Raw genomic sequence first — 56,035 nt, forward strand, 5'->3', positions numbered from 1 at the left:
CACCTTCCACCAGATCGAGCATCGACAGGCGAAAGATGATGATGAAGTTCGGGCCTACTGCCTCACGCACCCGACGCACGATTTCCACCGGCAGGCGCATGCGGTTTTCATAGCTGCCGCCCCAACGGTCGGTACGGTGGTTGGTGTGGGCCGCCAGGAACTGGTTAATGAAATAACCTTCCGAGCCCATGATCTCGACGCCGTCGTATTCGGCCTTCTGGGCCAGGACCGAACAGGTGACGAAATCGCTGATCTGTTTCTCGATACCCTCCTCGTCCAGCGCCTTGGGCTTGAAGGGGTTGATCGGTGCCTGGATCGCGCTCGGTGCCACCTGCTTGGGGCTGTAGGCGTAGCGCCCGGCATGGAGAATCTGCATGCAGATCTTGCCACCGGCCTCGTGTACGGCCCGGGTCACGATCTGGTGCTTGAGCGCTTCTTCCTCGGTGGTCAGCTTGGCCGCCCCGGAGTACACGCCGCCCTCGTCATTCGGCCCGATCCCACCGGTGACCATCAGGCCCACGCCGCCCCGGGCGCGCTCGGCAAAATACGCCGCCATGCGTTCGAAACCGCCGGGTTTCTCTTCCAGGCCGGTGTGCATCGAGCCCATCAGGGTACGGTTGCGCAACGTGGTGAAACCCAGGTCCAGCGGGGCCAGCAGGTGCGGGTAATGAGAGGCGGTCATCGGTAACTCCACAACGGGCGATCACGGGGAAAAGCGCAAGCTCTGCGGCTTGCGTCTGTCATGACCCACAGCGTAAGAGTCCGGATGCGGGCGCTCAATGACCGTAACTGACAAGTTAATGATCCAAATGTGCAGCGCACCGATCAGCTGCGCGTGACTCTCGCCGGAATGCACCAGTCCTATCAACGCTGGTCCAGGTGCTCAACCCTAAAATAACCTTAATAACACGGTCGCCCTCGCATGCATCCCCAACGAAAAATGCTGCACAACGAGTTGCACGCCCGCCCGTCGCTGTACTTCGACGAGCCGGCCCACGTCTTCCACCTGGCGTTTCTTGGCGACAATGCCCAGTGCAACGCGCTGCTCGAGCGACTGTGCCCGGAAACCGTCGCAGCAGAGGCCGCACAAGGCATCACCCGCCTTGAAGGCCATCCACTCAAGTGGGAGCGCCACGCCGAGTTCTTCACCCTGACCCTGGTCGTTCCCGCCAGCACCAACGAACCGCACTGGACAACGCTGCCCGAATGCCTTGCCCAGGGTATCGAAGGCCATTCCCAGCACCTCATCAATGCCGTTCAGGTGGTGGTGCGCGCCGAAGCCGGTCTCGACCTGCCCAGCTACGGTTTCAAGGACCCCTGCGGTTCTTGCGTGGGCGGTGGCGATGCGGTGGTCTGGAGCGATTTTCGCCTGACCGAGGACGGCACCAACCGCCTGCTGTTCATCAACCGACGGCTCAACGCTTATCGTCAGGGCCGCATGATCCGGCGCCTGCTGGAAATCGAGACCTATCGCATGATGGCGTCCTTGTCGCTCAATACCGCCAAGGCACTGGACCCGCAACTGAACGAATTCGATCGCACCCTGGTGAGCCTGTCCGAACGCAACGCCAATGCCAGCGGCGTGCATGCCAAGGCCCTGCTGGAGGACATCGCCCTGCTGTCTCGCCAGGTTGTCAGCAGCACGGTCAAGAATCGCCACCGTTTCAGCGCCACCCGCGCCTATGCCCAACTGGTGTTCGAGCGCCTGGGGGAGTTGCGTGAAAGTCACCTGGGGGATTGCCAGCGGCTGGGCGTGTTCATCGAACGGCGTTTCAAGCCCACGGTGCGTTATTGCGCAGCCACCGAACAGCGCCTCGAGCAACTGGCCATGAGCGTCGCCAACCTGGGTGACTTGTTGCAAGCACGCGTACAGGTCGAAATGGAGGATCAGAACGCCGAGATCCTGCGCAGCCTCAATGCACGCGCCGATGCACAGATAAAGATCCAGCGCGCGGTGGAAGGCCTGTCGATCATTGCCATCACCTACTACCTGATCAATCTGTTCAAACTGGTCTATAGCGGGCTGCACACCTTGGGCGCAAGCCTATCGGCCCGCGAGGCACTGCTGGGCATGACGCCACCGGTGCTGTTGATCATGCTGCTGATTCTGATCCGCATCAGGAAGGCCAAAAGTCATTAATGCGCCTTGCTCGCGCGGAGGGTGTCCAAGGATTCCATGGACGCCTTGGCGCAGGCCTGGCGCAAGTACAAATCAGCGCCCGCCCTTCGCTAATCCCTTGTTTTACCGTACCCTGCCCCGTAGCTCCTGATGAAAAATCACGAACCTGCACACGGCCGCTGACTGTTCTCCCATGCGCAAATTTCTGTACCTGCTGTTTTCCCTGGCCTTGATTGCCGCCCTGATCACCTACGCCCTGTGGACGACGGATCGTCCGACGGGTCATTACCTGTCGGACCTGCGCATCAGCCTGGCGGTCGATCAGGGCACACCCGCCGACCGCGGTAACCTGCTGGGCATCCAACCCGAACTGTTCCCCACCGACTACCAGAGCCCCGAGCGCCTGCATCGCAAACTGGCAGCCTATCTGCAGACGGCTCGCGACCAGGGCTTTCTCAATGCCAAGACCGTGGTGGTCCTGCCCGAGCACATCGGCACCTGGTTGATGGTCGGCGGCGAAAAAGACGAGTTGTACCAGGCCACCAGCCTGAAGGAAGCCATGAACTGGCTGGCGATCAGTAATCCGCTGGCGTTTATCCAGGCATTGATCAGCGCTCAAGGCGATAGCCGACTGGACGATGCCCACCTGCGCATGAAAGCCGAGCGCATGGCCCATGACTATCAAGCGCTGTTCGGTGGGCTGGCCAAGGAGTTCGGTATCACCCTGGTGGCCGGCTCCATCGTGCTTCCCGAGCCCAGTGTCAGTGACGGTGAACTGAAGATCGGTCGCGGTGCGCTGTACAACAGCAGCCTGGTGTTCGGCAGCGATGGCCGGCCGATCGGCCAGCCACAACGCCAACGACATCCGGTGTTTGAACAGCGCGACGTGCTTGGGGCCGACCGCCCGACCGCTGTCCAAGTCATCGACACCCCCGCCGGGCGCCTGGGCGTGCTGATCGGCAGCGACAGTTGGTACCCGCTCCACTACCGGCAACTCAACGACCAGGGCGCGCAACTGATTGCGGTGCCCGCCTTCATCCTCGGTCGCGACACATGGGACAAACCCTGGAGCGGTTATAAAGGCCTGTCCACGCCGAGCGAGGTGAGCCTCAAGCCAGGTGAAGTGAGCGAGGGCCAAGCCTGGCATCGCCTGACACTGACCGGCCAATTGCCCATCAGCCAGGCCCAGGGCGGCGTCAGCGTGTTCCTGCGGGGCCAGTTCTGGGACAACGGCAGCGCCGGCCAGAGTTTCATCAGCCACAACGGCCAACACTTCCCCGATGGCAACGCCCGCGGCGCCCGCCTGCTGAACCTGTGGTTGTGAACATGAAACCGCAGCCGATGCGCCTGGGCGACCTGTCTGTGGGCTTTGTCCATAGCTTGGCTGACGCCGTCGCCAGCCATGGGCAAGACCCTCAACCTCTGCTTGAACAGTACGGTCTCGATGCCGCGCGCCTGGCCGAGCCCGGGGCACGATTGTCGATCCCGCGCTACATGCGTCTGGGCCACGCCGCGATTCAACAAACTCAGGACCCAGCCTTGGGCCTGCGCATGGGCCAACTCGGCCGCTTGAGCCAGGCCGGGCTGGCGGGCGTTACCGCGGCCCAGGCGCCCACCGTGCGCGAGGCCGCCCGCTGCATGATCCGCTTCGAGCCGCTGTACGGCTCCAACTATCGCGGCCAATCGAGTTTCCATGAAGATGCCCGAGGCGCTTGGCTACGGTTCTATTCCATCAGCCCGTATAACGCCTTCAACCGCTTTGTCGTGGACTCGATCATTGCCGGCTGGCTTGCGCAACTGTCCAGCGTCAGCGGCATCGCGCTGCGGCCAGAACGCATCGAAATCGAATTCGAGGAGCCGGCATACGTGGAGGCCTACCGCACGCTCGGTGACTGCCCGATCCAATTTGGCGCCGAACAGAATCAACTGCGACTGGGCCTGGACAGCCTCGCCCAGCGCAACCCACAGCATTGCCCCAGCACCTGGCACCATCTGCTTCAGTTGTGTGAACGGGAACTGGAACAACTGACCCGCACCCGCAGCCTGCGCGAGCGCATCATCCAACTGCTGGGACCGTTGCTCAACGGCGGCCGGGAACCCGACCTGGAAGAAGTGGCGGCTCGCCTGAAGCTGCCAACCTGGACCCTGCGTCGCAAGCTGGCCGAGGAAGGCACGCAGTTTCGCGCCATCCTCAACGACACCCGCCGCGACCTGGCCATGACCTACATACGCGATACCGAACTGGCGTTTGGCGAAATCGCTTATCTATTGGGATTCGCCTCAGCCGAGGCATTTCAACGAGCCTTCAAGCGCTGGAACAACCAGACACCCGGAGAGTTTCGTCGTAGTCACCGAGGGGTTTGAGCTTCAAGAACCTGGCTAGGTGCTTACCATTTGTAGCTTGTCGCGATCCTTACAACTCCGTCGCATCTTCGGCGGGTTCCAACGGGTCCAGTTCATACGCCTGGTATTCCAGCAGCTCTTCCTGATAATCATCCATTACGTGTCCTTCCCCTGTCATTGAAACCGATGCCTTATGGCGCTGGCATCAGCATAAAGCTGCTTTATGAATAAAACATGAAGCAAAGGCTTCATGAATTAAACGTAGCACAGGGTCGGGAAATTACTGTGTAAAGAGTGACAGGGCGTTACTCCCTGCCACTGAACCTCAGGATGACGGAAGCGGCTGGATCGGCTCGGTCGGTGCCGGTAACGAGCTGGACGGTGGTGGCGGTGGTGTAACGGTTTGCGTCGTCGGCGCAGACTCGAACGACTCGGGCGCAATCGACTCGGGTGCAATCGGCGCTGGCTCGCTCGGCGGTGCGACGGGCTCCGAGACCGTGGGAGTGGTTTCGACGGGGGCCGGCGCGGCCTCTTCCACCGGGGTGGCTGGCGCCGGGGCAATCGGCTCCGGCTCCGGCGCAGGCGCTGGAGCAGGCATCAGGGCAGCCGGTTCGACCTTGGTTTCCGGAATGCCCAGTTCAGTTTTCGGTTTCTCGGCGTTATCAGCCGCTTTCTTCGCCTCGGGAGGCAGGAACAGCTCCACCAGGGCAAAGAAGCGCTCATAGAACTTGGACGCCGACACGGTTTCGCTGGCGACCTTGACCATCGAATCATCCGAGGAGCCGATCGGCATCGATACCGAACCCAACACGCCCACGCCCAGGCTGGCGGAGTTGTTGATCTTCTTGAGGGCATAACGGTCCTGCAAGGCGTTGGCGAACATCGTCGCACGGTGGCCAGTACCGCCGTCTTCGGCACAGACCAGGTTGAAGCTGATTTCCATGTGGGTGTCGCCGGTCTGCTGGAAGCTCTTGTGACCGCTGACCAGCTTCGGATCGCTGCTGGTGATGATGTAGCCCTGGCTGAGCAACGCCCGACGCCCGGCCTCGCAGGTCGCCGCGTCGTTCACTGGATAAGTGCGCGAGAACGTGCCGGAGTCGTCGAAATTCTCGTGCTCGTAAATGGCTGCTTTCTTCGACGAGCAACCGGCTGCGGCGGCCAGCAACAGTGCAAGCCCGACGGTGCGCATGGGAAATGATTTGAACATTGAACATCCTGAGAAAAACGGTCCGGGGCGTATTGTGCAACAGAACGCGACTCGGCAGCGTGGCTAATCTTGTTTCAAGGGGGTTACAAGTTTACTGGGGGTTGTTTGCAGGAAAAAGACGCCAACCGGATAGATCGACGAACACCCGCTTTCCAGGCAACAAGCAGATACAAAAATCTGACGGTTCGGGCTAATGCTGTTCACTTCAGCGGTCAATGAAGTTTTTTATTCCGTTTCCAGAGACGTGGTTTATTTGGACATACACCCAAAATCCAAAACCCAAGCCAAAAAAAACGGCGCTTCCCATTTCTGGAGAAGCGCCGTTTTCTCTAAAGCGAACAGCATTACAATCAGGCTTGACCAAACCTCAAGCAATTAGAAACGCTTGATATCCGCCTGGCTCTCCAACTGCTTGCGATACGCCGCAAAGTCCTGCTGACCAACACGGGACGCGAGGTAGCGGCGATATTCCGCCTTCTCTTCGTCAGTCGGTGCCGCTGCTTCGTTCACGCCATTCAAACGCACGACCATCAGGCTGCCATCAGGCAAGGTCACACTGGTGAACGTCGGCTTGTCCTTGGACTCAGGCTTAGGCATGCGGAACAGTGCTTGCAGCACCGCCGGGTCGATGCCTTCCTGGTTGCGGGTGGCCGCCTCGATGGCTTTCCAGCCTTGGCCGTCAACCGGTTTATCCAGTGCCGTCTTGCCGTCGCGCAGGCTGGTGATCAGCTCGTCGGCGCGGGTCTTGGCCGCTGCGCTGGCATGTTCCTTGGTCAATTGAGCACGAATCGGCCCTGCCACGCTTTCCAGCGGCAGTTGCTCAGGCTTGCGGTGCTCCTTGGCACGCAGCACTACGACGGTTTCCGGGTCCAGTTCGATGGCGGTGCTGTTGGCACCTTCATCCAGCACTTCCGGGCTGAACGCCGCAGTGACCACGGCGCGATTGGCCGCAATCCCTTCACCGCCTTCACGACCGAACGGGGCCGATGTATGAATGGTCAGCTTCAGGTCCTGGGCCGGCTGCGCCAGGTCGGACGCTTCGAACGAGGCATCTTCCAGTTGCTTGGTCGCCTCCACGAAACGCTGCTCCACCTGCTGAGTCTTCAGCTCGCGGGTCAGTTTGTCCTTGAGGCTGGCGAAGGTCGGCACTTCAGGCGCTTCGATCCCCAGCAGCTTGATCAGGTGCAAACCGAAATCGGTACGGACCGGTGCCGAGACCTGGTCCTTGTTCAAGGCGTACAAGGCCTTTTCGAACTCCGGATCGTAGACACCTGGGCCGGCATAGCCGAGATCGCCGCCGTTGTTCGCCGAACCCGGGTCCTGGGAAAACTCCTTCGCCAACGCTTCAAACGACTCACCTTTGGCCAAGCGAGCCTGGATCTCTTCGATCTTCGCCTTGGCCTGGGCTTCGGTCACCTTGTCGTTCACTTCGATCAGGATGTGCGCAGCGCGACGCTGTTCGGACAGGTTGGCGATTTCTTTCTGATAGGCCGCTTGCAGGTCTTCGTCCTTGACGTTGACCTGATCGAAGAAAGAGGCTTTCTTCAGCTCGAGATAATCGATGACCACCTGGTCAGGCGTCATGAATTCCTTGGCGTGTTGGTCGTAGTAAGCCTTGACCTCATCGTCGGTCAGCTTTACCGACGCAGGATCGGCCTTGATGTTCAAGGTGGCGAAATCACGCGTCTGTTTTTCCAGGCGTGCAAATGCCAGCACTTGGGCATCTGTGACGAAACCGCTGCCCGCCAGGCCGGCGCGCAACTGACCGATCAGCATTTCCTGAGCCAGCATCTGGCGGAACTGCATACGGCTATAACCCAGCTGGCGGATCACCTGATCGAAACGCTCGGCGCTGAATTTACCATCCACCTGGAACTCAGGCGTCTGCAGGATGACTTGATCAAGCGCAGCTTCCGAGAAAGCGAATTTCGCATCGTGTGCACCTTGCAGCAGCAACTTGCGGTCGATCAGGCCCTTGAGCGCCGAATCGCGCAGCATTTTTTCGTCCAGCAGGGAGGCGTCGAAATCCTTGCCCAGCTGTTGCATGAGCTGACGGCGTTGCATGTCGACCGCCTGGCTCAGCTCGTTCTGGCTGATTTTTTCGCCGTTGACCTTGGCCGCGTCATTGCTGTTGGTGGTGGCTTGAAAAATGGCATCGAAACCGGTCAACGCCATCAATGCGACGATGACCCCGATGATGGTCTTGGCAATCCAGCCTTGTGAATTGTCCCTGATATTCTGCAGCATGCGTCCCCCAGAAACGGTTGAACTTCAAATTTAGGCAACCGTGGAGCGTGGGTAGAATCCGGATAGAAGAAAGGCGCATCCGAGGATGCGCCTTCTCGTAACTGGCGGAGCGGACCGGGCTCTAACCTGCAAGCCCTGGTGTGCCAGACCGGTTGCAACCGGCCGTATTACCGCTCCGCTGCCAAGCCAGGCATGACCCCGACCCGGATAAACTCAACGAAACCTTAGTTAACGGCTTCTTTCAGTGCTTTACCAGCTTTGAAGCCTGGCTTTTTGGCAGCAGCGATTTCCAGCGTCTTACCGGTCTGCGGGTTGCGACCGATACGAGCAGGACGATCGGTCACGGAGAAGGTACCGAAACCAACCAGAACAACGGAGTCGCCAGCCTTCAGAGCGCCAGTGACGGATTCGATTACAGCGTCCAGCGCACGGCCAGCAGCAGCTTTCGGGATATCAGCGGATGCAGCGATAGCATCAATCAGTTCCGACTTGTTCACTCTAAGTCCCCTTATATCTATTTGAGATGATTCTAAGTTTTTTTGGTGAAAGCAAAAACGAGTGCTGAATGGCCTGCAGACACTTAAGAGCCGCTTTATAACAAGGGCTCTAAAAAACTGTCAAGGAAGCCCCCCAGGCAAATGCGTATTAATGCGTGCTAATTCTTTCCTTAGAGTCAGACTCTCGCTTTTCTTCCTTCGCGACAATCTCCGGAGCCACATCCGGCAAGGGCTCCGGCGCGTATTGCAGCGCAATTTGCAGGACCTCGTCAATCCATTTAACGGGTTTGATCTGAAGATCTTGCTTGATGTTGTCAGGAATTTCCTTCAGGTCGCGGACATTCTCTTCGGGAATGATCACGATCTTGATCCCGCCACGGTGTGCCGCCAGCAGTTTTTCCTTCAGGCCGCCAATCGCCAGGACCTGGCCACGCAACGTGATTTCACCCGTCATGGCGACGTCGGCGCGCACCGGAATACCGGTCAATGCCGAAACCAGGGCCGTGCACATGCCTACACCAGCGCTTGGGCCGTCCTTGGGCGTAGCCCCTTCAGGCATGTGGATATGCGTATCGCGCTTCTCATGGAAGTCCAGGGGAATACCCAGGCTCCGGGCGCGACTGCGAACCACCGTCAGCGCAGCGGTGATCGATTCGACCATCACGTCGCCCAGGGAACCGGTCTTGATCAGTTGCCCCTTGCCCGGCACCACGGCGGCTTCGATGGTCAGCAACTCACCACCGACCTGGGTCCAGGCCAAGCCAGTCACCTGGCCGATCTGGTCCTGTTGCTCGGCAAGGCCATAGCGGAACTTGCGTACGCCCAGGAAGTGCTCCAGCAGGTCCGCAGTGACCTTGACCGCGAAGCGTTTTTCCAGCGCATGTTCCTTGACCGCCTTGCGGCAAACCTTGGCAATCTGCCGTTCCAGGCCACGCACACCGGCTTCGCGGGTGTAGTAGCGGATGATGTCGCGAATCGCTTCCTCGTCGAATTCCAGCTCGCCTTTTTTCAGGCCGTTGGCCTGGATCTGCTTGGGCGAAAGGTATTTCACGGCGATGTTGATCTTCTCGTCCTCGGTGTAACCCGGCAGACGAATCACCTCCATCCGGTCCAGCAACGCTGGCGGAATGTTCATGGAGTTGGAGGTGCAAAGGAACATCACGTCCGACAGGTCGTAATCGACCTCCAGGTAGTGATCGTTGAAGTTGTGATTCTGCTCAGGATCGAGGACTTCGAGCAACGCAGAGGCTGGATCGCCGCGCATGTCGCTACCCATCTTGTCGATTTCGTCCAAAAGGAACAGCGGATTGCGCACGCCGACCTTTGTCATCTTTTGAATCAATCTTCCTGGCATCGAACCGATGTAGGTACGGCGATGGCCCCGAATTTCCGCCTCATCGCGCACGCCGCCAAGGGCCATGCGTACAAATTTGCGGTTGGTGGCGTGGGCAATCGACTCCGCAAGGGAGGTTTTACCGACCCCTGGAGGACCAACCAGGCACAGGACCGGGCCACGGATCTTCTTCACGCGCTTCTGCACGGCGAGGTATTCCAGGATGCGTTCCTTGACCTCTTCCAGGCCGTAATGATCGGCGTCGAGGATGTCTTCGGCACGCGCCAGGTCCAGACGCACCTTGCTCTGGGCTTTCCACGGCACCTGGACCAACCAGTCGATGTAGGAGCGCACGACGGTGGCCTCGGCAGACATCGGCGACATTTGCTTGAGCTTGTTCAACTCGGCCTGGGCCTTAGCCAGTGCATCCTTGGGCAAGCCGGCAGCATCGATGCGCTTTTTCAGCTCCTCGATTTCGTTGTGACCTTCATCGCCATCGCCCAGCTCTTTCTGGATGGCCTTCATCTGCTCATTCAGGTAGTACTCGCGCTGGCTGCGCTCCATCTGCTTCTTGACGCGACCGCGAATGCGTTTCTCGACCTGCAACAGATCGATTTCGCCGTCGAGCAGTGCCAGCACGTGTTCGACACGGGCCGACAAATCAATGATTTCGAGAATTTCCTGCTTCTGCTCGATTTTGAGGGCCATGTGGGCCGCCATCGTATCGACCAATCGCCCAGGCTCATCGATGCTGTTAAGCGACGACAGGACCTCTGCAGGCACCTTCTTGCCCAGTTGCACGTATTGTTCGAACTGCGACAGCAGGCTGCGGACAAACACTTCTGACTCACGCTCGGGCGCATCGACCTCTTCGATCAGCGACACCTCGGCCCGGCAATGGCCGTCCACTTCGCTGAAACGCTCGATAGCACCACGCTGCTCGCCTTCGACCAGGACCTTGACGGTGCCGTCGGGCAGCTTGAGCAATTGCAGAACCGTTGCAATCGTACCTACGCGATACAGTGCGTCTTCGCCGGGATCATCGTCGGCAGGATTTCTCTGAGCCAGCAGAAGAATCTGCTTGTCACCCGTCATCGCAGCCTCAAGGGCTTCGATGGACTTCTCGCGCCCCACGAACAGCGGGATAACCATGTGCGGATACACCACGACATCGCGCAATGGCAGGAGAGGCAATTCGATGGTTGTCTTCATGATTTCGCCTCTACGGCGGCCCTCGGGCCGGAAACAGATGGAAGTAAGCTTGAAACCAAGATGGGGGCAGCCTCGAAAAAAAACAAGCGCTAAGACACGTCTAAAACGCGCAAAAAGCAAAGGGGCCCGAAGGCCCCTTCTTTGTTCCGGCAGCGGGACGCTTAAGCGTCCGGTGCGGCCTTGGCAGCCGGCTCATTGTTTTCATAGATATACAATGGCTTGGACTTGCCTTCTATGACGCTTTCATCGATCACGACTTTACTCACCTCTGACTGCGAGGGGATCTCGTACATCGTGTCGAGCAATACGCCTTCGAGGATCGAGCGCAATCCACGCGCACCGGTCTTGCGTTCCAGGGCACGTTTTGCGACCGATTTCAGCGCGTCGGAACGGAACTCCAGGTCTACACCTTCCATTTCGAACAGCTTGGCATACTGCTTGGTCAGGGCGTTTTTCGGCTCGGTCAGGATCTGCATCAACGCAGCTTCATCCAACTCGTCCAGCGTCGCCAGGACCGGCAGACGACCGACGAATTCCGGGATCAGACCGAACTTGACCAAATCGTCAGGCTCGACTTCACGCAGGGACTCACCGACCTTCTTGCCCTCTTCCTTGCTGCGCACTTCGGCGTTGAAACCAATGCCGCCACGGGTGGAACGGTTTTGAATAACCTTTTCCAGGCCGGAGAACGCACCACCGCAGATGAACAGGATGTTACGGGTGTCGACTTGCAGGAATTCCTGCTGCGGATGCTTGCGGCCACCTTGGGGTGGAACGGAAGCGACCGTACCTTCGATCAACTTGAGCAAGGCCTGCTGCACGCCCTCACCGGAAACATCCCGGGTGATGGACGGGTTGTCGGACTTGCGTGAAATCTTGTCGATTTCGTCGATATAGACAATGCCCATCTGGGCCTTTTCCACATCGTAGTCGCACTTCTGCAACAGCTTCTGAATGATGTTCTCGACGTCTTCACCTACATAACCCGCCTCGGTGAGGGTGGTTGCGTCGGCGATGGTGAACGGAACGTTCAGCAAGCGGGCCAGGGTTTCGGCAAGCAGGGTCTTACCCGAGCCTGTCGGGCCGATCAGCAGGATGTTGCTCTTGCCGAGTTCGACCTCGTCATTCTTCTTGTCACGCTGGTTCAGGCGCTTGTAGTGGTTGTACACCGCTACGGCCAGTACTTTTTTCGCACGTTCCTGACCAATCACATACTGATCAAGGATGCCGCTGATTTCTTTAGGCGAAGGCAATTTATGCGCGCTGCTCTCGGCCTGGGCTTCCTGCACCTCCTCGCGGATGATGTCATTGCACAGGTCGACGCACTCGTCGCAAATGAAGACCGAGGGGCCGGCAATCAATTTGCGCACTTCATGCTGGCTTTTGCCACAGAAGGAGCAATAAAGCAGTTTGCCGTTGTCCTCGCCGTTGCGGGTGTCAGTCATTCGATCGATCCAAATCCGATAGGCTTGCAACACAAGATGAAGGCAATTGCGGGCTTTTTCAAGCCCGCAGGCGGCCGGTCATCCCAACCACCTGCATATTGAGCGGCTTAGGCAGGCATTTGACGCTTGTTGATCACGGAGTCGATCAGGCCATATTCGGCCGCACGCTCGGCGCTCATGAAGTTGTCACGCTCGGTGTCACGCTCAATGGTTTCGAGGCTTTGGCCGGTATGATGGGCCAGCAACGAGTTCAGGCGCGAACGAATGTGGAGGATTTCCTTGGCATGGATGTCGATATCCGACGCCTGGCCCTGGAAGCCGCCCAATGGCTGGTGAATCATCATCCGCGAGTTAGGCAGGCAGTGACGCTTGCCCGCTGCGCCGCCGGCGAGCAGGAAAGCACCCATGCTGCAGGCCTGGCCGATGCAGATGGTGGAAACGTCAGGCTTGATGAACTGCATGGTGTCGTAGATCGACATGCCCGCAGTCACCGAACCGCCAGGTGAGTTGATGTACAGATGGATATCCTTGTCCGGGTTTTCCGCTTCAAGGAACAACAGCTGCGCCGCGACCAGGTTGGCCATGTAGTCTTCAACGGGGCCGATCAGGAAGATGACGCGTTCCTTGAGCAGACGCGAGTAGATGTCATAGGCACGTTCGCCGCGGGCGGACTGCTCGATAACCATCGGGACCAGGCCGCCTGCGGCCTGGATGTCAGAGCTCTGCTGATAAAAAGAATTGCGGGACATGTCTCGCAGTCACTCCCAAATAGTTATGTCTTGAATACGCATAAGCCAGCGCGAAGGCTGGCTTATGGGTGTTTATTTCTTACCGCAGAACCATCAATCGGCTTGTGGAGCTTCCACCGGCTTGACCGCTTCTTCGTAAGAGACCGCTTTATCGGTCACGCTAGCTTTCTGCAGAACAGTATCCACAACTTGTTCTTCCAGCACAACCGAACGGACTTCGTTCAGTTGCTGGTCGTTCTTGTAGTACCAGGACACGACTTGCTCAGGCTCTTGATAGGCCGAGGCCATTTCCTGGATCAGCTCGCGAACGCGGGCTTCGTCAGGCTTGAGCTCGAACTGCTTGACCACTTCGGCGACGATCAGGCCCAGTACGACGCGGCGCTTGGCTTGTTCTTCGAACAATTCGGCAGGCAGTTGGTCCGGCTTGATGTTGCCACCGAACTGCTGAACAGCCTGCACACGCAGACGGTTCACTTCGTTATCCAGCAGAGCCTTTGGCACTTCGATCGGGTTGGAGGCCAGCAGACCGTCCATGACCTGGTTCTTGACCTTGGACTTGATGGCCTGGCGCAGCTCACGCTCCATGTTCTTGCGAACTTCGGCGCGGAAACCTTCCAGACCGGTTTCCTTGATGCCGAACTGGGCGAAGAACTCTTCGTTCAGCTCAGGCAGTTTCGGCTCGGAAACAGTGTTGACGGTCACGGTGAACTCGGCGGCTTTGCCAGCCAGGTCCAGGTTCTGGTAGTCCTCAGGGAAGGTCACGTTCAGAACGCGCTCTTCACCGGCCTTGGCGCCAACCAGGCCATCTTCGAAGCCAGGAATCATGCGACCGGAGCCCAGCACCAACTGAGTAGCCTTGGCGGAACCGCCGGCGAACACTTCACCGTCGACCTTGCCGACGAAATCGATGTTCAGTTGATCTTCGTTCTGGGCAGCACGCTCAGTCACTTCGAAACGGGTGTTCTGCTTGCGCAGGATGTCCAGCATCTTGTCCAGGTCGGCATCCGACACGTCAGCGCTCAGGCGCTCGACGGCGATGGATTCGAAACCGGCAACCGTGAACTCAGGGAACACTTCGAACGTGGCGACGAATTCCAGGTCCTTGCCTTTTTCCAACACTTTAGGCTCGACGGACGGAGCGCCGGCCGGGTTCAGCTTCTGCTCGACGACCGCTTCGTAGAACGAAGACTGGATCACGTCGCCCACGGCTTCCTGACGCGCATCAGCTTCGTAACGCTGACGGATCACGCTCATTGGCACTTTGCCTGGGCGGAAACCTGGGATTTTGGCCTTTTGGGCAGTCTGCTGCAGACGCTTGTTGACCTGAGTCTCGATGCGCTCAGCCGGCACGGTGATGCTCATGCGGCGCTCAAGAGCAGAAGTATTTTCAACAGAAACTTGCATGGATATTCCTCGTTGCACAGACGTTGGCCGGGCGTTTCCGACCCCAGAATCAAGGGCATGCATTCTAGTAGGTCAAACTCAAGAAGTCACCCTACTGAAAACGCGCTGGAAACAGGCGCCGGATTTAGGACGGGACAAACGCTCATGCCCCACCCGGATTGCAAATACAGTCGATTCAGCCCAGGGCTCTGCGCCGACGCTTCTATATATAGAAGCAGCTTGCCCGATCGCGCGACGCCCGCCCCCACAAGGGGACCGACGGACATGTCACGCATCATCGCGAAACACATTCGCGAAAACCGATCGCTACGCGCAGCGCCAAAAAACCGTACCGACGCCAAACACAGAACCACTGAAAACAAAAACGGCGCAGCCCCTTTCAGGTACTGCGCCGTTTTCTGCTATTTAAATAGCGACTTGTATGGTGCGGACGGAGAGACTCGAACTCTCACACCTTGCGGCGCTGGAACCTAAATCCAGTGTGTCTACCAATTCCACCACATCCGCGTATCAAGCTTTTAAAGCAAAGGCGCCAGATTGTTAGATCTGGCGCCTTTCTAGAATATGGGGTGGACGATGGGGATCGAACCCACGACAACGGGAGTCACAATCCCGTGCTCTACCAACTGAGCTACGCCCACCATATTGCCTTGTTGCCTTACTTGTGCCAAAGCTGCCTAATTGGCGCACCCGGCAGGACTCGAACCTGCGACCATCCGCTTAGAAGGCGGATGCTCTATCCAGCTGAGCTACGGGCGCCTTTTTAATCTGTATTCTTGGACGATTACAAACTAAGTGCTTTCAGTTTCGCCGAGTTTAAACAACCAACTCCGCTCCACCTTCTTAACCAGTGCTAGGCTGTGCCCGACAAGTGCGACGAATGTTATAGACGGCCTGATAGGTCGTCAACTCTTTTTTAAAAAAAATTCATTTAATTAAAGGGGTTAGGGGAATTTGCAGACCAAGCGCCTTTGCCCTCACGCCCCGGCATGCGAGAATGCGTTCTCTTTTTTTCCCCTCTCGATGGTTAACCACGCGCAATGACTGCACAACTTATCGACGGCAAATCGATCGCCGCCAGCCTGCGCCAGCAGATCGCCCAACGAGTCACCGAGCGCCGCCAGCAAGGCCTGCGCACGCCCGGCCTTGCGGTGATCCTGGTCGGCAGCGATCCTGCCTCTCAGGTTTATGTCTCGCACAAGCGTAAAGACTGTGAAGAGGTCGGCTTCCTTTCCCAGGCCTACGACCTGCCTTCCGAAACCACCCAGCAAGCGTTGGCCGATCTGATCGATCGCTTGAACGATGACCCGAACATCGACGGCGTTCTGCTCCAGCTGCCGCTGCCTGAACACCTCGACGCCTCCAAGCTGTTGGAGCGTATCCGCCCGGACAAAGACGTCGATGGCTTCCATCCTTATAACGTCGGTCGCCTGGCCCAGCGCATCCCGTTGCTTCGTCCCTGCACCCCGAAAGGCATCATGACGTTGCTGGAAAGCACTGGCGTGGACCTGTATGGCCTCGACGCCGTAGTAGTGGGTGCGTCCAACATCGTTGGTCGTCCAATGGCCATGGAGCTGCTGCTGGCCGGCTGCACCGTGACCGTGACCCATCGTTTCACCAAGGATCTGGCTGGCCATGTCGGCCGCGCGGACCTGGTGGTGGTGGCCGCCGGCAAACCCGGCCTGGTCAAAGGCGAGTGGATCAAGGAAGGCGCCATCGTCATCGACGTGGGCATCAATCGCCAGGAAGATGGCAAGCTGGTGGGCGACGTGGTCTACGAGACCGCCCTGCCCCGCGCCGGCTGGATCACGCCGGTACCTGGCGGCGTAGGCCCGATGACCCGCGCCTGCCTGCTGGAAAACACGTTGTACGCGGCTGAAACGCTGCACAGCTGATACGCGTCAACAAAAAACCTGTGGGAGCGAGCTTGCTCGCGATAGCGATGGACCAGCCAACATCCAGTTGACTGACACACCGCTATCGCGAGCAAGCTCGCTCCCGCAGATGTTTCCGGCGACGGACTTTAGCCGCCAAATTACACATTTTTCAGATTCGTTTCGCCAAAATCCCCCGCCATGAAACTTTATTTATTCATAAGCCTTGGCGGTACAGGCATATAGCGCTGCTGTCGCCCATACTCCTAAAATGCGACGTTTTTTTTTAAAAGTCGTTGCTCAACGGCACCTTCAACTCTATCGAGCCTACTCGCGTGAAAATCCGTCTTTCGATCATCAGCCTGTTCATCGCTTTCACAGGCAGTTTTATCACGCAGAATGTCGCTGCACAGGAAACCATCGCAGCCCCACGGGATACGGCCAAACTGCAAGTCGCCTCGGGCAGCGCGATGTTGCTGGACCTGCAGACGGATAAAGTCGTTTATTCGAGCAACCCGGACGTGGTGGTGCCCATCGCGTCGGTGACCAAGTTGATGACCGGCCTGATCGTGCTGGATGCCAAACAGAACCTGGATGAGTACATCTCCATCACCATCGCCAACACCCCAGAGATGAAGGGCGTGTTTTCCCGGGTCAAGCTCAACAGCGAGCTGTCGCGCCGGGACGTGCTGCTGATCGCCCTGATGTCTTCGGAAAACCGCGCCGCCGCCAGCCTCGCCCACCACTATCCGGGGGGCTATGCGGCGTTCATTGCCGCCATGAACGCCAAGGCGAAGGCGCTGGGCATGACCAGCACCCATTACGTCGAACCGACGGGCCTGTCGATCCACAACGTCTCGACTGCCAGGGACCTGACCAAGCTGCTGATCGCCGCGCGCAAGTACCCTCTGCTGAGCGAACTGAGCACGACCAAGGAAAAGACCGTTACGTTCCGCAAGCCTGTGTACAGCCTGGGATTCCGCAACACCGACCACCTGGTCCACAAGGCTAACTGGGATATCCAGTTGACCAAGACTGGCTTCACCAACCAGGCCGGTCACTGCCTGGTGCTGGTGACGAAAATGGGCAATCGCCCGATGGCGCTGGTGATCCTCGACGCCTTTGGCAAGTACACGCACTTCGCCGATGCCAGCCGGATTCGTAGCTGGGTGGAAACCGGAAAAAGCGCCGCGGTACCAGCGGTGGCCCTGCAATACAAGGCCGCCAAGAATCTCAAGAGCCGCCAGAGTGGCGTGGTGGAAGCCTCCCAATAACCACAGGTTATTTATGGCTTCAAGTCCCCCAGCGGATCATAGGGCTTGGGCTTGCGCTCATCCTTCTTGTCCAGGGGCGCCTTGGCCGGCCCTACCGGATCGACCTGGGGATCCTCAAGATCCGGTGAATCCGGATCGAACCCCAAATCATCGCCGCTGGAATGCTCTGACGAATGTGGCCCCGTAGGTGTTTTCGACTGCGCCATGCGTGCCTCCTCCAATCACGGTCGGAAAATGCCCAACCCTGACGATAAGAGCTTCAGACCTGCCTGGTTGTGCCCGGCAAGTGACGAACGGGGTGAGCGATCAATGCGCCGCTTCCAAGGTCTTGGTGGCCCGCGCCGCGGCTTGTTCCTGCCCTGCCCCGCCCAATTCGACCGCCGCCTTGAGCCACCGCTGCGAGTCGACATTGGCCGGCAGCTGCGTAGGTCGCTGGACCAGCACCGCCCAGCCACCCGCGCTCTGGAAGGCCGACTCGAAGGCACTGAAGCTCATCAATTGCCGCCGGTTCATGCCTGAGCGCAGCAATACCGTCTGCTTCTGACGGTTGTAGCCGGCGAGAATCCCATACCGAGGCTCGGCCCAGAACGCCGAACCGTCGATATAGCGCACCAGCACCGGATAGCCCGCCGCGACCTGTTCCAACAACGCGGGCAGCTTGGCGTCGAGGGGATATACCAGCAACCCGTATTCACGCGCCAGGGTCTGCATATTCAGTTGCAAACCGGCTTCGCCACCCGGCAGGTGCAACGGTTTCTCCAGCAGCCCCGGCGTGATCACCGTGCCTTGCAACGTCAGCAGGGCAGCCAGGGACTGCGGGGCGCCCTGGTACATTTCGCCGCGAAAGAACGGCACGCTGTTAAGTTCCACCCGCTCGGGCAGGCGCTGTACCTGCGGCGACACACTGCCCGCACACCCCACCAGGGCAACGAGGCAGGACAGCGTCAGGACCAGTGATCGAAAAGATGAAATAACCGGCGACATGATGACTCTCTTGTTCAGACGCCCGGCATCCGGGGCCAGGCTTGGGTCGACGATCATAAGGCGCGCACAGCCCTGGGTATAGCCATAACGGCAGTTTTACGAGCGCGATAGAACGAACCGATCCGTGCCCGAGCGCCACGGATCGATTACCTGCAACACTTGGACGACTAGACTGTCCATGTATTAGGTGCGTGATCCCGGACCGGGATAAAAAGGAGGCACAGATGAGCCTGACCACGACAATTCTGATGCTGATATTCGGCTGGCTGAGCGTAGCCACGGCCATGCTGTGGGGTGTGCTCCGGATCACCCGGCGCCATCATCACGCACCACCTGCGCAATCGGAAAAAACCAGAAAACCCGCGCGACACCACGCCACCGCACACTGAGCATTCGCTTTTCAAACCCTAACAAAAAAGCCACCCGGGCCTGGACCCGGGTGGCTTCTGTCTGCCTGGCATCAGGCGTTGTCGGCCAACGCCCTTTCCCTGGCCCGACGGGACAACATGTTCAACACTTCGATCGCCGCCGAGAACGCCATGGCCGCATAGATATAGCCCTTGGGCACATGGGCACCGAAGCCTTCGGCGATCAGCGTCATGCCGATCATGATCAGGAAACCCAGGGCCAGCATCACCACCGTCGGGTTGTCATTGATGAACTTGGCGAGCGGCTCGGCCGCCAGCAGCATCACCAACACCGACACAACGACCGCGATGATCATGATCGGCAAATGTTCGGTCATGCCCACAGCCGTGATGATGCTGTCGATGGAAAACACCAGGTCCAACATCAGGATCTGACCGATTGCTGCAGCAAAGCCCAGGGTCACGGCGGACGTGGCCGACTTGGGGTCATTCGGTGCAGGGTCCATGCTGTGGTGAATTTCAGTGGTCGCTTTCCACAGCAGGAACAGGCCGCCGGCAATCAGGATCATGTCTTTCCAGGAGAACGCCTGGCCCAGGATTTCGATAACCGGTTCGGTCAACTGCACAATGAAGGCAATGGTGCTCAACAAGCCCAGGCGCAGGATCAGCGCCATGCCGATACCGATCCGCCGCGCCTTGGCACGGTGCTGGGCGGGCAGCTTGTTGGTCAGAATCGAAATGAAGATCAGGTTATCGATGCCAAGCACGATTTCCATGACCACCAGAGTTGCCAGGGCGATCCACGCGGTGGGGCTGGCGGCGAGCTGTAGAAGATAATCCATGGGTCAGTCCTGACTGATGTGACGTGTTAGATGGTTTTGGTCGGGGTTTGTGTTTCGTCAGCTTCGTCCGCCGGTTTTTTCTTCGGGCTGATCAACCCGCCGGTGGCTTCGCTGATCGCCTGTTCGGCGGCCTTGTGGGTGTCATCAATGGCCTGCTTGGCGGTTTCCGCAGCCTGGCCCATCAGTTGCTGGGCACTTTTCTCAGCCTGTTCACAACCCGCCAGTGTCGTTACGGACATCACAAGCAGGGCTGCCAGCCCCAGGGATTTGTATGTCATGGAATGAATGCCTCTTGGGAGAATAAAAGGAGCACGAAAGTGGCCCACCAATGGCAAGGCATTCTAGAGACGCGAATACTTCAGGAAAATTCGTATTTTCAGCGGTTATACTTCGGTTTTTACGAAGCAACGTGATCCCATGCTCAACTATCGACAACTGCATTATTTCTGGGTGGTGGCTAAAACCGGCAGCATCGTGCGCGCCTGCGAGCAGTTGAACCTGACCCCACAGACCATCAGCGGGCAGATTTCCCTGTTCGAACAGACCTATAACATCAAGCTGTTTCGCCGCGTCGGACGGCAGCTGGAACTGACCGAGGCCGGCCGCCAGACCTTGCCCTACGCCGAACACATGTTCCAGTTGGGTGGCGAGCTGGAATTGATGCTGCGAGCCCAGCCCAACGAGCAGCAAACCCTGTTTCGGGTCGGGGTGGCGGATGTGGTGCCCAAATCCATCGTCTACCGGCTGCTCGCGCCGACCATGGAGTTGAGTGAGCCGCTGCGCATCACCTGTCGCGAGGACAAGCTCGAACGGTTGCTGGCGGACTTGGCAATCCAGCGTCTGGACCTGGTGATTTCCGACAGCCCGATGCCGACCCACCTGGACATCAAGGGCTACAGCCAGAAACTGGGAGAATGCGGGATCAGCTTTTTCGCCACCGCCGCGCTGGCCGAACGCTACGGGCAGGATTTCCCCCACGGCCTGCATGACGCTCCACTGCTGATTCCCGGGCCGGAAACCGTGGTGCGCAGTCGCTTGCAACGCTGGTTCGCCGAGCAACAGATCCAGCCGCGTATCGTCGGCGAGTTCGACGACAGCGCATTGATGCAGGCCTTCGGCCAATCAGGCAGCGGGATTTTCATCGGCCCGAGCGTGATCGCCGAAGAGGTCAAGCGCCAGTACGGCGTAGAAGTGATCGGCCAGACCAATGCGGTGAGCGAATCCTTCTACGCCATTTCCGTGGAGCGCAAGGTCAGCCACCCCGGCATCGTCGCGATTGCCGAAGGCGCTCGTCGCGAGTTGTTCAGCGCTTAGCAGGCAACACGAGGTTTGAAGGTCATCAGCAGCAACGCCAGCAGGATCGATATGAAGATGAACCCGGCCGCCGCAAACCCGACACTGCCCAGGCCCAAGGTATCGATGACCCGGCCACCGACCATCGCCCCCAGGCCAATCCCCAGGTTGGCCCCGGCGATGTTCAACGATGCGGCAAAGGCCGGGGCCTGCGGAGCCGCCTTCATCAGCCGCACATGACTGACCAGGAACAAGGCCGCCTGGGTTACGCCCCAGATGCCCATTGCCGCCGCCAGCGCGAGGGGCGAATGAATGCTCGGCACCAACGCCACCATGCCGCCGATCAGGAACAGGCAGAAGACCATCGATGCGATCAACGGATGCCGGTCCACCGCCCGACCGCCCAGGGAATTGCCCAGCAGCCCGACGGCGCCGAAGCCCATCAGGCACCAGCCCACCAGGGTGCCATCGAACCCAGCGAGGCGTTCGAGGATATCCGCCAGGTAGGTATAGGCGGTGAACATGCCGCTGAACACCAGGATCGACAACAGCACATGCCCTTGCATCAACGGGCTGCGCAGGATCTTGAATTGCGAACGAAAGCTCACCTGATGCTGGTGCAGGTTGGTTTTCGGCAAGTAGATAAACAGCAGCAAGGCCTTGGCGAAGGCGATGACCGCCAGGATCGCGAACGCACTGCGCCAGCCAAACGCATCGGAAATCAACGTGCCCACGGGAATGCCGAACACCGTGGCACAGACGATGCCAAAGCCGATTCGGGCGATGGCCCGCCCGGCCAACTGTGGCCCGACAATGTCCACCGCCGTTTCACTGGCCAGCGCCCAGAACACCGGCAGGCCCAGGGCCGGGATCAACCGGGCAACGGCCATCACCCAGATGTTGGGGGCAACGGCGGCGAGCATGTTGGCCAGACCGAACATCACCAGCACGCCGATAAACAACTTGCGCCGCTCAAAGCGGGCGAACCAGGCCGTCAGGAATGGCCCGAACGCCGCCACCGTAAACGCGAACAACGTCACCAGTAGGCCGGCCTGGGGGATGCTGACCTGCAAGTCGCGGGCGATAGAGGGCAACAGGCCAACGATGACGAATTCCGTGGTCAGCACCGTAAAACCGGCGGCCGACAACAGGAAAATGGGTAACAGCATGCAGAACTCCAGCGAAACGACGACACCAGCGTTAGCCCAAGGGCCCGCTGGCAGTAAGAAAGTGAGAACGGCAAAGCCTAACAGAATGCGCGCGTCTTACAAACGCATGCCAGGCCCCGGATAAGGGTGACGGACTGTCACAGGTCCGTCAGATTTGTTACCGGCTGTGATAAAGTCCGCGGCCTGCAAACGCCGTACTTTCCCACGGTCCGCTCATGTGGCCTGCCCGCTTGTTGCCCTGACTCGTCGACCGTCGCACACAATAAAATCAGAGATGCCGCTATGACAGCTTCGTCCGTTACCCCTATGCAACGCCTCAAACGCACCAGCCTGGTGACGCAAATCATCATCGGTCTGATCGCCGGTATTGTCCTGGCATGGCTGGCGCCCGACGTGGCCAAGTCCACCGCATTCATCGGCAAGGTCTTCGTGTCCGCGCTCAAGGCCGTAGCACCGATTTTGGTATTCGTGCTGGTCATGGCATCCATCGCCAACCACAAGCACGGCCAGGAAACCCATATCCGCCCCATCCTGTTCCTCTACCTGCTGGGCACGTTCGCCGCGGCGGTGGTCGCGGTGGTTGCCAGTACACTGTTTCCGTCCAGCCTGGTGCTATCGACCCAAGACGTCGCGGTCACGGCGCCCGGGGGCATCAGCGAGGTGCTGCAAAGCCTGCTGCTGAGCGTGGTGGATAACCCGGTCCGGGCGCTGATGGACGGTAACTTCATCGGCATCCTGGCCTGGGCCATCGGCATGGGCATCGCCATTCGTCATGCTGGTCAGACCACCCGCACCGTGCTCGAAGACCTGTCCAATGGCGTGACTGTCATCGTGCGCGTGGTCATTCGCTTCGCCCCACTGGGGATCTTCGGCCTGGTAGCCTCGACCTTGGCCACTTCCGGCTTCGGCGCGCTGCTCGGTTACCTGCACCTGCTCACCGTACTGATCGGCTGCATGCTGTTCGTGGCGTTGGTGGTCAACCCACTCATCGTGTTCTGGAAACTGCGTCGCAACCCCTACCCGCTGGTATTCACCTGCCTGCGCGAGAGCGGTATCACGGCATTTTTCACGCGCAGTTCGGCGGCGAATATTCCGGTGAACCTGGAGCTGAGCAAACGCCTGGGCCTGCACGAAGACACCTATTCGGTGTCGATCCCCCTGGGCGCGACCATCAACATGGCGGGTGCCGCCATTACCATCACCGTACTGACCCTGGCGGCCGTGCATACCCTGGGTATCGCAGTGGATATCCCAACAGCCGTGCTGCTGAGCGTTGTCGCGGCCATTTGCGCGTGCGGCGCATCCGGGGTGGCCGGTGGTTCGCTGTTGCTGATTCCCCTGGCGTGCAGCCTGTTTGGCATTCCCAGCGAAATCGCCATGCAAGTGGTCGCGGTGGGCTTCATCATCGGTGTCCTGCAGGACTCGGCGGAGACGGCGTTGAATTCGTCTACGGATGTGCTGTTCACAGCGGCGGCGTGCCTGGGTGAGGAAGAGAAGCTCGCGCGTACGGCGTAACAACTGCGGTGGCTATTCGGTCGTCATCGTCGGATCGCCGCCCAGAGCAAGCGCTCCCACAGAGGGCAGCGGCGCTCACACAATAGCCGCTACACAACAGATCCCCTGTGGGAGCGAGCTTGCTCGCGATAGCGGCGGTATATCCGCCGAGGATGTGACAGCCACAAAAAAGCCCGGGAACGGCCCACACCGTCCCGGGCTTTTTCATGCCGGCGGGTTAGAACGCGCCCATGTAGTCGCGCTTGCCCACTTCCACGCCATTGTGGCGCAGCAAGGCATAAGTAGTGGTGACGTGGAAGAAGAACTGCGGCAGGCCGTAGGTCAGCAGATAATTCTGGCCGCTGAAGCGCTTCTCTTTCGGCGTCCCTGGACGGGTAACGATTTCGATGCCTTCCTTGCCATCGATCTGCGCAGGGCTGATGCCGTCGATAAAGGCCAAGACCTTGGCGATCAGGGCTTGCAGCTCGGCGAACGTGGTCTCGGTGTCCTCATACTTCGGCACGTCGATCTCGGCAAGGCGTGCAGACACACCTTTGGCGAAGTCCACCGCGATCTGTACCTGGCGCACCAGCGGGAACATGTCCGGGTACAGGCGAGCTTGCAGGAAGGCGTTCGGGTCGATGTTTTTCGCGGTGGCGTGGGCTTCGGCCTTGTTCAGAACGTCGCTCAACGCGTTGAGCATCTGCTTGAAAACCGGGACGGAAGCGGCGTACAGGGAAATAGTCATGGCAATCTCATGCAGGTGGCAGGAAAGAATGAATCAAACGGCTGCGATTATAGCCACGGCTTGTTGCACGACTTGTCTTTTATTGCGCAAGGATTAGGCTAGGCGGCTTCCACAGCATAGGGAACGCGCGATGAGCATCGAAGAACAACAGCAGGCTGAAGAACCACGGCTCAATAGCACGGAAATCCGCATCCTCGGCGCGCTGGTCGAAAAACAGGCCACCAACCCTGAGACCTACCCGCTGACGCTCAACGCCCTGGTACTGGCCTGCAACCAGAAAACCAGCCGCGAACCGGTGATGAACCTCAACCCGGGCCAGGTCGGCCAGAGCCTGCGGGCGTTGGAAGGTCGCGGCTTTACCAAACTGGTGATGGGCAGCCGCGCCGACCGCTGGGAACATCGGGTCGACAAAGCCCTGGAGCTGGTGCCAGCCCAGGTGGTCCTGATGGGCCTGCTGTTCCTGCGTGGCCCGCAAACAGTCAATGAGCTACTGACCCGCAGCGGTCGGATGCACGACTTCGAAGACGCCGAACAAGTGGTGCACCAGCTTGAGCGCCTGATCGCCCGGGGACTGGCGCTGCTGGTGCCACGCCAGGCCGGCCAGCGCGAAGACCGCTATGTGCACGCCATGGGCGATCCGGCGGACATCGAAGCGATTCTCGCCGCCCGCCAGCACCCATTGGAGCGTGGAGCCGGTGGCGCTGTCTCGCTGGAGCGCATCGAAGAACTCGAAGCCCGGATCGCAGCCCTGGAAGAACGCCTGTCGCGGCTGGAATAGCAGTGCCTACGCCGACCGGGCGAAGGTCACGGCTTTTTCAAATTGCTCCAGGTTGGGCCGCACGCCGGTGTACAGCACGAACTGTTCCAGGGCCTGGATCGCAATGACTTCCAGCCCGGTGATGACCCGCTTGCCTTCGGCGCGGGCGCGCACGATCAGTGGCGTTTCCGACGGGATCGCCACGACATCGAACACAGTCTCGGCCGCGACGATGGTCTCGGGCTCAAACGCCAACTGATCGGCCTCCGGGCCGCCAGTCATGCCGATCGGCGTGACGTTGATCAGCATCTGCGGCCGCCGGGTACCCAGGTCAGCTTGCCATTCATATCCCAGGGACTCGGCCAGGGCTCGCCCCGCGGCTTCATTGCGGGCAACGATCAGCCCGTTCTGGTAACCCCCATCGCGCAAGGCACTGGCCACAGCCTTGGCCATGCCGCCGCTGCCGCGCAAGGCAAAGGTCGAGTCCTTGGGCACCGCGTGGCTTTGTAACAACTGGGCGATGGCAATGTAGTCGGTGTTGTAGGCCTTCAGATGGCCGTTGGTATTGACGATCGTATTGATCGACTGGATCGCGGCGGCGGAAGGATCCAGCTCATCCACCAGGGCAATGCAGGCTTCCTTGAACGGCATCGACACACCGCATCCACGAATCCCCAGGGCACGGATACCGCCCACGGCTCCAGGCAAATCCTGGCTGCTAAACGCCTTGTAATAGAAATTCAGGCCCAATTGTTCATACAGGTGATTATGAAAACGCAGGCCGAAGTTTCCGGGACGCCCCGAGAGCGACATGCACAGTTGGGTGTCTTTGTTGGGATTGATCTGCATGCGTGTCTCCTTGCATTCACTTTCGGACAGATGGAAGGGCCGTCGCGAAAGGTCTATTCGATGATGATACCGCCAGGCCCGGCCCTATCTCAGGCCACAGGATGACCCGGCGCGGTCAATAAAAGCGCTACAGACCTTACACAATATTTACCCAACGGCGTTGCAAATCCTGAGAAAATCGCTGTCATAGCAAGTATCCCCGCGACCCTCATCGGGTCTGTTGCAGACCACAGGCGCCGGGGCCGAAACGAGGAACAGCCATGAATCGTAGACTTCCCATCATCGCCCTGCTCATGGGGGCACTCGCGGTCACCGGCCAGGCATCCGCCCACGGTCGTGGTGGTTGGGAGGGGCCCGCCGTTTTTGGTGCCATCGTCGGTTCGGCCATCGTTGGCTCAGCCATCATCAACCGTGATCGGCCGGTGTATGTGCAGCAACCGGTCTATGTCCAGCCGCAGCCGGTCTACTACCAGGCCCCGCCACCGGTCTACTACCAGCCGCAGCCGGTGTATGTAGAGCGACCGATCTACTATCGCCCGGCACCGGTGTATTACGGGCCACCACGGGGCTATTACTACGGCCCACCCCGGGGTCATTACGGCCGCTGGTAACCGGCTCCCGGGCGGCACAAAAAAGCCTGTGATCATTGATCCCAGGCTTTTTCGTGTCCACTGGATAACCCCTGTGGCGAGGGAGCTTGCTCCCTCGCCACAGGGAATTGTCAGACGTGCTCGCTGCTTTTCAGACGGATCGGCGCATGCTCCGCCGCCCCGTGAACAGGCTCAGCCACCACGGGAATCTCGTTGCCATCGCAGTCGTGCAGCTTGCCATCGCTGAAGTAATCACCTTCACGTAGCGCTGCCAGGTCCTGATAGCGCAACACTCGCTCGGTGCCGGCGGCGAAAACCGACTGCTGGTCGGAGTTACCGGCGGTGAAGTGGTTGAACGCCAGGTTCAGCGCGATCGCCATGATCGCCGAAGAACTGATGCCCGAATGGAAAATGGTCGCGAACCAGCTCGGGAAATGGTCATAGAAATTCGGTGCGGCGATGGGAATCATGCCAAAACCAATGGAGGTGGCGACGATGATCAGGTTGACGTTATTCCGGTAATCGACTTTGGACAGCGTGCGGATGCCACTGGCAGCCACGGTGCCGAACAGCACGATACCGGCACCGCCCAGCACCGAGGTCGGCACCGCCGCGATCACCCGGCCCATGAACGGCAGCAGCCCGAGTACCACCAGGAACACGCCACCGGTCGCCACCACGAAACGGCTCTTGATTCCTGTCACGGCCACCAGCCCGACGTTCTGGGCAAAGGCGCTTTGGGTGAAGGAACCGAAGATCGGCGCGATCATGCTCGACAGCATGTCAGCCCGCAAGCCGTTACCCAGGCGCCTGGAGTCGACCTTGGTGTCGATGATCTCGCCCACCGCCAGGATGTCGGCAGAGGTTTCCACCAGGGTCACCATGATCACGATGCACATCGACAGGATCGCGGCGATGTGGAAAGTCGGCATGCCGAAATGGAACGGTGTCGGGAAGCCGAACATCGGGCCTTGGCTGACCGATGAAAAGTCCGCCATGCCAAGGAACACGGCGATGACGGTACCAATGACCATCGCCAACAGAATCGACAACCGGGAGATGGTTGCGCTGCCCATTTTGCTCAGCAATAGCACCAGCACCAGGGTCACCGCCGCCAGGCCGATATTGGCCATGCTGCCAAAATCAGCGGCATGGCTGTTGCCACCCATGGCCCAGCGCGCCGCTACCGGCATCAGGGTCAGGCCGATGGTGGTGATCACGATGCCGGTGACCAACGGCGGAAAGAACCGGGTAATGCGCGAAAACACCGGGGTAATCAGCAAACCAATCAGCGACGCGGCGATCACCGCGCCCAGGATGGCTTGAAAGCCGCCTTCCCCGCCGCTGCCGACAATCGCCACCATGGTCGCCACGCCCGAGAACGATACGCCCTGCACCAAGGGCAATTGACAGCCAAAAAACGGCAGGCCGAGGGTTTGCAGCAACGTTGCCATGCCCCCCGCGAACAATGACGCGGCAATCAACAGACCGATGTCCGCGGGCGAGAGCCCGGCCGCCTGGCCGATGATCAACGGCACGGCGACGATGCCGCCGTACATGGTCAACACATGTTGCAGGCCGTAAGCCATATTCGCGCCGACGCCAAGGTTTTCGTCCTCGGGCCGTGGGAGTGAAACATGGGGCGTTTTCATGGTTCGGGGATTCCCTGTTTTTTGTTATGGGCACACTGTATTCAAAATTCAGGACAAATGTCCATATAGTTGTATACAACTTGTTGCCCTACCCAGGAACAGGTACCCCCGGCCAACAGCCTTCTTATGGCTGGAGCACCTTCACAATCGCCGGTCGCAACAGCTCGCGCGGCGGTACGCGCAGGCCAAACTCTTGTTCGAGCAAGTCAATCAACTCATCGGCATCGGCGATCACCCGGCGTTCGCTCTGCTGCCCTATCCGGTGCACCGCGTAGCTGTTGCCGTTCAAGGTCTTGCGCAACCCGTCACCGGTGCGTGCAACCATCAACCGGCCCATGAACGGGGATTCCGGGTGGCTGCTGACGTACCAATTACCGAGGGTGTAGTCGATGTCTTCCTGGCGTTGCAGATCGAACAGATACATTGGCCGCCATTCGTCGTCGACGTTGGCGCGCAGCAGGTAACCGTCCGCATGGGTTTCGATGCGGTACAGCTCATGGGGGGTGGTTTGGGCCTCACGGCTGTCCAGCAGCAACGGCGCAGTGGGCACCATGCCACCAAAGCCGACGTCGGTGATGTAGCGCACGCCGTCTAACGTCACCAGGCTCAACCGGTGGGTCCGGGCAGCCCAAGAGCCTTCAGGCGCGTTCATCACCACGCGCCCGGTGATGCCGCGGGCGTCGAAACCCAACTCCAGCAACAGCGCAAAAAATAGTTGGTTGAGTTCATAGCAATAGCCGCCGCGCCCTTGTTCGAACACTTTTCGTTCGACCGATTCAAGGTCGATGGGCACGGGTTGACGCAGCAACGTCGACAGGGTTTCAAAAGGGAACTCGGCGGTATGGCGCCGTTGCAGTTGACGCAACGTGTCGAGGGTCGGCGCTGGCGGGGTGTCGAAACCCAGGCGCAGCAGATAGCGGGCCGTGTCGCTCAGTTGGAGGTGACTCATGAGGGGTGTCCTTTTCCAGGGTCGGCGCTACGCTCACGACAAGCGCACCGGTGTTGGGCGCCAGGTATAAGGCATTCCCCTCACAGAGACAACAATCGACCGGGATGCCTCGCCTGGTCACCGCCGCTTGCGTGACGCCAGCCGGATCCAGGTGGGCGCGTGGTCGCTGGGGTGGGGTTGGTTCCGGACCCAGGCGTCCACGCCGGCCTCGCTCAGGTACGCGCTGGCCGCCGGGTTGAGTAGCAGGTGATCGATGCGCAGCCCGGAGTTTTTCTGCCAGTGCTGACGGAAATAGTCCCAGAAAGTGTAGACCCGCTCATCTGGATACAGGTGGCGCAACGAATCGGTCCAGCCCTGGTCCAGCAGTCGCTGGTAGCACGCGCGGCTTTCTGGCTGCAACAGCGCATCCTTGAGCCAGGAGCGCGGGTTGTAAATGTCCATGTCGGTGGGAACTACGTTGTAGTCACCGGCCAGCACCACAGGGTGATCGCTGGCCTGCAACCCTTGGGCGTAGTCGATCAGCCGTTCGAACCACGCCAGTTTGTAGTCGAACTTGGGACCCGGCTGCGGATTGCCGTTGGGCAGGTACAGGCAGCCCACCAGCACGCCATGCACCGCCGCCTCCAGATAGCGACTGTGGCTGTCGTCATCCCCACCAGGCAGGCCTCGGCGGCTCTCCAGCGGCTGCGCGTCACGGGCCAGGATCGCGACGCCGTTCCAGGACGCCTGCCCATGCCAGATCGCCCCGTACCCCACCGACTCCAGTTCCGCCGCCGGGAAATCATTGTCCACGGCCTTGAGCTCCTGCAAACAGGCAATGTCGGGTTTTTCCCGCTCCAGCCATTCCAGCAGGTTGGGCAGCCGGGCCCGGATGCCATTGATATTGAAGGTCGCGATCCGAAGGTTTTTCATAGCGCCAGAACTCGAAATGCCCAGTCACAGTTGTGACCGACAACCGGACTGGGTGGTTGCAACAGGTTTTCAGGAACCCGTTTTCGGCAGGGGCAGGCCACTCTCCAATAAGCGTGCAAAGGCTTGCTTGTCGATCGGCCGGCTGAGGAAATAACCCTGCACCTCGTGGCACTGGTCCGAGCCCAGTGAGCCGAGCTGGGCCAGGGTTTCCACGCCCTCGGCAGTCACCGTCAGCCCCATGGCCTTGCCCAGGTTGATGATCGCCTGCACCACGGCGCGGTCATTGCTGCTGTTGCTCATCGAAGCAATGAAGCGCTTGTCGATCTTGATGCCATCGAATGGATAGGTGCGCAGATAACCGAGGGACGAATAACCGGTACCGAAATCGTCCATGTTCAAGCGCACGCCCAGTTCCTTCAGGGCATTCATGACCTGCAGAGCGCCATCAACGTCGTTGAGCATCACGTTTTCAGTGATCTCCAGTTCCAGGCGACTCGCCGGGAAACGGGTTTCGATCAACACCTGTCGCACATCCTCCACCACATCGCTGCGCTCGAACTGCGCCGGTGACAGGTTGACCGAGACCATCAATTCTCCCGGCCAGGTCAGTGCGGTTTCGCAGGCCTCGCGCAATACCCATCGCGAAAGCGGGACAATCAGGTCGGTTTGCTCGGCCAATGGAATAAAGGCGTCGGGGCTCAACAGGCCTTGGGTCGGATGCTGCCAGCGAACCAACGCCTCGACCGCCACGATCTCCCGACCATCGACGGTGTAGCGCGGCTGGAAATGCAGGACGAATTCGTTTTTCTTCACCGCCTGGCGCAGGTCGCTCTCCAGTTGGCGACGATGCTGGATCTGATCGTTCATCTGCGAAGCGAAATAGCACCAGGTTTTCTTGCCCTCGGACTTGGCCTGGTACAAGGCAATGTCGGCGCAGCGGATCAGTTCTCCGGGTACATACCCCTGGCGCCGGCTGACAGCGATGCCAATGCTCGCGCCGATGTGCAACGAATGGGTTTCGTAGAGGATCGGCTGCTGCAGGCTGTCGATCAGCCGCTCACAGAATCGATCGATCTCAGTGGTGTGCTCCATCCCATTGAGCACTACCACGAACTCGTCCCCTCCCAGGCGGGCCACCAGGTCTTGCTCGCGGGTGCAGTCGCGCAGTCGCTGGGCCACTTCCAGCAACACCGCGTCGCCGGCCGGGTGGCCGAGGGAGTCGTTGATCGGCTTGAAGTTGTCCAGGTCGACCATCAGCAAGGTCAGCGGCGCGGAATGCTCCTTGGCCACCAGCGCATCATCGAGGTGTCGCGCCAGCTTGTTACGGTTCGGCAGGCCGGTCAGTGCATCATGCATCGACAGGTGCTGGACCTGGGCATGGGCCGCCACTTCATCGGTGATGTCACTGGCGGTGCCGCGATAGCCCACCACCTGAGCCTTGTTAAAGATCGGGCGTGCCGATACACGGCAGAAACGCAATTGCCCGGAATGATCACGGTAGGAACAGCGCAAGTTGCTGGCGTTCTGTTCCTCCGTCAACTTGCCCAGCCAGAGGGCAATCGGCGTGGTGTCGCAATACAGCAGTTGTTCGATGTCCTGCCCCAGCCATTGCTGGTCGGAAAACCCGGTGACCGTATTGAAACGCCCCGACAGGTAAGTGATGCGTTGCTGCCCATCGATTTCCCAAATCCAGTCGGAAGCCGCCTCGGCCACGGCCCGGAAGCGCTCTTCGCTGGCCTCCAGGGCATGCGCCGACTGTTCCAGCCGGTCGTAACTGGCGTCCACATGCCGTGCCGTGCGCAACGCATAGCGAGAAAAGTAAGCGGTCAGCAATGCCAGAATCAGCAACGCGCCACCCAGCGGCGGCAACAGGGACCAGAGCAATTGCTGGCCCGGCCGCTCCAGGCGAGACACCAGGCTGAAACCGGTACTGTCCAGCGACACGGCCGGCTGGCCGGGCTCAAGCTCGGTGTCTTTCTTGAGATTCAAGTCGGTGAGGCCATAACTCTTGCCCAACTTGCGCAGCTTGACCGGCGTCAGTTGGTCGACGAACAGCAAGACCGAGGTGCCTTTGGACTCGACCTGGGGCCGTTCGTCGTTGGGCAGGATCACCGAAGCCGTCATGATGGCCGGCCAGCCCTCGAACAAGGTGTAGCGGGTCATGGACATCGTCAGGTCGGGCTGCGCCTGGAGCTGGTCGACCAGGTCCGTCAGCGATGCATTCATATACATCGCGGCATCACCTTGGACATTGCGCCCGCGCACCACGGCATATTTGGTGCGTTGCCGATCAATGACAAACACACCCTCGTATTCATCATTGGTGAACAGGGTCTTGCCCATGTTCTGTTCGGCGTAGGCCCATTGCACATCGACTTCACCGTTGAGGCGCTCGTAGCCCGTGGTCCAGTAGGCATAACTGGCAATGTAGTTTTTCGAAGCGGTAATGCGATTTTCGAGGGCACGCTCGATATAGAAATGCGTCTTGCGCACATCCTCCGCGTCCAGCTTTTGCGCAATATTGAACAACGCGGCAACCGCCACCAGAACGCCCAGGACAAATAGTGCCCCGACCGCCACCACCAGGCGACGGGTAATCGGTGTGTGGCGCGCAGTGTTTGAAGGGGTATCGGCAGCGGAATCCATTGATCTGCTCCTGTCCTGTCAACGCTGGCTCCGATCGAGAACGGTGAGGATCCGCGGCCAGTCATGCTCCCAACCTTAGCACCCGCTGCCTGATCATTTGGCGAGCCCACGGTTTTTTGCGAAAGAACCTACACACCTCGTCTATGGCACCAGCGCAGTGTCTGAACAATGGACCGTGGCACGTTGCCGATGATTCCAACCGATCTCAACGATCCGAGCGCGCCAGTGTATCGAGCCCACCTTCCGTCGATAGCACCGCCACACGGTTGCGGCCGCTGTACTTGGCCTGGTAAAGCGCCGCATCGGCCCGCTGGATGAAGACTTCGATGCTGTCCAGGCTGCTGGGCACAAAGGCATAGCAGCCCAGGCTCACCGTGAGGTAACCGGTCGGAGAGCCGGAATGGATGATGTGCTTGTCGATGACGCTGCGGCGGATCTGTTCGGCCAACGCCATGGCCCCCGAAAGATTGGTGTCGGGCAACAAAACCGCAAACTCTTCGCCGCCATACCGCACCGCCAGATCGGCCTTGCGATGGCAACAGCCCTTGAGCACCTTGGCCACTTCCGCCAGGCAATGGTCCCCGGCCACGTGCCCATAGGCGTCGTTGTAGCGCTTGAAGAAATCGATATCGAGCATGATCAGGCTCAAGGGACTGCGCTGACGGGCGCCCCGCCCGAATTCGACGTCCAAGGCCCGTTCGAACAGACGCCGGTTCGCCAGCCCGGTGAGGCTGTCATGGGTGGCAATCAGCTCCAACGCTTCCTGAGCCTTGCGCAAGTCAGCCTCGATCCGTTCGCTGTTACGTACCTGGCGCACGAATACCCAGCCGAACAAGCAAATGCCCAGCACCACCAGGCCGACAATCAGACTGGATTGGAAAGCCCTGTCATGCCACCCCAACAGGATCGCTTCTTCGGACACCGCGGCACTGACCACCAGCGGATAAGCCTGTAAATGTTGGTGCCCATACAGCCTGACGACGCCATCGATGGCTGATCGGATGATTGCATCGCTGGCCATCACGCTTGCCGCGTCATGCTTGAAGATATTCTCTTCACCCAGCGGATGACCGATTCGCGCCTGATCGAAAGGGCGACGCGCCAACAGTGTCCCGTCAGACAAGGCCAGGGCCATCTCGCCTTGATCATCCAGACTGAAGCTCCTGAAAAATCGGTCGAAGTACGACATTTTGATGCCGGCCATCAACACGCCTTGGAAGTTGCCATCCTGATCGTTCAAACGTCGGGAAACGGGAATGATCCACTCGCCGTTTTGCCGGCTGCGGATTGCCGGGCCGATATGAGCGATCAAGGAGGCATTCTGTTCGTGGAAAGTAAAATACTCCCGATCCGCCACCCCTGCGCCCCTGTGCAGGTTGTCAAAAGAGGTCACCACCCAGTGGCCGTGCTTGTCGAACAGGAACAGGCCATGCAACTGCTCAAGCGATTGCACACGTCGGGCAAAGGTTTGCTGCAAGCGCGGCTGTACGGCGGGACCATAGCCATCGACCTGGATCCAATCCGCCAGGCTGGCCAACACCAGATCAGCTTGGAGAAAGGTGTCCTGGGCCTGCTGGGCCATGGCCCGGGTAAGGGTCGCCGAAGCGACGCGGGCCGACTCCAGATCGTGGCTGCGGGACTGTTCCAGCTGCAGGTAAAGCAAACCGCACAAGCACAGGCACACCGCCGCGATAAACGTCACCGCTGCCTTGAGCAACGGCAGGCGCTTCAAGGCACCGCCAGGGGCATGGAAAGGATCGAGAATAGGGATAGGCAAGCGAATTCCTGAAGGGGGCAAAACATGAGCGAATTCGCTCAAAGCCCCCAATATTCGTGAGCTTAGCCTACCGCTTGTGAGGCGGCAATTTGCCTGTGCAGCAGAGCCGATGGGTGGCTGCAGTGGATCCAAAAAACCGCCTGCCAGCCGATAAAAATGCCCTCTTCAGAACGAAGAAATTCCCCGTGGCGAGGGGATTTATCCCCGCTGGGCTGCGCAGCAGTCCTAAAGCAGTGAACTCAATCTTCCTGGCACACCGAGTTGCCTGGTTTTTTGGGGGCCGCTGCGCGCCCGACGGGGATAAATCCCCTCGCCACAGGCCAGGTTTGTGGCTCTCACCGTACCGGGGGCACCCGGATCTCCCCGGCCCGGCATTGTGTCCTGACGCCCCTGCCACACGCGGCGAACGCCAGGTCCTTGTCCATGCACACTCGCACTTCCGACAATTGAGGTCCGCTGCAAATCACCGCAATGCCCTCTGGCGCAATGCCTGGATTGCTTTGGCGGAACAGCCGGATGATTTCATCAGCCTCGAAATAATACGAGGAGTTGAGCGGTTGCAGCTGCGGTGGGATTTTCACCGCGCCCAAGGCTTTGTCGGCAACCTCCAGGTAGCCCATGGCGCCCAGGCCACTGCAAGTGCCGTGCTTGGACCATTCATGCGCCATCAACTTGCGGGTGGGAAACAAGGTCAGGCCCTTCTGCTGCTCCGCTGCCGTCAACGGCACCTGGGGCGCACAGGATTGCGGCCAGCCGCCCCGGGTGTATTGCGGCCAGAGGCCATGGAGCACAAAGCCGTAGCCCTTGCCGGAACACTGCGCATCCTTCTGGTGAGTCAGGCAGAACGTCGGCGACCAGGACAGCGCCAGCAAATAGTAATCGAATACCCCGGCCACGGATTGCGCCCGTGCATTGCCGGATTCGCGGGCATTGGCCGCTCCCATGGAACCCAGTGTCAGTACCATCAGCACGACAATGGCAAGACGTTGTTTCATTGACCCACTCCTTGGGGCGATTGTGCGAAAGCAAGATGATCGGGCGATGATTGTTCCAACCTTGTGTTTCAAATCTCTGAAGGGCTGTTTTTTACAAGCAAACCTTGCCGGGGGGCTATCTAAATTGCGTAACGCCCCATAACGTAGATCGCCTTTGACTTTTACGTGCCCCGTCGCCCATGAGCAAATCGACCCGAACCGATGACGAACAGCCCCTGACCCGACCCGACGCCGTCAGCCTGCGCGTGGCCTTCTGGTTCTGGCTCAAACTAGGCTTCATCAGCTTCGGCGGCCCTGCGGGGCAGATCTCGATCATGCACCAGGAGTTGGTGGAGCGCCGACGCTGGATTTCCGAACGACGATTCCTGCATGCCCTCAATTACTGCATGTTGCTGCCGGGGCCAGAAGCCCAGCAACTGGCCACCTACCTGGGCTGGCTGATGCACCGCGGTTGGGGCGGGATCATCGCCGGGGCATTGTTCGTACTGCCTTCACTGTTCATCCTCATCACCTTGTCCTGGTTGTATGTCGCCTTTGGCGAAGTGCCGGTGGTGGCGGGCATTTTCTACGGCATCAAGCCAGCGGTAACGGCAATCGTGGCGCATGCCGCCCACCGGATCGGCTCCCGCGCACTCAAGAACAATTGGCTGTGGGCGATCGCTGCGGCGTCGTTCACCGCAATATTCGCCTTCAACGTGCCCTTCCCGCTGATCGTGCTGGGTGCCGCCGTCATCGGTTACCTGGGGGGTCGCTGGGTACCGGAAAAATTCAGCCTGGGCGGCCACGATGACAAGCACCAATCCTTCGGCCCGGCATTGATCGACGATGACACCCCGCCCCCGGAGCACGTCCGGTTCAGCGCTTTCAGGCTCGCCCGGCTGTCGATCATCGGTGCCCTGCTGTGGGCGTTGCCAATGGGCCTGCTGACCGCGGTGTTCGGCTGGGAAGGCACGCTGACGCAAATGGCCTGGTTTTTCACCAAGGCTGCATTGTTGACGTTCGGCGGTGCCTATGCGGTTTTACCCTACGTGTACCAGGGTGCCGTCGGCCACTTCGGCTGGCTGACACCGACACAAATGATCGACGGCCTGGCCCTGGGCGAAACCACGCCCGGGCCGCTGATCATGGTCGTGGCCTTCGTCGGTTTCGTCGGAGGCTACGTGATGCAGGTGTTCGGTCCCGAACAGGCGTTTCTCGCCGGGGCCGTCGCGGCCACGCTGGTGACCTGGTTCACGTTCCTGCCCTCATTCCTGTTCATCCTGGCCGGCGGCCCGTTGGTGGAGTCGACGCACAACGCGCTGAAATTCACCGCGCCGCTGACTGCGATCACCGCGGCGGTGGTCGGGGTGATCCTCAACCTGGCGTGCTTCTTCGGTTACCACGTACTCTGGCCCAATGGTTTTGCAGGTACCCTGGACTGGCCGTCGGCAATCATCGCAATCGCAGCGGCCGTTGCGCTGTTTCGCTACAAGCTGGGGGTGATCCAGGTGTTGATCGCGTGCGGGCTGGCTGGGCTGGCGGTGCACTTGCTGCGCTAGACGAGACGTTTGCCCAGGTAGGTCGCCGAAGCCGGGCACAAGGTTTTGAATTGGGCCGTCGCACCGATCGAAGCAGGCGCCAGCGATCGGTCCCGCGCCTGATAGCCCTGGCTGGTAAAAAACGCGGCGGCACTGTCAGTCAGCAGATGGAGCTGCTCTACACCCTCACGTTTTGCAAACGCCTCGATAGCGGCCAACACCGCCGCGCCAACGCCCTTCCCCCGCTGCCCCTCGAGGACAACCAGCGAGCGCAGCAACCGGTCAGCCCCCTCCCCCTCGATGCCACCAAACGCCACAACAACATCTTGGTCGCTGAAGCTGAAGAACTGTCGACCGGGATACGCCAGATCGTCGATGGGTAGACCGGCCAGGGTGAGCGCATCGCGCAAAGGTCCCAGGTCGTTGTTGCTCAGTATTCTCATGTGCATGACTTGCTCCTCGTAAATTGTTCCGGTGATCGTCATCGCACCGAAACTCAACAACACACCACCCCATGACCCAGCGCAAATGACCCCCCAGCCCATCAGCTAAGCTCAACCTATCATCACGACAGGGAATCGACATGAGCAAGGCAGACGAGCTAGCGGCCAAACTGAGGAAAACCCAGCAAACCCGCGCGGATACCGACAATTGCGCCGACCTGGCGATCGAACACTGGCCCGCCCAGGTCTACGAACTGTATCGCCAGATCGAAATCTGGCTGGCGCCCGTGTGCGAGGCCGGCCTGGACATTCGGCGCAACCCCACCCATGTATTTGAAAGTCATTCCAGCGGTTCGACGTACAGCTACGCCATCGATCAACTGGTGATCGAAGGCAATCATCACCGCATTTCATTCGACCCCATTGCACGTTTCTCGTCCAAGGGAGAGGGATGTATTGAAGTTCATATGAAGGGGCAGGAACACTGCATCGTACGCAAACTTGGCGAACATGGTGAATCGCTCTGGCATATCCAGGCACTGCGCCTGAGCGAACAACCGCGTCCAGAACCCGCCATGCTGGACGAGGACACCTTGCTCGCGCTGGTAGAGCAAGGCCTGGGGCTTTAACGCAAATGGGCGACCCTTGAGGTCGCCCTTTCAACGGTCTTTGGCTTTGCGTCCGCGCGAGGTCCCCTTCACAGGCACGCTGTTGCCATATTCCGCCCCAGGTCGTCAGCGCCTCCATCGTCGGCCCAAGCCCTCGGGTCTTTGCGTGATTTCGTATTCCACCCGCGGCGGCACTTCTGCGAACACAGCGCGAGACACCAGGCCATCTCTTTCCAGTTCGCGAAGTTGCGCCGTCAACATGTATTGCGTGATGCCGGGAATGGCCTTTCGCAGTTCCCCAAAGCGGTAGATCCGTTGATTGAGCAGGCTGCGGTTGAACGAAGCAAAACGCTTGATGCTCAATGAGCACGTGGACGTGGCGAGTGCGGCCTTCAAGGTGGGCTATGAAAGCCCTTCCCAGTTCAGCCGCGAATACGCCCGTTTGTTTGGTGTGCCGCCCAAGCGGGACATTGCGGCGTTGCGTGGGCCGGCCAACCACACCAAGGTGGTTTGATAGATTCAGGTTTGACTTATTGTGGCCTGACTCATTGTGGCGAGGGAGCTTGCTCCCGCTGGGCTGCGTAGCAGCCCCTTTTGTGAGCGCTTCGCACTCAAGCGGGAGCAAGCTCCCTCGCCACAAGAGCCAAATTTCAACCGTCAGATAGCAGCAACATCCTTCGACGTTTTCAGAACGCTCATCGGCTTTTCAGCCCTCTGCGCCAACGTCACACACTTCAACGCCAGAATCATCGTCGGATCAACCAGCGCCACCCTGTGCCCATTGATATCGAACGCATCGCAATGCGCCAGCACCAGCGGCAACTCCGTACATCCCAGGATCAACACCCCGGCCCCCAGCTCGCACAGATGCTCGGCCGCCAGCAACAGTTGCTCCTTGCAGAGCCCTTGTGTGAAGCCAGCCTTGATACCCCGCGGTCCGTAGATGGCGTCCATGACCATCGCCTGGTAATCGACACCTGGCGTGAGGACCTGGAGCCCGGCATGGCGCGCCGCCTGGTGATAGACCTGGCTCTGCACCGTACCGGAAGTCGCCAGCAGGCCAATCGCCTTGCCCGAACCATAGGTCCGCGCGATCCACTCCACCGTCTCACTCAACATGTTCACGATAGGCACCCTCAGGTGGGCCTGGATCCGCTCGACGAAGGCATGGGCGGTGTTGCAGGGAATCGCAATGGCATTGGCGCCAGCACTTTCGAGGCGTTTGCAGGTGGCATACATCGCCATCGTCGGGTCGGTTTCATCACGCAGCAGGCTGGCCGTCCGATCCGGTATCTGCGGGTTTTGCTCGACCACCATCTTGATGTGGTCCTGGTCCTTTCCCGCCGGGGTATTGGCCACCACCTTGGCCATGAAATCCACTGTGGCGGCAGGCCCGACACCTCCCACGATGCCCAGCTTGAAAGGTGGGCGCCTGGGCTGCTGGTCCAGTGTCGCGAAGTCGGCGTAGATCTCATTGATGTCCAGCACGGTGATCCCGCGACGCTGCAAATCGGCACAAACCAGGGACAGCTCGGTCATGCCGGGCAGCATCACCGTCGCACCCTGGGTCTGCAATGAGAGACACGCCCGATAGACCGCCTCAAGCGGCACGCCTTCGAGATGACCGTCCTTGATGCCGTTGAGGCCGTACATCGCCTCCATCAACCCCACTTGAGCGTCTGCGTCGGGGTAAACAATCCGGAAGTCTTTCCCAAAATATCGCTCGAACAATCCGCAATGGCGCACGAAGTCGGAGGCGATCACCCCCAACGTCGCCTGGGGCGGCACCGTGTGGCTGACGTGCCGGGTCAAGGCGGCCATCATGTCCAGCACGGGAATGCCCAGTTCCTCCTCGATTTCAGCGCGAAAGGTATGACTGGCGAAGCATGGGAGCATCACCGCATCGAAGCCACTGTCCTCGAACGACTTGCACACCTGGAACACATAAAACTTGCGCGACGTCATGCTCGCGCCCTGGTCCAGCGGCAGCAGCACGTCCTTGAACGGGTGCTGTTCGAACAGGAAATGGTAGCGCCCCTGATCCTCGAGCACCGCCCGGGACTTGACCAACTTGAAGAACAGATCGCCCCCGGCCAGAGACCCAAGCCCACCGACGATGCCCAACTTGCGCACCACAGAAGCCTTGTGACTCGACTTCGCTTTAGCCTTCATGAACGTATCCTCAAGCCACCGGCACCGGCTCGGATCGCGACCGAACCGGGGCACCTGCGCCCTCGTCCTCGTCGGCCTCTTCGTGGGGTTCGGACTTGGCGACAACCGCCGTCGCAATGCTGTTACCCACCACGTTGGTGGCGGTACGGGCCATGTCGAGGAACTGGTCGATGCCGATGATCAACAGCAGCCCCGCCTCGGGAAGATTGAACATCGGCAACGTGGCCGCGACCACAACCACCGAAGCCCGCGCGACACCGGCCATGCCCTTGCTGGTGACCATCAGCGTCAGAAGAATCAGCAACTGCTGCGTGAAACTCAAATCAATGTTGTAGGCCTGGGCGATAAACAGGATGGCGAACGCCTGATACATCATGGAACCGTCGAGGTTGAACGAGTAACCGAGGGGCAACACGAAACTGGACACGCGTTTGGGCGCACCAAATTTCTCCAGTGCCTCGATGGTCTTCGGGTAGGCGGACTCGCTGCTGGCGGTGGAAAAGGCCAGGAGAATCGGTTCGCGGATGAGCTTGCCGAGGTGGAAAACCGAGCGACCAAGGAACAGGTAACCGGCACCGAACAGCAGCGCCCAGAGAATCAGGATTCCCAGGTAGAACTCAGCAATCAGCTTGCCGTAATCCACCAGCAGGCCAAGCCCCTGGGTGGTAATGGCCGAGGCGATCGCGGCAAACACCCCAATCGGCGCAAACGCCATCACGTAGTCGGTGATCTTGAACATCACCTTCGCCAGTTCTTCGATGCAATCGGTGATCCGGGTGTAACCCGCCCGTTTCACGCCGGCCAGTGCAAAGCCGAAGAACAGCGAGAACACCACGATCTGCAGGATCTCGTTGTTGGCCATCGCTTCGGCAATGCTGCGCGGAAACACATGACCGATGAACGCCTTGAGACTGAAGTCGCCGGTGTTGACCGGCACGGCCGCCGTTGCGTGCTGGGCCACGTCCATGTTCAGCCCGGCACCGGGTTGAAACAGGTTGACCAGCCCCATGCCGATCAGCAGCGAGACGACCGAGGCGGTGACAAACCAGGCCATCGCCCGGGCCCCGATCCTGCCGACGGAACGGGAACTACCCATGCTAGCGATACCCCCGACCAGCGTCGCAAAAACCAGCGGCGCGATGATCATCTTGATCATGCGCAGGAAAATATCAGTAACCATCGAGAAGTAACTGGCGATCTCTTTGGCACTTTGCTCGCTCCCTGCGAAATAGTGACACGCCCAACCAACAAGTACGCCCAGGGCAATGCCCATGGCAATTCGACGTGGGAGCTTATTCTTCTTCACGGAGCTGTCCTCAAGTAGTTCTTGGAGTTTTTTTACTTGGCAGGATCGATTCTAAGGAGCCGATTCGCAGAGATGATGAGTAATCCAGCTAACCCCATGCGCTTTTGGAATAGTTAGCGAAAGGCCGCGCTATGCCGGGAGATTGCGCAGTAAAATCGCGCTCTCACAGGGGGAGTTTCTCGATATGCAACTCAAATGGCTGGATGATCTTCAGGCGATTGGCGAATGGAAAAACTTCTCCCGCGCCGCCGAGGTTCGTTGCGTGACACAATCGGCCTTGTCCCGGCGTATCCGCTCACTCGAGGAATGGGTGGGCGTCAAGCTGGTGGACCGGGGCACCTACCCTGTCCAGCTCACCCCCGCGGGAGTCACCTTCTGCGATGAAAGCCGAGAGGCCCTCGCCGGACTACTGAGGTTGCGCTCGACACTGCGCGACGTGGAACGAATGCCCGGACGCTCGATCCAGATCACCGCCGGCCACAGCCTGTCGATGACCTTCCTGCCCAAGTGGCTCTCGCAGTTCCAGCAACACAACGAACAGTTCAACGCCCGGGTGGTGGCCGCCAATATTCATGACGCCGTCATTGCACTGGAGGAAGGCAGTTGCGACTTGATGATGGTCTATCACCATCCGCTTGCCCCCATCCTGCTGGACCCCGAGCGTTTTGGCAGCCTGGTGCTCGGCCACGATGCGTTCATCCCCTTGTGCGCGCCCAACCGCAAGGGCGAACCGCTGTTCCGCCTGCCCGGCCGCGCCGGCAAACCGGTGCCTTACCTGGCCTACACGGCAACGACGTTCCTGGGGCGCGTCGCGGACATCGTCATCAACAACGGCCCTGAACCGATCACCCTGGAACGCTGTTATGAAGCGGACATGGCGATGCTACTGATGCGCATGGCCATCGAGGGCTACGGCGTGGCCTGGCTGCCGCAGAGTGCAGTGGCCGACGAGTTGGAGCGTGGACTGTTGGTGCGAGCCGGTAGCGAGCAATGGAGCACGCGATTGGAGATTCGCTCGTACTGTGCGATTGCCAATCGCAACCCAACGATGCGTAAGCTGTGGAAAACCCTGGAAGGCGCTTCGCTGCAGCGGCCGGGCAACGCACCCACTACGTCAGAAGGTGCGAACTGATCGGTGGAGGCTACGCGTTCAAGCCGATCCAGCCGTGGATGCCCACGTAGAGACCGACGCCGATGATCAATACACTGGACAAGTAAGGTGCCCGGCGAGCAACGGTGCCCAGCCAAGGCCAGCGATTGGAAGCCTGTCGTGCACCAATGGCCGCCGCAGCCCCCACGGTCACCAAGGTAATCGCCAGGCCGATGCTGAAGCACAGGACGAGCAGGCCACCCAGCGCGACCTCTTTGACTTGCAAGCACAGCAGCAGCACGGTAATGGCCGCGGGGCAAGGAATGAGCCCGCCCGTCAGGCCGAACACGATGATCTGGCCGGTGGTGACCTGCCGATTGTTGAAGCGCTTACGGATATCGTTGGCATGTGCCTGCTCGTGGGCATCCTGATAGCCCTCCAGCGACAGCGCCAGGCCTTTGGGTTCGGGATGCCCGTGGTCATGTTCATGGTGGTGGTGATCGTGATCGTGATCGTGATCGTGATCGTGATCGTGATGATGGTGGTCATGTGCCTGCTCGAACCTGAACATCCGCTCGCCACGCCAGGTACGCCACAGCATCCACAGCGCGATGGCAACGATCAGCGCAGCGGATGCCAGTTGGAAATACGGCTCGGTGGTTTCAGCGTCCAACCCCTGGCCCAGGTACATGCCGCCGAGGGCGACCAGCCACACCACGACGGTGTGGGACAGCGTCGCCGCCAGGCCTAGCAACACTGCCTGTTTGACCGAGCCCCGAATCGCCACGATAAACGCCGCCATCATGGTTTTCGAATGACCAGGCTCCAGGCCATGCAAGGCGCCCAGCAAGATAGCGCTGGGGAAATACAGCCAGGCATGCGTGCCCCCCTGTTGCAGCAGTTCAGCAAAATTGGGCATGTCGGGCCTAGAGGTACTTGGTGATTTGTTTGAAGGCTTCCAGCGGCGCGCGCTCGCCTTTATTCAACGACGAAACGGTGTCCTCCAGGCAGTGATCGATGTGATCCTGGATCAACGTCCGCTTGGCTTGGCACACCGCTTTCTCCACCGCATGCAACTGCTGGGCGATATCGACGCACTCACGGCCCTCTTCGATCATCGTGATAATGCTGCGCAAATGACCGTCCGCGCGCTTGAGACGCTTGATGATCGCCGCATGGCTTTGGTGGGGATGTTCGTGGTCGTGCTCAGTCATGGTTTGAGCCTTGGGTTTCGATGAATTTACGCTCGCCATCCTATCCCCCCAGGGGGGATATAAGCAAACCCATCGAAACGCAGATCAACCTGTGCGAGCTTGCTCGCGATGACGGCATCACATCCAAACCTTTTTTCATTGGGCGATCTCAGGATTAATTGAAAAAATCCCAGGCATTAGGGCTTCCACACCCTCCGCTGAATCTGCAGCGACGGAGAAAACTTAGCGCACGGGGTGATGGGGTGGATAGTCATCGAGGAGCGACACGTGTTGAGGGAAATTTCCGATGGGGGTGTCCGGCGATGGATTGGGCTGCGCAGCTAGGGGCGACAAGGACAAATCTCGAAACGAATGAGCGCCCAACGGCCTTCACCCGAGCCACAACATAGGCCACGCCTGCGGGATGGGCTATAATCCGCCCACCAGCGCGATTTGAGGTCCAGCCCATGGGCAATGTCAGCCTTGAAACCAAAAAGGCCTATGCCGCCAGGACGCGTAGATCCAACTACGCGGCCAGCCTCCGCCTGGAAGGTTTTAAAACGACCTTCGCGGACGGCGAACGCAAAATGCCGACGCGTGAAGAGGTCTTGAAGGCCTTCACCCAGACCAGAACCTGATGGCTGACAAATATGGAGTCGGCGAGGACGCTTATTGCTATCCCGGCTCCACGGTCCTTCGCAACAAACTCGATATCCGTGACGAACCGACCCTAAGCGAAGCCGAACAACAGCTCTCGGCCATCGCAGCGGACAACGTCGAATTCAGCCCTCCTCCCTACAGCCTGGCCTACCTTCAGAACATTCATCGAATCCTCTTTTCGGACCTGTTCGAATGGGCCGGAGAGCTGCGCACCGTTGGCATGTCCAAACAAGCCACCCGCTTTTGCCAACCCCAGTACATGCAAGCGGAAGCCAACAAGATCTTCATGCACATGGCGGCGGCCAACTGGTTCGAGGGCATGGAGCGGGCTGAGCTGATCGTCGCCGTTGCAGAGGCCTATTCCGACATCAACGTCGTACACCCCTTCCGCGAAGGCAACGGTCGTGCGCAACGCATCCTGTTTGAACACCTCATCATGAATGCCGGGTTTGAAATCAGTTGGTGGGGGATTGAGAAGGACGAGTGGATCTTTGCCAACATTGCGGCTTATAACGGCGTCATGGGGCCTATGGAGCAGGTTTTTGAGAAATGTATCGGGCAGGCGATTCAAGCTTGACCGTACAACGTTATTCCCTCGCTCACCGCCTTACGGTTTATTTCGCCAAGTGATACAGTCGCCGTCAATTAACGTCTGCTAAAGAACTGACAATGTACAGGACGAGATCTTTCCCACCCAACAAAAAAGGTCGCGACTTTGTGGTGGGCGACATCCACGGGCATTTCAAACTTCTAACAGCAGCCTTGAACAAACTAGCCTTCAACACTGAGCTGGATCGCATCTTTTCCGTGGGAGACCTTATCGACCGCGGCCCCGATTCCATGGACGTATTGAACTGGCTTGAAAAGCCGTGGTTCCATGCCGTGCGCGGCAATCATGAGCAGATGCTTATTGACTGCATCTCCGGCCATGGTGACATACCCCGACATATCCGAAACGGTGGTGCCTGGCTCTACGAGTTACAACTAACCGTCCAGCATGAGCTTTTAAAAGCTTTGCAAGCACTTCCATTGATTATTGAAATCAAATCAGCAAACGATCAAACAATTGGAATAGTCCATGCCGAAGTTCCTGTCATCCGAAGTGACGATGGATGGCAGGAAGCCAAAGACGCTATCACTGGAAATTCTGGGGAGTCACATCAACGGCAAGCCTTGAAGACAGCGCTGTATGCCAGAGAAAAAATCGAGCAAAACGACCACACGCCCATTAAAGGAATAGACCGACTCTATGTTGGTCATTCAACAGTACCCAGCATTATGCGCTTGGGCAATGTCGTATATATCGACACTGGCTGCGCATTTTCCGACGGTGCATTGAGCTTGGTAGACATCCAAACCGAAACCATAATCAGCATAAGCATGGGCCAGTGAGAATGGGGCAGTCTCATTTGCTTTGATCCTCGGTGTGTGTCTGATGCCGTATCGCGCACACGGTGATCGCCTCCAAATCCTCGGCGTATTTCACACTCGACAACGCCCCCGCACCCACTGGTGAAGTCGGCGCAATATTGCTCTCCCAACACGTCCTGCCCTTCCCTGAAAAACTGTGCCATCCGTCTCGCTGATTCAGATTCCCGCCTTCGCCATCCGGCGCCTGCCAGGAACCGTGGCACAGCACGTTGCGCAACTGTGCGGCACATTGCAGGTCCCCGATCAACTGCTCGGGATTATGGACTGGCAATTCATGGTGTTTTCGCAACGCGGTGTCGTACGCAGTGATGAGTCCGCCGAGAGGATCGGACAAGGCCCGCTCATACTGACCCAACCATTTTACGCTTCCTCCAGCTCATCCTGAGCATACTTGCGTGTGGCGATCAGGGCGAAGATAGCTCGGCCCAGTACTTGCTCCAAGAAGCCATAGGTGGCAACGGTGCGACCCAACTGCTCCCAGAATTCGTCCGTGTGTCGGTGAGTTGGGTAGTCGGCCGGCAGTTTTTATTGATCGATTCGGTAACGCTTTTGGATCATTGTCTTTCCCTGCGCTGTTAGCCCAGCTCAATAGACCATGAGCCCCGCTTTTGCTGGTTACCGTAGCGCTGGAACCACCTACCATCGTAGAAGCCACTTCCTTCCTGCTGCAGTGTCGCGGTATAGAGATAGTCCTCCTCCTCAATCTCTTGCCGTATTTCGAACTGCCCCTCAGCAACTTGTCGAGCGTGATAGGTCACACGGCTACCAAACTCGTCGACATACTCGATGATCATTGCTTCCTCGCGTACCACCACCTGACAGGGATTAAGCTTTTCACGATCAACCCCATCGGTAGTGTGGTACATGCGTGAATCTGAAAAAATCATAACGAATTCCTATTTTATGGTTTGCCGGCACCGACCACTTTATCCTCAATCCATAGACAGGACACCGTCGGTGAACCCACCAAGAGGTTCGATCAGATGAGCTACTGCCTCCCGGTCACTGCTAAAGCTAGCCCTCCATCACATCTTCAAAACTTGGAAAAGCACCTCGCCAATGAGGGCATCTGGACAGCCTTCAACTGGGGGAGGCATGGGTCGCATTAAGTAAAACGCGGCACCGCCGATATACGCTTCAGCGTAGTTCGTGAGGAGTGAAAAGGGAATGAGGCGGCCCACTAGGCTCGCCGCGCTTTGTACACGAAGCATGGACCTTAGCTCCACTCGCAGGACGATACTGCAGATTCAGTGACCACCCTCATGTTGGCGCATGGAAGGTAGTCGCTCTTTTCACATGAGAGAGTAGCGAAGCATGAAAACTCTGAATAAAATTTTGATCTTAGCGTTCCTTACCCAAGTCACAGCATGCGTAAGCAAGCCTTCAAGTGCATACGACAGTGGATGGACTGAAAATACCAACGAGGACGCATATAGCAGTTGCGGGCGCTATCGATGGGATAACAAGTTCAAGGAACCTGCGGTATTACAAAATCTTGTTGCTTCAGGCGCCCTCACCAGCTCACAAGCACAGCGAGCGGAGAAGCAGGACGTACGCATCGGCGATCCAGAATGCTTAGCCTATGCTGCCTATGGTTTGAATCGAGCCCAAATTGGGTTTCAGAGGAATGAAAAAGGTCAGGTCACTGAAAAAACTGCCACCTACCTTTGCTTCAACAGTGCGCCGACCTGCTCAGGTATCCGTGTTCATTTCGCCGATGGAAAAGTCTCCCGTATCAGCACGGTGAATGAGTAGTCCATTCTGTCGTTCATGAACAGCGGGGCATCGAAGCATTGATAGGCTTCGTGCATAGGCCTGAGCAACCTGCTTGCGGTCGGAGGCTTGGCTTTCCTGATAAACTGTCGCCCCGTCCCGATTGATCCGTATCGGCGCTGTGCAGGCCGTCGAGTTGTCCTTGCCATTACGTGATGTAATCGTGCCCATTTCCAGCTGCTACAGCGCCGAAGTCGTTTGCTACATTGCAGCAAGCGACTTCAAAAACAGGGGAAAAATGGGTAGAAACCTCTGTATGAAGACCAGCATCAATGAATTCTGAAAATCCCGCACTGCCCGTAAACACTAGCGCTCCCCGTTCTGAGCCGTCCCGCCGCTTCAGTGTTGCACCCATGATGGATTGGACCGACGCCCACTGCCGTTTCTTCCTACGCATCCTCTCCAAACACGCCCTGCTCTACACCGAAATGGTCACCACCGGCGCCTTGCTCAACGGCGACCACGAACGCTTCCTGCGCCATCACCTATCCGAACACCCCCTGGCCCTGCAACTGGGCGGCAGCGTGCCGGCCGACCTGGCTGCCTGCGCCCGTATGGCCCAGGAGCACGGTTACGACGAGGTGAACCTTAACGTCGGCTGCCCCAGCGATCGGGTGCAGAACAATATGATCGGCGCGTGCCTGATGGGGCATCCGGATTTGGTGGCTGACTGTGTGAAAGCCATGCGCGATGCGGTATCAATTCCGGTGACGGTCAAGCATCGCATCGGGATCAATGGGCGGGACAGTTACGAGCAGTTGTGTGAGTTTGTCGGGACGGTGCGCGAGGCCGGGTGCACGAGTTTCACCGTGCATGCGCGGATTGCGATTCTGGAGGGGCTGTCGCCGAAGGAGAATCGCGACATCCCGCCGCTGCGTTATGACGTGGCCGCGCGGTTGAAGGCGGATTTTCCGGAGTTGGAGATTGTGCTCAATGGTGGGATCAAGACGCTGGAGGCCTGCCACGAGCATTTGCAGACGTTTGACGGTGTGATGCTGGGGCGCGAGGCGTATCACAACCCGTACCTACTGGCAGAGGTGGATCAACAGCTGTTCGGCAGCACCGCGCCGATCATCAGCCGGGCCGAGGCGCTGGCGCAGTTGCGGCCTTATATCGCCGATCATTTGGCCGCCGGTGGCGCAATGCATCACATCACCCGTCATGTGCTCGGGCTGGGTACCGGTTTTCCAGGGGCGCGGCGGTTTCGGCAGTTGTTGTCGGTGGATATCCACAAGACCAAGGATCCGCTGGCGTTGCTCGATCAGGCGGGGCAACTGCTGGAAGGGCGTTAACCGTCACTTGCTTTGAACCTGCGCGCTGTTTTGGCATCGTATCTACCGATACCGCCCCGGCCTTTCAAACAGCCGTTTTCAGGTTGTTGCCGCTGGGGCCCGTCGATACCCCTTCACGCCCTTGAGTGGCTGCCAGCCCTCGGGTAATGTCAACGGACCCATAGGACAGAGCACGCTCATGACTTCCAAGCTGGAACAACTCAAACAGTTCACCACCGTCGTGGCCGACACCGGCGACTTCGAGGCCATCGCCCGCGTCAAGCCCGTGGACGCCACCACCAACCCTTCCCTGCTGCTCAAGGCGTCGGCCATTCAAGGTTATGCCGAGCAACTGAACGCCTGCGTGGCGGACTGCAAGGGCGATGTGGGCCTGGCCAGCGACCGTTTTGCCGTGGCGGTTGGGCAAGAAATCCTGAAAGTGATCCCGGGGCGTATTTCCACTGAAGTGGACGCGCGCCTGTCGTTCGACACCGAGGCCATGTTGAAGCGTGCGCATCGCCTGATCGATCTGTACGAAAAGGCCGGCATTGGCCGCGAGCGCGTGCTGATCAAGATCGCTTCCACCTGGGAAGGTATTCGCGCCGCCGAGCAGCTGGAGCGTGAAGGCATCCAGTGCAACCTGACCCTGCTGTTCTCCTTCGCCCAGGCCGCCGCCTGCGCCGATGCCGGGGTGTTCCTGATTTCGCCGTTCGTGGGCCGTATCTACGACTGGTACAAGAAAGCCAATGGCAACGACTACACCGGCGCTGATGATCCAGGCGTGCAGTCGGTGACGCGCATCTACAACTACTACAAGGCCAATGACTACAAGACCGTGGTCATGGGCGCGAGCTTCCGCAACCTCAACCAGATCGAGCAACTGGCCGGCTGCGACCGCCTGACCGTCAGCCCGGACCTGCTGGAAAAACTCGCCGCCGACGAAGGCAAGCTGGAGCGCAAGCTGGCGCCAGGGCAAGCCGGGGAAGCGCGCTTGATCCTCAATGAAGCGCAGTTCCGCTGGTTGTCCAACGAGGACGCCATGGCGACCGAGAAACTGGCAGAAGGTATTCGTCAGTTTGCCCGGGACCAGGAGAAGCTGGAGGCGTTGCTGCAAGCCAAGCTTTGAGCTGATTCACAAAGGCATGCAAAAAGGGCGAACCTTGGTGGGTTCGCCCTTTTTTATGTGGCTTGGCCTGAGGGGAATGGCGGATCGATAAACGTTATCGCGAGCAAGCCAGGTGACTGCATTCCAATGAGGGAGCGAGCTTGCTCCGGGCGGCGTTCCGACGATGAGGCCGGTCAGCCTAAGCAAAACCCAGGGGTCAAGGCCCTTCCAGCGCATTCACCAGGTCATGGAAGGCTTCACGATTGGAATCGTTGAGCCCCATCAGGATCTTGTGGGCTTCGAGCACCTTGATCCGCACTTCTTCTTCGGACTGGTCCTGGTCAGGCAGGTCGTCCAGGCATTCCGGGCACGGCACAGGGTCGCCCACGATGTTGAACACCTGGTCGAAGCCCATCGATTGCAGTAGACGGGTAATGTCGTTGTGGGTGGTGACGACAGTCGGCAGCAGGCCGACCTTCTGCCGCGACAGGATCGACAGTTTGGCCAGCAGGCCCAATGTGGTGCTGTCGATGCTGCGGGTTTCGGTCAGGTCGATCACGATGGCGTTGAAATTCAACGAAGTGAAGATCCGCTCAATAGTCGCATCCAGCGCCGAACACAGGGTCAGGCGCACTTCACCGACAAACTTCAGGACAAAGGTGCCGTCCTGCTCGGCGAACTGGATTCTACCGGTACTCATCAAAGGTTCCTGCTCAACACTAACAGGGCGATATCATCCGGCATCTCCCCGAGCGTGGCTAATCCAAACACTTGACGCAAGCCTTCCAGGCTGCCGCCCGCTGCACTCACCCGTTCAGGCAAGGCCGCTTCTTTCTCTTTGAGTGTAGGTTCTGTCAAAAGGTCCAAAATGCCATCAGACATCAGCGTCAGGCTGAATGTCGGCGGCAATTCCAGTACGTGGTCTTCGTAGGTGGCCTCGTTGAACAGGCCTACCGGCAAACCACGCCCTTCCAGGTAACGCACACTGTCTGGTGTATACAACACAGGCAAAGGCAGGTGGCCGCCGATGCTATAGGTCAACAAACCAGTCTCCTCGTCGATGACTCCACCGACCATTGTGACGTGTTTGCCCAGCTTACAACTGATCAGGCCTCGGTTGATATGCCCAAGGACCTCAGAAGGCTTGAATTCTGGCAGAGTGCCATTACGCTTGGACTCGAACAACAGGCGCGTGGTCATGAACTTCAACAGCACCGTGACGAATGCCGAAGAAGCACCATGGCCGGAAACGTCCGCCAGATAGAACGCTACACGCCGCTCGTCGACCCGAAAATAGTCCACGAAATCGCCCGACAGGTACAACGACGGGATGATCTGGTGGGCAAAACGGAAATCGTCGACGGTCCAGGGGCTGACCGGCAGCATGTTCATCTGCACCTGGCGCCCAGCGTTCTGGTCTTCCTGCAACAGGTTCAGGCTGGCTTCCAGCTCACGGTTGGCGGTTTCCAGCTTCTCGCGGTAGCGCTGGTTTTCCACCAACAGGCGCGAGCGGTCCAAGGCCCGGCGCACCGAGTGCTCGAGCACCGCAAGGTCTTCAAGGGGCTTGATCAGGTAATCCGCCGCGCCCAGGCGCAACGCCTCGACCGCGTCGTTCATCACGCCTGCGCCCGAAACCACGATCACCGGGGTCTGCGAGGAAATCTCGGTGACCTGGCGAATGAGTTCGAGTCCGCCCATCTGCGGCATGCGCAGGTCGCAGATGACCAGGTCGGGCTTGTCTTGCTCGAATACCTGAAGACCCTGTTGGCCATTGCTGGCCTGCAGGACGCTGAAACCACTGTCTTCCAAGTAGGCTGCGAGACTGGCTCGCACCACTTCGTCATCATCGATTATCAGCAGCGTGGCACTGGTTTTTGGCATGTGGGCAAACGGCGCCAGAATTAGGTTGGCGTAGCGGGCTGGGCCGTCTGGCCTTGCACGCACTACTGGATTCGCTTTCTAGCCTCTCTGTCGTACCGGTTTCAGGCCATTGCCCTACACACAACTACACCAGAGGTGCCCTTCTAAGGCGCAGACGGTACTCCCATCCGCGGGGCGTTTCAAGCTCAGGCAGATAGCCGCTTGCCGTCTTTATTTGTCAAAGTACAGAGAGTTATAAGAACCGAGCGAAGCGTAACTCAATGGAAGGATCAAACCCGCTCAAACACGACGCCAAAGCACAGAGGCGGCCTTTTTGGCCGCCTTCGTGGTTTTAGAGGTCGGAATTAAAAATCGTCTTCGACCTGGCCATCCTTGACCTTGAATTCGCGGTTTTGCAAGTAGGCGTTGCGGATGAAGACATACTTGTCGCCGCTCACCATCTTCTCGGCCGACAACAGGCTGGCGCGGGTGTCGACGACGTTCAGGCCTCGAATAGAGTTACGCACCGAGACGTTATCGATATAACGATACGGGGCGGTGTAGTCATCGACCAGCTTGGCCGGCGCGTCACGCAGGGTACTTGGCCCCAGCAGCGGCAGCATGACATATGGCCCGCTACCCAGGCCCCAGTAGCCCAGGGTCTGGCCAAAATCTTCATCGCTGCGCTGCAGGCCCATCTGGGTGCCCACATCAAAGAAGCCCAGCAGGCCGAAGGTGGTGTTGAAGATCAACCGGGCGGTGTCGACCCCGGCAGCGGCCGGCTTGGCCTGCAGCACGTTGTTGGCCAGGTTGCCCACGTCACCGATGTTGCGGAACATGTTGTGGATGCCGTCTTCGAGGAACTGCGGCGTCACATATTGATAACCCTGAGCCAGTGGCTTGAGCGCGTAGGTATCAATGGTGTCGTTGAAGGTAAAGATCGGACGGTTGATGCTTTCCCAAGGATCTTCTTCCGTGGCGGCCTGGGCAGCGAACGGAACCAGCACGACGCTGGCAGACAAACACAGCTGAGCTAGACGATGGCTCCAGCGCATAGGGGAAAACTCCTTGGATTAATCAGGCAAGGGCGCCGAGCCCAGGCGGTAAGGTGGCTAGTATAAGGCGGAAAAGTCCTACTGGCAGCATTCAAAAAAAGAAGCTGATTCTAGGACCCTTCTGTCATCTGCTGCCTTCATTTCGCTGTCACGGGACTGTCATGGAGGGCCGTTAGGCTGCTGGTTATTTCAAGGATGTTCCCATGGCCCGCGCCGAAGCCCTGCCCCTCCCCGTCCCCAGCCTGACCGCCGTACTGTTTGGCCTGAGTGGATGCCTGGTGGATTTCGGGGCGCGCATTCGCCAGCCTGGGGCAGCACCGGTCGAGCATGCACAGCCGACGCCTGGCGCACTTGAGAGTTTGCATCACCTGCAGGACCAGGGAATTCCTTGCGCCTGGCTCGATGAACTGCCACCGGCCACCAGTCATGCCCTGGCGGCTTCATTGCCGACGTGGATCAAACCGCCGCAACTTCCAGCAACAATTAATCCTTGGCCGGCGCCTCATGCCTGTTGGCAAGCCTTGATGGCGCTGAACGTCCAGCAACTGGACGGTTGCGTGTTGGTCAGTGGCGAACCCCGGTTGTTGCAGTCAGGGCTCAACGCCGGTTTATGGACCATCGGATTGGCGTCCTGCGGCTCGCTGTGCGGCCTGGCACCCATCGAATGGCAGGCACTGAGCCAACAGCAACGGGAAACCAAGCGCGCCAAGGCCACCGTGCAATTATTTGGCCTGGGCGTGCATTCGGTGATCGATCACTTGGGTGAACTCGACACGTGCCTGGCCGACATCAGCCTGCGCCGACTCAAAGGTGAGAAGCCATGACCGGGATCATGCAGGCAGCGCGACGGTAGATTACTCTTAAGGCAGGCCATGGACTTTTGACCCAGCGTCGCGGTCCATGGCAGTGCCTATCAATAAAGGGAGTACGCCAATGCCTGCCCGCGAATTGCAAGAACAGCTCAACAAACTGCGCGAGCAATTGGAACAGAATCCACCACTTTCCGAAGTCGAGCGCGATGACCTGCACGCGCTGATGCAAAAGATCGAACTTGAGCTTGAGTTGGAAACCAAAGCGCCGGACAACAACCTCGCCGACAATGTAAACCTGGCTGTCGAGCGCTTCGAGGTGGAACACCCCACCCTTGCCGGGACCTTGCGCAACATTGTGCAAGCTTTGGGCAATATGGGGATCTAAACCCTTTAAATGCAAAAAGCCCTGCTATCAAGAGCGGGGCTTTTTAATGCAATCCATTGTGGGAGCGAGCAAGCTCCCACATTTATAGCTTCATTGGCGGACCAGGCGGTGGTTCGGCAGTTGAACGTCTTCAGTACTGCGATACGGGTTGATATCCAGCCCGCCCCGACGCACATACCGCGCGTACACCGTCAATTTCTCCGGCTTGAGCAAGCGCTGCAGGTCGAGAAAGATCCGTTCCACGCACTGCTCATGGAAATCCGAATGCTGGCGGAAGCTGACGATGTAGGCCAGCAGGCTGGCGGGATCCAGGGCCGCACCGCGATATTCCACCGCCACGCTGCCCCAGTCTGGCTGACTGGTCACCGGGCAGTTGGACTTGAGCAGATGGCTGTGCAGGCTTTGCTCGACGATGCGCGAGGCATCGCAACGCAGCAGTTCCGGGCGCGGGTGCGCGTAGGAGTCGACGCTGATGTCCAAATCGTCGATGCACGTACCGGGCAATGCCACGATACCTTCACGCTCCACATCCTTGAGGCTGCGGATCCGCACACCCACTGCTTTACCGGCAGCCGCCGACAGGTCCTGGCGCAGGGTCGCTTCCAGGCTCGCGGTATCGGCAAACGGGGTCTGGTTCAAGGAGTTGAGGTACAACTTGAAGGATTTGGACTCGATGATATTCGGCGAATCCGCCGGGATCGCGAATTCACCGATGGCCACCACCGGCTTGCCGGACGGCAGCAGCCACGACAGCTCGAAGCAGTTCCAGAAATCCACGCCCTTGTACGGCAAGGTCTCGGCCGTCAGGCCCAATTCCGCCCATTTCGCCGTGCGCGGGATCGGGAACAGCAGTGACGGCGTGTACGTGGCGATGTATTCGCTGGATTTGCCCAGCGGCGAATGTTCGGCTGCGGGATGCATGACGGAAACCTGACTGAAGAATCAGCCGATTCTATCAGCCTTTGCCGCAGCCTTTGAGTGCTTACTGACTGACTGTCAGGTCGCCCTTCATCCCCGCCTGGTAATGACCGGGGACATTGCAGGCAAATTCCAGCCGGGTAGCCTTATCGAAAGCCCAGGTCAGCTCGGCGGACTTACCCGGCTCAACCAGCACGCTGTTAGCGTCGTCGTGGCGCATCATGCCGTCTTTACCACCGTGCTCCATCGAGGCCGGATTCATCGAGGCATGGTCCATTCCCGGCTTCATCCCGGTCGGCGTCAACATGCCGCTCTGTTGCATCTTGAGCATTTCCTGCTGGTGCTGGGCATGCATCGCGGCGTTACCGAGGTTGAATTCGTGCAACAACTGGCCTTTATTGATGAGTACAAACCGCACCGTCTCGCCTGCCTTGATATCCAGCGTGCCAGGATTGAACGACATGTCGCCCATCACCACCTCGATGGTGCGACTGGCCTTGGCCGCCGGTGCGGGCTGGCCGAAATCAAAGTGCGCACCAGGAGACGCCCACAACGAGGTACTCAATACCCACGCAGAGGCGGCCAGGATCAGACGGTTTACCATCAACATATTCATACTCCGACAAGGTAAGGTTCAACTTGTCCAAGACTCTAGATCGGTGCGGCTGCCAATTGACTGACAGTTGCATTACAACTCTGTCAGGTTG

At 59.1% G+C, this 56,035-nt stretch carries 54 protein-coding genes, 3 tRNA genes and 2 pseudogenes (1 of these 59 only partly in view); 22 read left to right on the plus strand and 37 right to left on the minus strand.

Going from position 1 to position 56,035, the window contains the following annotated elements:
* Nucleotides 1–682 carry the beginning of an oxidoreductase gene (locus BM300_RS03325; protein WP_092462005.1) on the minus strand. The gene continues 1,358 nt to the left of window position 1, outside the view, so 682 of the gene's 2,040 nt are visible here — the first part of the coding sequence; it begins with the start codon at nucleotides 680–682; its stop codon lies off the left edge, out of view.
* Between the two features lie 240 nt (nucleotides 683–922).
* Here BM300_RS03325 and BM300_RS03330 point away from each other — a divergent pair, with 240 nt between their 5' ends.
* The 3 genes from BM300_RS03330 to BM300_RS03340 all read left to right on the plus strand — a co-directional run bounded on the left by BM300_RS03330 (nucleotide 923) and on the right by BM300_RS03340 (nucleotide 4,483).
* Nucleotides 923–2,140, plus strand: a complete 1,218-nt coding sequence (locus BM300_RS03330) for a DUF3422 domain-containing protein (RefSeq protein ID WP_092223875.1) — start codon at nucleotides 923–925, stop codon at nucleotides 2,138–2,140.
* Between the two features lie 172 nt (nucleotides 2,141–2,312).
* Nucleotides 2,313–3,443, plus strand: coding sequence for a carbon-nitrogen hydrolase family protein (locus BM300_RS03335; RefSeq protein ID WP_063322125.1), 1,131 nt, complete (start codon nucleotides 2,313–2,315; stop codon nucleotides 3,441–3,443).
* A gap of 2 nt (nucleotides 3,444–3,445) precedes the next feature.
* Entirely contained in the window at nucleotides 3,446–4,483 is a 1,038-nt protein-coding gene (locus BM300_RS03340; protein WP_092462007.1) for an AraC family transcriptional regulator, read from the plus strand.
* Nucleotides 4,484–4,787: 304 nt separating this feature from the next.
* On the opposite strand, the gene BM300_RS03345 is transcribed toward BM300_RS03340, so the two are convergent.
* The 10 genes from BM300_RS03345 to BM300_RS03395 all read right to left on the minus strand — a co-directional run bounded on the left by BM300_RS03345 (nucleotide 4,788) and on the right by BM300_RS03395 (nucleotide 15,315).
* Complete coding sequence (locus BM300_RS03345) at nucleotides 4,788–5,669, minus strand: DUF2242 domain-containing protein (RefSeq protein WP_092462009.1); 882 nt, start codon at nucleotides 5,667–5,669, stop codon at nucleotides 4,788–4,790.
* 375 nt (nucleotides 5,670–6,044) lie between these two features.
* Nucleotides 6,045–7,916 (minus strand): SurA N-terminal domain-containing protein, encoded by a 1,872-nt coding sequence (locus tag BM300_RS03350; RefSeq protein WP_092462011.1) that lies wholly within the window; start codon nucleotides 7,914–7,916, stop codon nucleotides 6,045–6,047.
* Nucleotides 7,917–8,140: 224 nt separating this feature from the next.
* Complete coding sequence (locus tag BM300_RS03360) at nucleotides 8,141–8,413, minus strand: HU family DNA-binding protein (protein ID WP_002552737.1); 273 nt, start codon at nucleotides 8,411–8,413, stop codon at nucleotides 8,141–8,143.
* Between the two features lie 148 nt (nucleotides 8,414–8,561).
* Entirely contained in the window at nucleotides 8,562–10,958 is a 2,397-nt protein-coding gene (lon, locus tag BM300_RS03365; RefSeq protein ID WP_057448844.1) for an endopeptidase La, read from the minus strand.
* Nucleotides 10,959–11,119: 161 nt separating this feature from the next.
* Nucleotides 11,120–12,403: an ATP-dependent Clp protease ATP-binding subunit ClpX gene (clpX, locus tag BM300_RS03370; protein WP_063322129.1), complete on the minus strand. Its 1,284-nt coding sequence runs from the start codon at nucleotides 12,401–12,403 to the stop codon at nucleotides 11,120–11,122.
* Nucleotides 12,404–12,510: 107 nt separating this feature from the next.
* Nucleotides 12,511–13,152: an ATP-dependent Clp endopeptidase proteolytic subunit ClpP gene (gene clpP / locus BM300_RS03375; protein ID WP_003183177.1), complete on the minus strand. Its 642-nt coding sequence runs from the start codon at nucleotides 13,150–13,152 to the stop codon at nucleotides 12,511–12,513.
* 93 nt (nucleotides 13,153–13,245) lie between these two features.
* Nucleotides 13,246–14,556 carry a trigger factor gene (tig, locus tag BM300_RS03380; protein WP_063322130.1) on the minus strand — a complete coding sequence of 437 codons (1,311 nt, stop codon included), beginning with the start codon at nucleotides 14,554–14,556 and terminating at the stop codon, nucleotides 13,246–13,248.
* Nucleotides 14,557–14,978: 422 nt separating this feature from the next.
* A tRNA-Leu gene (locus BM300_RS03385) sits at nucleotides 14,979–15,063 on the minus strand.
* 58 nt (nucleotides 15,064–15,121) lie between these two features.
* Nucleotides 15,122–15,197: transfer RNA gene (locus BM300_RS03390), tRNA-His, on the minus strand.
* A gap of 41 nt (nucleotides 15,198–15,238) precedes the next feature.
* Nucleotides 15,239–15,315, minus strand: a tRNA-Arg gene (locus BM300_RS03395).
* Nucleotides 15,316–15,596: 281 nt separating this feature from the next.
* On the opposite strand from BM300_RS03395, the gene folD reads away from it, so the two are divergent.
* The gene (folD, locus tag BM300_RS03400; RefSeq protein ID WP_003199858.1) at nucleotides 15,597–16,451 is read left to right on the plus strand and encodes a bifunctional methylenetetrahydrofolate dehydrogenase/methenyltetrahydrofolate cyclohydrolase FolD; all 855 of its coding nucleotides are present in this window, start codon (nucleotides 15,597–15,599) and stop codon (nucleotides 16,449–16,451) included.
* 314 nt (nucleotides 16,452–16,765) lie between these two features.
* Nucleotides 16,766–17,704: a D-alanyl-D-alanine endopeptidase gene (gene pbpG / locus BM300_RS03405; protein ID WP_072346585.1), complete on the plus strand. Its 939-nt coding sequence runs from the start codon at nucleotides 16,766–16,768 to the stop codon at nucleotides 17,702–17,704.
* Between the two features lie 11 nt (nucleotides 17,705–17,715).
* On the opposite strand, the gene BM300_RS03410 is transcribed toward pbpG, so the two are convergent.
* Both BM300_RS03410 and BM300_RS03415 read right to left on the minus strand, forming a co-directional pair.
* A complete protein-coding gene (locus tag BM300_RS03410; protein WP_060738326.1) occupies nucleotides 17,716–17,910 on the minus strand; it encodes a DUF6021 family protein in 195 nt (64 codons plus the stop codon).
* Between the two features lie 100 nt (nucleotides 17,911–18,010).
* A complete protein-coding gene (locus tag BM300_RS03415) occupies nucleotides 18,011–18,688 on the minus strand; it encodes a hypothetical protein (RefSeq protein ID WP_092345076.1) in 678 nt (225 codons plus the stop codon).
* 224 nt (nucleotides 18,689–18,912) lie between these two features.
* Between BM300_RS03415 and BM300_RS30955 the strand changes: the two genes are divergently transcribed.
* On the plus strand, nucleotides 18,913–19,077 hold the full coding sequence (locus BM300_RS30955; protein ID WP_170862005.1) for a hypothetical protein: 165 nt from the start codon (nucleotides 18,913–18,915) through the stop codon (nucleotides 19,075–19,077).
* 71 nt (nucleotides 19,078–19,148) lie between these two features.
* Here BM300_RS30955 and BM300_RS03420 read toward each other — a convergent pair whose 3' ends face one another.
* Together BM300_RS03420 and BM300_RS03425 are read right to left on the minus strand one after the other, a co-directional pair.
* On the minus strand, nucleotides 19,149–19,898 hold the full coding sequence (locus BM300_RS03420; protein ID WP_092145405.1) for a TerC family protein: 750 nt from the start codon (nucleotides 19,896–19,898) through the stop codon (nucleotides 19,149–19,151).
* 26 nt (nucleotides 19,899–19,924) lie between these two features.
* Complete coding sequence (locus BM300_RS03425) at nucleotides 19,925–20,176, minus strand: hypothetical protein (protein WP_063322134.1); 252 nt, start codon at nucleotides 20,174–20,176, stop codon at nucleotides 19,925–19,927.
* A gap of 139 nt (nucleotides 20,177–20,315) precedes the next feature.
* Between BM300_RS03425 and nhaR the strand changes: the two genes are divergently transcribed.
* Entirely contained in the window at nucleotides 20,316–21,212 is an 897-nt protein-coding gene (gene nhaR / locus BM300_RS03430; protein ID WP_092145403.1) for a transcriptional activator NhaR, read from the plus strand.
* Here nhaR and BM300_RS03435 read toward each other — a convergent pair.
* On the minus strand, nucleotides 21,209–22,360 hold the full coding sequence (locus tag BM300_RS03435) for an MFS transporter (RefSeq protein ID WP_092344359.1): 1,152 nt from the start codon (nucleotides 22,358–22,360) through the stop codon (nucleotides 21,209–21,211). The two genes, nhaR and BM300_RS03435, sit on opposite strands and share 4 nt — an antisense overlap.
* A gap of 282 nt (nucleotides 22,361–22,642) precedes the next feature.
* Between BM300_RS03435 and sstT the strand changes: the two genes are divergently transcribed.
* A complete protein-coding gene (sstT, locus tag BM300_RS03440) occupies nucleotides 22,643–23,875 on the plus strand; it encodes a serine/threonine transporter SstT (protein WP_092223871.1) in 1,233 nt (410 codons plus the stop codon).
* Nucleotides 23,876–24,092: 217 nt separating this feature from the next.
* On the opposite strand, the gene BM300_RS03445 is transcribed toward sstT, so the two are convergent.
* Nucleotides 24,093–24,602, minus strand: coding sequence for a DUF1993 domain-containing protein (locus BM300_RS03445; RefSeq protein ID WP_063322138.1), 510 nt, complete (start codon nucleotides 24,600–24,602; stop codon nucleotides 24,093–24,095).
* Between the two features lie 130 nt (nucleotides 24,603–24,732).
* Here BM300_RS03445 and BM300_RS03450 point away from each other — a divergent pair, with 130 nt between their 5' ends.
* On the plus strand, nucleotides 24,733–25,380 hold the full coding sequence (locus tag BM300_RS03450; protein WP_092145395.1) for a YceH family protein: 648 nt from the start codon (nucleotides 24,733–24,735) through the stop codon (nucleotides 25,378–25,380).
* Nucleotides 25,381–25,386: 6 nt separating this feature from the next.
* Here BM300_RS03450 and BM300_RS03455 read toward each other — a convergent pair whose 3' ends face one another.
* Nucleotides 25,387–26,208 carry a shikimate 5-dehydrogenase gene (locus BM300_RS03455; protein WP_092223869.1) on the minus strand — a complete coding sequence of 274 codons (822 nt, stop codon included), beginning with the start codon at nucleotides 26,206–26,208 and terminating at the stop codon, nucleotides 25,387–25,389.
* 260 nt (nucleotides 26,209–26,468) lie between these two features.
* Between BM300_RS03455 and BM300_RS03460 the strand changes: the two genes are divergently transcribed.
* A complete protein-coding gene (locus BM300_RS03460) occupies nucleotides 26,469–26,819 on the plus strand; it encodes a hypothetical protein (protein WP_063322141.1) in 351 nt (116 codons plus the stop codon).
* 110 nt (nucleotides 26,820–26,929) lie between these two features.
* On the opposite strand, the gene BM300_RS03465 is transcribed toward BM300_RS03460, so the two are convergent.
* The 6 genes from BM300_RS03465 to BM300_RS03490 form a co-directional block, all read right to left on the minus strand.
* A complete protein-coding gene (locus BM300_RS03465; protein ID WP_092145391.1) occupies nucleotides 26,930–28,450 on the minus strand; it encodes a nucleobase:cation symporter-2 family protein in 1,521 nt (506 codons plus the stop codon).
* A gap of 124 nt (nucleotides 28,451–28,574) precedes the next feature.
* Nucleotides 28,575–29,399: an arylamine N-acetyltransferase family protein gene (locus BM300_RS03470; RefSeq protein WP_092223865.1), complete on the minus strand. Its 825-nt coding sequence runs from the start codon at nucleotides 29,397–29,399 to the stop codon at nucleotides 28,575–28,577.
* A gap of 117 nt (nucleotides 29,400–29,516) precedes the next feature.
* On the minus strand, nucleotides 29,517–30,311 hold the full coding sequence (gene xth / locus BM300_RS03475; RefSeq protein ID WP_063322144.1) for an exodeoxyribonuclease III: 795 nt from the start codon (nucleotides 30,309–30,311) through the stop codon (nucleotides 29,517–29,519).
* Between the two features lie 69 nt (nucleotides 30,312–30,380).
* Nucleotides 30,381–32,957: a bifunctional diguanylate cyclase/phosphodiesterase gene (locus BM300_RS03480; protein WP_092344357.1), complete on the minus strand. Its 2,577-nt coding sequence runs from the start codon at nucleotides 32,955–32,957 to the stop codon at nucleotides 30,381–30,383.
* Nucleotides 32,958–33,162: 205 nt separating this feature from the next.
* Nucleotides 33,163–34,734 carry a sensor domain-containing diguanylate cyclase gene (locus BM300_RS03485; RefSeq protein WP_092223862.1) on the minus strand — a complete coding sequence of 524 codons (1,572 nt, stop codon included), beginning with the start codon at nucleotides 34,732–34,734 and terminating at the stop codon, nucleotides 33,163–33,165.
* 335 nt (nucleotides 34,735–35,069) lie between these two features.
* Nucleotides 35,070–35,729 carry a ribonuclease T2 family protein gene (locus tag BM300_RS03490; protein ID WP_092462013.1) on the minus strand — a complete coding sequence of 220 codons (660 nt, stop codon included), beginning with the start codon at nucleotides 35,727–35,729 and terminating at the stop codon, nucleotides 35,070–35,072.
* A gap of 179 nt (nucleotides 35,730–35,908) precedes the next feature.
* On the opposite strand from BM300_RS03490, the gene chrA reads away from it, so the two are divergent.
* Nucleotides 35,909–37,267 carry a chromate efflux transporter gene (gene chrA / locus BM300_RS03495; RefSeq protein ID WP_092412692.1) on the plus strand — a complete coding sequence of 453 codons (1,359 nt, stop codon included), beginning with the start codon at nucleotides 35,909–35,911 and terminating at the stop codon, nucleotides 37,265–37,267.
* Here the strand turns inward: chrA and arsN2 are convergent.
* A complete protein-coding gene (gene arsN2 / locus BM300_RS03500; RefSeq protein ID WP_256571493.1) occupies nucleotides 37,264–37,731 on the minus strand; it encodes an arsenic resistance N-acetyltransferase ArsN2 in 468 nt (155 codons plus the stop codon). The two genes, chrA and arsN2, sit on opposite strands and share 4 nt — an antisense overlap.
* Nucleotides 37,732–37,829: 98 nt before the next feature.
* Between arsN2 and BM300_RS03505 the strand changes: the two genes are divergently transcribed.
* Nucleotides 37,830–38,318 (plus strand): hypothetical protein, encoded by a 489-nt coding sequence (locus BM300_RS03505; RefSeq protein ID WP_092145379.1) that lies wholly within the window; start codon nucleotides 37,830–37,832, stop codon nucleotides 38,316–38,318.
* A 30-nt stretch (nucleotides 38,319–38,348) separates the two neighbouring features.
* Here the strand turns inward: BM300_RS03505 and BM300_RS31515 are convergent.
* A pseudogene (locus BM300_RS31515) lies at nucleotides 38,349–38,660 on the minus strand (winged helix-turn-helix transcriptional regulator).
* On the opposite strand from BM300_RS31515, the pseudogene BM300_RS03515 reads away from it, so the two are divergent.
* Nucleotides 38,626–38,811 (plus strand): annotated as a pseudogene (locus tag BM300_RS03515) (helix-turn-helix domain-containing protein); the annotation flags it as partial. The pseudogenes BM300_RS31515 and BM300_RS03515 overlap by 35 nt on opposite strands.
* A 143-nt stretch (nucleotides 38,812–38,954) precedes the next feature.
* Here the strand turns inward: BM300_RS03515 and BM300_RS03520 are convergent.
* The gene (locus tag BM300_RS03520; protein ID WP_092412694.1) at nucleotides 38,955–40,469 is read right to left on the minus strand and encodes a cysteate racemase; all 1,515 of its coding nucleotides are present in this window, start codon (nucleotides 40,467–40,469) and stop codon (nucleotides 38,955–38,957) included.
* 10 nt (nucleotides 40,470–40,479) lie between these two features.
* A complete protein-coding gene (locus tag BM300_RS03525; protein WP_092412696.1) occupies nucleotides 40,480–41,775 on the minus strand; it encodes a dicarboxylate/amino acid:cation symporter in 1,296 nt (431 codons plus the stop codon).
* A 184-nt stretch (nucleotides 41,776–41,959) separates the two neighbouring features.
* Here BM300_RS03525 and BM300_RS03530 point away from each other — a divergent pair, with 184 nt between their 5' ends.
* A complete protein-coding gene (locus BM300_RS03530; RefSeq protein WP_092412698.1) occupies nucleotides 41,960–42,907 on the plus strand; it encodes a LysR substrate-binding domain-containing protein in 948 nt (315 codons plus the stop codon).
* A gap of 10 nt (nucleotides 42,908–42,917) precedes the next feature.
* Here BM300_RS03530 and BM300_RS03535 read toward each other — a convergent pair whose 3' ends face one another.
* Both BM300_RS03535 and BM300_RS03540 read right to left on the minus strand, forming a co-directional pair.
* On the minus strand, nucleotides 42,918–43,784 hold the full coding sequence (locus BM300_RS03535; protein WP_092462015.1) for a nickel/cobalt efflux protein RcnA: 867 nt from the start codon (nucleotides 43,782–43,784) through the stop codon (nucleotides 42,918–42,920).
* Between the two features lie 7 nt (nucleotides 43,785–43,791).
* The gene (locus BM300_RS03540; protein WP_053183374.1) at nucleotides 43,792–44,079 is read right to left on the minus strand and encodes a metal-sensing transcriptional repressor; all 288 of its coding nucleotides are present in this window, start codon (nucleotides 44,077–44,079) and stop codon (nucleotides 43,792–43,794) included.
* Nucleotides 44,080–44,525: 446 nt separating this feature from the next.
* Here BM300_RS03540 and BM300_RS03545 point away from each other — a divergent pair, with 446 nt between their 5' ends.
* From BM300_RS03545 to BM300_RS03555, 3 genes are all read left to right on the plus strand, one after another.
* Nucleotides 44,526–44,696 carry a YhfG family protein gene (locus BM300_RS03545; protein WP_003199786.1) on the plus strand — a complete coding sequence of 57 codons (171 nt, stop codon included), beginning with the start codon at nucleotides 44,526–44,528 and terminating at the stop codon, nucleotides 44,694–44,696.
* Nucleotides 44,696–45,295 (plus strand): putative adenosine monophosphate-protein transferase Fic, encoded by a 600-nt coding sequence (locus tag BM300_RS03550; protein ID WP_092223851.1) that lies wholly within the window; start codon nucleotides 44,696–44,698, stop codon nucleotides 45,293–45,295. The genes BM300_RS03545 and BM300_RS03550 overlap by 1 nt, the downstream gene beginning before the upstream one ends.
* Before the next feature lie 92 nt (nucleotides 45,296–45,387).
* The gene (locus BM300_RS03555; protein ID WP_092462017.1) at nucleotides 45,388–46,110 is read left to right on the plus strand and encodes a metallophosphoesterase; all 723 of its coding nucleotides are present in this window, start codon (nucleotides 45,388–45,390) and stop codon (nucleotides 46,108–46,110) included.
* Nucleotides 46,111–46,123: 13 nt separating this feature from the next.
* On the opposite strand, the gene BM300_RS30960 is transcribed toward BM300_RS03555, so the two are convergent.
* The gene (locus tag BM300_RS30960) at nucleotides 46,124–46,483 is read right to left on the minus strand and encodes a hypothetical protein (protein ID WP_170862006.1); all 360 of its coding nucleotides are present in this window, start codon (nucleotides 46,481–46,483) and stop codon (nucleotides 46,124–46,126) included.
* A gap of 241 nt (nucleotides 46,484–46,724) precedes the next feature.
* On the minus strand, nucleotides 46,725–47,036 hold the full coding sequence (locus BM300_RS03565; protein ID WP_092145360.1) for a hypothetical protein: 312 nt from the start codon (nucleotides 47,034–47,036) through the stop codon (nucleotides 46,725–46,727).
* Between the two features lie 427 nt (nucleotides 47,037–47,463).
* Between BM300_RS03565 and BM300_RS29875 the strand changes: the two genes are divergently transcribed.
* The 3 genes from BM300_RS29875 to tal all read left to right on the plus strand — a co-directional run bounded on the left by BM300_RS29875 (nucleotide 47,464) and on the right by tal (nucleotide 50,319).
* Entirely contained in the window at nucleotides 47,464–47,904 is a 441-nt protein-coding gene (locus BM300_RS29875) for a hypothetical protein (RefSeq protein ID WP_139232330.1), read from the plus strand.
* 290 nt (nucleotides 47,905–48,194) lie between these two features.
* Entirely contained in the window at nucleotides 48,195–49,214 is a 1,020-nt protein-coding gene (gene dusA / locus BM300_RS03580; protein WP_092462019.1) for a tRNA dihydrouridine(20/20a) synthase DusA, read from the plus strand.
* Between the two features lie 178 nt (nucleotides 49,215–49,392).
* The gene (gene tal, locus BM300_RS03585; protein ID WP_003199698.1) at nucleotides 49,393–50,319 is read left to right on the plus strand and encodes a transaldolase; all 927 of its coding nucleotides are present in this window, start codon (nucleotides 49,393–49,395) and stop codon (nucleotides 50,317–50,319) included.
* A 196-nt stretch (nucleotides 50,320–50,515) separates the two neighbouring features.
* Here tal and rssC read toward each other — a convergent pair whose 3' ends face one another.
* From rssC to BM300_RS03600, 3 genes are all read right to left on the minus strand, one after another.
* A complete protein-coding gene (gene rssC, locus BM300_RS03590; RefSeq protein WP_028237685.1) occupies nucleotides 50,516–50,998 on the minus strand; it encodes an anti-sigma factor antagonist RssC in 483 nt (160 codons plus the stop codon).
* Nucleotides 50,998–52,179, minus strand: a complete 1,182-nt coding sequence (rssB, locus tag BM300_RS03595; RefSeq protein ID WP_053120765.1) for a two-component system response regulator RssB — start codon at nucleotides 52,177–52,179, stop codon at nucleotides 50,998–51,000. The genes rssC and rssB overlap by 1 nt, the downstream gene beginning before the upstream one ends.
* Nucleotides 52,180–52,523: 344 nt before the next feature.
* Nucleotides 52,524–53,213 carry an MlaA family lipoprotein gene (locus BM300_RS03600; RefSeq protein ID WP_092344347.1) on the minus strand — a complete coding sequence of 230 codons (690 nt, stop codon included), beginning with the start codon at nucleotides 53,211–53,213 and terminating at the stop codon, nucleotides 52,524–52,526.
* A gap of 203 nt (nucleotides 53,214–53,416) precedes the next feature.
* On the opposite strand from BM300_RS03600, the gene BM300_RS03605 reads away from it, so the two are divergent.
* Nucleotides 53,417–54,037 carry an HAD superfamily inactivated hydrolase PcrP gene (locus BM300_RS03605; RefSeq protein ID WP_063322164.1) on the plus strand — a complete coding sequence of 207 codons (621 nt, stop codon included), beginning with the start codon at nucleotides 53,417–53,419 and terminating at the stop codon, nucleotides 54,035–54,037.
* 109 nt (nucleotides 54,038–54,146) lie between these two features.
* On the plus strand, nucleotides 54,147–54,410 hold the full coding sequence (locus BM300_RS03610) for a DUF4404 family protein (protein ID WP_018609983.1): 264 nt from the start codon (nucleotides 54,147–54,149) through the stop codon (nucleotides 54,408–54,410).
* A gap of 90 nt (nucleotides 54,411–54,500) precedes the next feature.
* Here BM300_RS03610 and queF read toward each other — a convergent pair whose 3' ends face one another.
* Both queF and BM300_RS03620 read right to left on the minus strand, forming a co-directional pair.
* The gene (gene queF / locus BM300_RS03615) at nucleotides 54,501–55,331 is read right to left on the minus strand and encodes an NADPH-dependent 7-cyano-7-deazaguanine reductase QueF (RefSeq protein WP_013692631.1); all 831 of its coding nucleotides are present in this window, start codon (nucleotides 55,329–55,331) and stop codon (nucleotides 54,501–54,503) included.
* Between the two features lie 61 nt (nucleotides 55,332–55,392).
* Entirely contained in the window at nucleotides 55,393–55,938 is a 546-nt protein-coding gene (locus BM300_RS03620) for a copper-resistant cuproprotein CopI (RefSeq protein ID WP_092344345.1), read from the minus strand.
* Between the last annotated feature and the right edge of the window lie 97 nt (nucleotides 55,939–56,035).

It is taken from the genome of Pseudomonas sp. NFACC46-3, from assembly GCF_900114515.1.
In the GTDB taxonomy this organism is placed as follows: Bacteria; Pseudomonadota; Gammaproteobacteria; order Pseudomonadales; family Pseudomonadaceae; genus Aquipseudomonas; species Aquipseudomonas fluorescens_Q.

Bases quoted from the DNA above. Each gene is read 5' to 3' on its own strand.
- BM300_RS03330 (WP_092223875.1), top strand. From the start codon at position 923: ATGCATCCCCAACGAAAAATGCTGCACAACGAGTTGCACGCCCGCCCG.
- BM300_RS03335 (WP_063322125.1), top strand. From the start codon at position 2,313: ATGCGCAAATTTCTGTACCTGCTGTTTTCCCTGGCCTTGATTGCCGCC.
- BM300_RS03340 (WP_092462007.1), top strand. From the start codon at position 3,446: ATGAAACCGCAGCCGATGCGCCTGGGCGACCTGTCTGTGGGCTTTGTC.
- BM300_RS03345 (WP_092462009.1), bottom strand. From the start codon at position 5,669: ATGTTCAAATCATTTCCCATGCGCACCGTCGGGCTTGCACTGTTGCTG.
- BM300_RS03350 (WP_092462011.1), bottom strand. From the start codon at position 7,916: ATGCTGCAGAATATCAGGGACAATTCACAAGGCTGGATTGCCAAGACC.
- lon (WP_057448844.1), bottom strand. From the start codon at position 10,958: ATGAAGACAACCATCGAATTGCCTCTCCTGCCATTGCGCGATGTCGTG.
- clpX (WP_063322129.1), bottom strand. From the start codon at position 12,403: ATGACTGACACCCGCAACGGCGAGGACAACGGCAAACTGCTTTATTGC.
- clpP (WP_003183177.1), bottom strand. From the start codon at position 13,152: ATGTCCCGCAATTCTTTTTATCAGCAGAGCTCTGACATCCAGGCCGCA.
- tig (WP_063322130.1), bottom strand. From the start codon at position 14,556: ATGCAAGTTTCTGTTGAAAATACTTCTGCTCTTGAGCGCCGCATGAGC.
- folD (WP_003199858.1), top strand. From the start codon at position 15,597: ATGACTGCACAACTTATCGACGGCAAATCGATCGCCGCCAGCCTGCGC.
- BM300_RS03410 (WP_060738326.1), bottom strand. From the start codon at position 17,910: ATGGCGCAGTCGAAAACACCTACGGGGCCACATTCGTCAGAGCATTCC.
- BM300_RS03415 (WP_092345076.1), bottom strand. From the start codon at position 18,688: ATGTCGCCGGTTATTTCATCTTTTCGATCACTGGTCCTGACGCTGTCC.
- BM300_RS30955 (WP_170862005.1), top strand. From the start codon at position 18,913: ATGAGCCTGACCACGACAATTCTGATGCTGATATTCGGCTGGCTGAGC.
- BM300_RS03420 (WP_092145405.1), bottom strand. From the start codon at position 19,898: ATGGATTATCTTCTACAGCTCGCCGCCAGCCCCACCGCGTGGATCGCC.
- BM300_RS03425 (WP_063322134.1), bottom strand. From the start codon at position 20,176: ATGACATACAAATCCCTGGGGCTGGCAGCCCTGCTTGTGATGTCCGTA.
- nhaR (WP_092145403.1), top strand. From the start codon at position 20,316: ATGCTCAACTATCGACAACTGCATTATTTCTGGGTGGTGGCTAAAACC.
- BM300_RS03435 (WP_092344359.1), bottom strand. From the start codon at position 22,360: ATGCTGTTACCCATTTTCCTGTTGTCGGCCGCCGGTTTTACGGTGCTG.
- sstT (WP_092223871.1), top strand. From the start codon at position 22,643: ATGACAGCTTCGTCCGTTACCCCTATGCAACGCCTCAAACGCACCAGC.
- BM300_RS03445 (WP_063322138.1), bottom strand. From the start codon at position 24,602: ATGACTATTTCCCTGTACGCCGCTTCCGTCCCGGTTTTCAAGCAGATG.
- BM300_RS03450 (WP_092145395.1), top strand. From the start codon at position 24,733: ATGAGCATCGAAGAACAACAGCAGGCTGAAGAACCACGGCTCAATAGC.
- BM300_RS03455 (WP_092223869.1), bottom strand. From the start codon at position 26,208: ATGCAGATCAATCCCAACAAAGACACCCAACTGTGCATGTCGCTCTCG.
- BM300_RS03460 (WP_063322141.1), top strand. From the start codon at position 26,469: ATGAATCGTAGACTTCCCATCATCGCCCTGCTCATGGGGGCACTCGCG.
- BM300_RS03465 (WP_092145391.1), bottom strand. From the start codon at position 28,450: ATGAAAACGCCCCATGTTTCACTCCCACGGCCCGAGGACGAAAACCTT.
- BM300_RS03470 (WP_092223865.1), bottom strand. From the start codon at position 29,399: ATGAGTCACCTCCAACTGAGCGACACGGCCCGCTATCTGCTGCGCCTG.
- xth (WP_063322144.1), bottom strand. From the start codon at position 30,311: ATGAAAAACCTTCGGATCGCGACCTTCAATATCAATGGCATCCGGGCC.
- BM300_RS03480 (WP_092344357.1), bottom strand. From the start codon at position 32,957: ATGGATTCCGCTGCCGATACCCCTTCAAACACTGCGCGCCACACACCG.
- BM300_RS03490 (WP_092462013.1), bottom strand. From the start codon at position 35,729: ATGAAACAACGTCTTGCCATTGTCGTGCTGATGGTACTGACACTGGGT.
- chrA (WP_092412692.1), top strand. From the start codon at position 35,909: ATGAGCAAATCGACCCGAACCGATGACGAACAGCCCCTGACCCGACCC.
- arsN2 (WP_256571493.1), bottom strand. From the start codon at position 37,731: ATGACGATCACCGGAACAATTTACGAGGAGCAAGTCATGCACATGAGA.
- BM300_RS03505 (WP_092145379.1), top strand. From the start codon at position 37,830: ATGAGCAAGGCAGACGAGCTAGCGGCCAAACTGAGGAAAACCCAGCAA.
- BM300_RS03520 (WP_092412694.1), bottom strand. From the start codon at position 40,469: ATGAAGGCTAAAGCGAAGTCGAGTCACAAGGCTTCTGTGGTGCGCAAG.
- BM300_RS03530 (WP_092412698.1), top strand. From the start codon at position 41,960: ATGCAACTCAAATGGCTGGATGATCTTCAGGCGATTGGCGAATGGAAA.
- BM300_RS03535 (WP_092462015.1), bottom strand. From the start codon at position 43,784: ATGCCCAATTTTGCTGAACTGCTGCAACAGGGGGGCACGCATGCCTGG.
- BM300_RS03540 (WP_053183374.1), bottom strand. From the start codon at position 44,079: ATGACTGAGCACGACCACGAACATCCCCACCAAAGCCATGCGGCGATC.
- BM300_RS03545 (WP_003199786.1), top strand. From the start codon at position 44,526: ATGGGCAATGTCAGCCTTGAAACCAAAAAGGCCTATGCCGCCAGGACG.
- BM300_RS03550 (WP_092223851.1), top strand. From the start codon at position 44,696: ATGGCTGACAAATATGGAGTCGGCGAGGACGCTTATTGCTATCCCGGC.
- BM300_RS03555 (WP_092462017.1), top strand. From the start codon at position 45,388: ATGTACAGGACGAGATCTTTCCCACCCAACAAAAAAGGTCGCGACTTT.
- BM300_RS03565 (WP_092145360.1), bottom strand. From the start codon at position 47,036: ATGATTTTTTCAGATTCACGCATGTACCACACTACCGATGGGGTTGAT.
- BM300_RS29875 (WP_139232330.1), top strand. From the start codon at position 47,464: ATGAAAACTCTGAATAAAATTTTGATCTTAGCGTTCCTTACCCAAGTC.
- dusA (WP_092462019.1), top strand. From the start codon at position 48,195: ATGAATTCTGAAAATCCCGCACTGCCCGTAAACACTAGCGCTCCCCGT.
- tal (WP_003199698.1), top strand. From the start codon at position 49,393: ATGACTTCCAAGCTGGAACAACTCAAACAGTTCACCACCGTCGTGGCC.
- rssC (WP_028237685.1), bottom strand. From the start codon at position 50,998: ATGAGTACCGGTAGAATCCAGTTCGCCGAGCAGGACGGCACCTTTGTC.
- rssB (WP_053120765.1), bottom strand. From the start codon at position 52,179: ATGCCAAAAACCAGTGCCACGCTGCTGATAATCGATGATGACGAAGTG.
- BM300_RS03600 (WP_092344347.1), bottom strand. From the start codon at position 53,213: ATGCGCTGGAGCCATCGTCTAGCTCAGCTGTGTTTGTCTGCCAGCGTC.
- BM300_RS03605 (WP_063322164.1), top strand. From the start codon at position 53,417: ATGGCCCGCGCCGAAGCCCTGCCCCTCCCCGTCCCCAGCCTGACCGCC.
- BM300_RS03610 (WP_018609983.1), top strand. From the start codon at position 54,147: ATGCCTGCCCGCGAATTGCAAGAACAGCTCAACAAACTGCGCGAGCAA.
- queF (WP_013692631.1), bottom strand. From the start codon at position 55,331: ATGCATCCCGCAGCCGAACATTCGCCGCTGGGCAAATCCAGCGAATAC.
- BM300_RS03620 (WP_092344345.1), bottom strand. From the start codon at position 55,938: ATGTTGATGGTAAACCGTCTGATCCTGGCCGCCTCTGCGTGGGTATTG.